Here is a 57,671-nt window from a genome sequence, read left to right as displayed (position 1 = left end):
CCAATGCGCTTGTATTCCCACTGGGCCAACCCGGTAAGAATGAACAGCATAAGCATGTAGCAGACGCTGTACAGTTCAGGCAACAGTGGGAGAGTGTGGAAACTCCCCAGTGGCCGGTAATACAGGATCAATTTATTGCCACCTATGAGCAGCATTTCGGAAAGATGCAGCAGTATTTTGCGATAGACAATAACCAATGGCCGCCAATGGCATTTGGAAAGTTTGAGAAAGATAATGTTGTCTATTTCCTGAGCTTGGGTGTGAGCATCCGCCCTATGCCATGGGTTTCCTACCTGTATAATGATAATGCACCTGCCTACAGAAGAATGGAAATTGCACTCGCTGTGAGTAAGGATGACTATACAGAGGAAGAGATCACCAGGATGGCGGAAGGCATCTCCGGTATGGTAGACATTCCCTGGAGGCATATCAGCTGGCTGGGTGAAGGGCATACCATCGGTTCCGGTAAGCTGCCGGCGCCTTTTGAGAGCATTGTATTGTCTGCCGCGCTGTACAACGGAGAAGGCATCGCACTGCCGGAAATGTATGGCGACAAAGTGAATCTTTTCTGGGCCAGCCCTGTTACATTGAGTGAGCGGGAATTTGCACACCGCCAGCCCAATGGAGGATATGAATTGCTGGAGAAGATGATAGAGGGAGATGTAACCCATATTGTGAGAAAAAGAAAAGCTATCGTATAATTGTATTTTAGCCTCCCTTTTTTATAAAAAGGCAATCCTGTTTGCATGCCCCGCTAAGTTGATATAGAAGGATATAGCGGAAACCTTTACATATGACTACACATGACTATTAACAGGGTCATGATATGACCTGCACTGTACAGGGAAAAGCAAACCAAAAATGTATATCAACAAATTTATGAAACTGGCAGCCGCTGTGCTGCTGATAGGTGGAAGCACAATGAGTGCATACTCCCAGGGATTTAAAGACGGTAAGATCTGGCTGAACGAAGATGGTAGTAACTATTTCAAGTTCACACTGGTATCACAGATCTGGCTCAGAAATACCGACATGAATCCCGGTACTACGATCAATGGGTATGCGAAAGACAATTATACTGACATTGGCGTGAGAAGAGCGCGGTTTCAGGCCTTCGGACAGATTGCCGACCGTGTGTTTATCTATTCGCAGATCGGGATGAACAACTTCAACTATTCCTCAGACAGGAAAGCTGGTTTCTTCATTCATGATATCATGGGTGAATATGAAGTGGTAAGAAAGCATTTATCCCTCGGTGGTGGCCTGAGCGCCTGGAACGGTCTGACCCGTTTTTCAGCGCCTTCAGTCGGTACGATCCTGGGTGTTGATGCGCCCTTGTTTGAACAGAGTACCAACGACGTGACAGACCAGTTCCTGCGTAAGCTGAGTATCTATGCAAAAGGTAAGCTGGGCAAACTGGATTACCGTGTAGTAATGAGCAGTCCTATGGCAGTACAGAAATCAAATGGATATGTTCCTGCCGTTGGCGCTCATTCCACTTTTTCCGCAAAGCCTGCTAAGATGCAGTGGCATGGTTATTTCCAATGGCAGTTCCTCGACCAGGAAGCTAATACTACTGCTTATACCACCGGAACTTATCTGGGGGCCAAAAGAGTGTTTAACATCGGAGCCGGTTTTCAGATCCAGCCAGACGCTATGTGGCGTGCAGGTGAAAATGGAGACACTGTAGAAGCCAATATGCAGCATTTCGCGGTAGACGCCTATTATGATGCGCCTGTCAATGCGGAAACAGGAACAGCGCTGAGCGCTTATGCGTCTTATATCAACTTCAACTGGGGCAGAGGTTATATCCGTAACCAGGCTACCATGAATCCTGCCAACGGTACTACCCGACCAGAGATCCTGAATGGCAGCGGTAATGGTTATCCTTCCTTCGGAACCGGGAACCTGCTGTATGGACAGGTAGGTTATAAATTCAGGAATAACCTGATAGGAAAGACCACAATTATGCCTTATGCCAGTTTACAGTATGCGCATTATGACAGACTGAGAGATAATATGGCATTCTGGGATGGCGGTATTAACTGGTTGCTGAAAGGACATACCTCCAAATTGACTTTTGCCTACCAGAGCAGGCCCATTTATCAGGTGGATGCAGCTACCCGGGAAGCATTCAAAATTGATCGCAAGGGAAGCTTCATTTTGCAGTACCAGGTGTTCCTGAACTGATGGATACAAAGGCAGGTGGCCTGCAAAACAATAATTGACAGTTATGAAACAGCATAGGGAACCCGGCCATAAGCCGGGTTCTTTTATTTAAAATGGTACTGCCCACGTATAATCCCCACTTATAACCTGAGGTGAAACGCAAGCAAGCAGTCCGGTCATCCATTCAATATACAAATACCGTAATATTTCAGCTCGCCAGGGGCATATCAAAGTATACCCCTCTCTGGATTGTCATAGGGATATATTTGAAATCTATTGCAGTTCACGAGAGGTTACAGTAGTATTTCTCTGAACAGGGGATATAGCAGTCATGCAAATGTTCGCCTTTATGATGGTTTATATAGACAGTGAGCATATCAACCAAAACAACCAGTTGAAATACAGCTTCAGGACATTCAGGCGGGACTTCAGGAGCCCCGCCTTTTTTTTGTAATTTTGCCGTTCCGATTTGGACGATGACTTATTTTACCCCTCCGGGAGAGGATCATTTCTGGTCCGGAGGCAGATAATGGGGACATCGCTTTGATTTACAAAACACGCAACCTTGGTAAAGATTGACAATATTGTGCTGCCTGACTTCCCTTTGCTGCTGGCGCCTATGGAAGATGTGAGCGACCCTCCCTTCCGCGTAGTGTGCCGGGAGAACGGGGCCGACCTGATGTATACGGAGTTCATTTCCAGTGATGGATTAGTGAAGGACACGGACAAATGCCGCCGGAAACTGGCCATTTTTGACGAGGAACGCCCTGTCGGGGTACAGATATTCGGAGGAGATGAAGGAAAGCTTTCTATGGCCGCCAAAATCGTGGATATGACCCAGCCAGACCTGCTGGATATCAATTTTGGCTGTCCTATCAAGGGTATTGTAAGCAGGGGGGCAGGTTCAGGCGTATTGAAAGATATTGACCTGATGGTCCGGTTAACTGCAGCCTGTGTAAAGGCCACCCAGCTGCCCGTAACGGTTAAAACCCGCCTGGGCTGGGATGAGGATACCAAAAACATTGAAGAAGTAGCAGAACGCCTCCAGGATACCGGTATTAAAGCCCTGGCCATCCACGGGCGTACCCGTACCCAGATGTATAAAGGCGAGGCCAACTGGGAGCTGATCGCCAAAGTGAAGAATAATCCCCGCATACATATACCAATTTTCGGTAACGGAGATGTTGACAGTCCGCAGAAAGCCCTGGAATACAAGAACCGCTATGGCGTGGATGGTATTATGATAGGCCGGGCGGCGATAGGTTACCCGTGGATCTTCCGGGAGGTAAAACATTACCTGCAGACAGGGGAGATACTGCCTGCACCCACACTGGAGGAACGCATAGGCGTTTGTAAGCGCCAGCTGGAAAAATCCATACAGTGGAAGGGCGAAGTAGCGGGTATCTACAGCATGCGCAAACATTATTTCAATTATCTGAAGGGGTTACCCGACTTCAAAGCGTTCAGAAGCAGACTGGTAACTCCCACCGATCCGCTCGAAATTATGACCGTCCTGGACGAAATAGGAAAGGCGTACGCCGGCTTTGAGTTTAACCAGACTCCCATCAAATTGATCAACTACCACGAGAATTGCGCGCTTTAAGACAACCTGATCCAATGATGAGATGTTCCCGGGATGTGTCGGTATACATGGTAAACAATTGTAAATATGCTGTAGTTTAATCCCGGTATTCGTGATCCTGCATAACCCAGACAAACCAGCATATAATCAGGTACAAGCTTCGCTATAACTTCGTTCCTCCTATGTCCATCTTACGTTCATCTTACGTCTTTGAACCTAGGATGAACGTAAGATAGACATAGGAGGAACGAAGCTTGTACCTGTTCAGAGCGAGATTGTAAGCAAGTTAAATGAAAAAACAAATAGCCCTTCCTGAAATCTCCTGCAGCCTGGATTTTGATATAAATAATATTATCTATATCTTTGCCCCCGTTTATAAACAACGTATTTCAGCGTAAAGCGCCTTAAAGATCCTTATACCCCTTACCCCGGCTAAGACAACAGTATCAGCAGGCTCCTTGCAGGACTGGAACACACAACAGGCAGTACTCCTGTTTAAACTTAATTTTATTATCTAAAAAACAATTTGACATGGCCTATATAATGGTTGATGTGGAAAGCGATGGGCCTATTCCCGGAGATTATTCAATGATCTCATTTGGCGCCATTAAAGTGGACAATGCCCTCGATAAGACGTTTTATGGCACCTTAAAGCCAATATCAAACAAATTTATCCCCGAAGCACTGGCTGTATCAGGGTTTTCCAGGACGGAAACGCTTGCATTCGATGATCCGCAGAAAGTAATGGCTGAGTTCAAACAATGGATCAGCGACGTATGTACAGACAGACCTATTTTCATCAGCGACAATAACGGTTTTGACTGGATGTTCATCTGCTGGTATTTCCATCATTTCCTGGGGGAAAACCCTTTCGGATTCAGCTCTCAGAACCTGGGAAGTATATACAAGGGAATGGAGATGGATATGTTTAAAAACTTTAAACACCTCCGCCGGTCAGCGCATACTCATCATCCGGTAGATGATGCAAGAGGTAATGCCGAGGCGCTGCTGACCATGAAACAAAGAATGGGTTTGAAACTGAAACTATAGTTTTTATCTTTACATCAAATAAGGCTGACTGCAGTATATGAGCCACAAGCGCTACATGTATGCAGTCATTTTTATTTAACAATTATTTCATACATCCGGTAGCAGTATAATATTTTAAATTGAGTACCTCGCAGAAAAAATAAGGAGATGGGTATAATACGATCCTGCCTGCTGGCGGGCTTTTTAATGACAGGCAGCCTGGTAGCCGCAGCACAGTCCGAGGAAGAACCAACCGTATCGCTGATCCGCGGACCATATCTGCAGGTCGGTTCATCGCATAGTATGAGTATACGCTGGCGTACCAATACTGCCACCAGGAGCAGGGTACAGTATGGGGAGACAAAGGATAATACAGACCGTATTGTTAATGACTCTACCTTGACTACGGAACATATCGTACGACTGGAAGGATTGCAGCCACATACCCGTTACTACTATAAAATAGCCGATTTCACCACTGTATTGCAGGGAGATAGTGCCAATTACTTTTACACGCTGCCGGAACAGGGTAAAGAAGGGATGTACCGTATCGGTGTATTCGGCGATTGCGGCAATAATTCCGTAAACCAGCGCAATGTGAAACAGTCGGTTCTGAAGTACCTGGGCGAAAACTATATGGACGCCTGGATTCTGTTGGGGGATAATGCCTATAACAGTGGTACGGACGCCGAGTTTCAGGCAAAATTCTTTAATGTATATAAAGACGATCTTTTAAAACAATACCCCATGTTCCCGGCTCCGGGTAACCATGACTACAATGACAGGGACTTCCCCGGCGCAGCCGCGCATGCACAGCGTACACACCAGACAGCCTATTACCAGAACTTTTCAATGCCTACACAGGGAGAATCCGGTGGGGTACCTTCCAATACACAGGCATTTTATTCTTTTGATATAGGGAACATCCATTTTTTATCTCTTGATTCGTACGGAAAGGAAGACCAGCAATACCGTCTGTATGATACGGCCGGTCCGCAGGTACAGTGGGTAAAACGTGACCTGGAAGCCAATAAGAACAAGCAGTGGGTGATAGCTTACTGGCATCATCCTCCTTATACGATGGGTTCGCACAATTCTGATAACGAAATGGAGCTGGTACATATCCGTGAGAATTTCATCCGTATACTTGAACGTTATGGCGTAGACATGGTGTTGTGTGGTCATAGCCACGATTACGAGCGTACCCGTCTCATGAAAGGCCACTATGGTATGGAGGCTACTTACAGTGCCGCTCAGCACAATCTGAGCCAGTCCTCCGGACTATATGACGGCAGTGAAAACTCCTGTCCCTATGTAAAAGACAGTTCCAACCAGGGCACGGTATATGTGCTGAGTGGCTCAGCAGGCAAGCTGGGAGGTACACAGCCCGGTTATCCGCATGATGCCATGCAGTATGCAAACGCGACAGATGGTGGAGCTTCCCTGCTTGAAGTCCAGGGCAATCGTCTTGACCTGAAATGGATCTGTGCGGACGGTGTGATCAGGGATCATTTTACGGTGATGAAGGAAGTCAATAGACATACCGTATTACATGTGAAAGCTAAAAGTAAAGTGACACTGACAGCTTCCTTCATAGGCAATTATAAGTGGAGCGAAAAGGGGCAGCAGACGAAGAGCATCACGGTACTGGCACGCGCAGGTAAAAGAGAATATACAGTACAGGATAATGAAAGTTGTCTGAAAGATACATTTACGATCATTACTACAAAATAGAACATATGCGTTGGAGAGTGGCGTTTCCCGGTATTTGTGTATTGCTGTTGATAGCAGTAATACTTACATCGCAGGGGGAACGCCATGTTTCTTTATCAGATGGAGTAGTAGCCTATTTTAAACGGCAGCAACCCATTTTTGCAGAGAAGACAGTACAGCTCCGCCGGCATATTGAACAGTTACAACCCGGTGACAGCACTTCTTTATTAGCCGCCAGGCAGGCCCTGCGGGAATGCAGGATCAGTTACAAGTCCATTGCTTTCTTCCTGGAATATTTCTTCGCGAGTGAGGCTTATGTTTTTAACGCACCAGCCAAATATGAAATAGAAGAACCGTATATCGAATATGAAGAGCCGGTAGGCCTTCAACAAATAGAAGCTTTGTTGTACGATCCGCAGGTCTGGCAACACAGGCCGGAACTGGCCGCACAAGCTACGGTGCTGGTACAGACAGCGCAGGATCTGCATGCCTTGTTGTATCAGTTCTCTGCCACCAGTGCTCAGGTAACAGAAAGCATACAGCAGGAACTGATAAGGATCATGACCCTGTACATCACAGGATATGACGCGCCCTTACTGAAGAGCGGTATAGCAGAGGCTGCGGCTGCTATGAAAGCCATTGACACCATGCTCACCCCTTACCAGGATCTGGATAAAAAAGACAGCATAAAATACTATCTGCAACAGGGCATCCACATGCTGAGTACACAGCCGGATTTTGACTCATTTGACCGGCTTTCTTTTCTGGTAAATAATGCCCTTCCTTTACAGCGTTTATTGCTGAACAGTAACCATGATCTATTTAGTGCTACGGCACTGAAAAAGGATGTTTTCCCACATAAAGATATAACAGGTGATACCGCGCTTGGCAGACGCTTATTCTTTGAAAAAGCCTTATCAGGAAATGCGACCCGCAGTTGCGCCACCTGTCACCAACCGGAACGTTATTTTACAGATGGGCTGATGCGAAACAGGAGCCTTACAGGTAATGAAGTATTACCCCGGCATACACCGGGGCTCTTATATGCCGCTTACCAGTATTCACAGTTCTGGGATGGGAGGGTGCAAAGCCTGGAAGAGCAGGTAAAAGCAGTGATGCACAGTCCGCAGGAAATGAACGCCAATGACGATACTGTTCTGCACCGGTTACACAACATGCCGAATTACAGGGGCATTTCTCTATTACAGGTGCAGGCCTCGCTGGCAGCCTATCTGCGTACGCTGGCGCCTTTCAACTCGCTCTTTGATCATTACATGGCGGGCAATAAGCAGGCATTGACAGATGAGCAGCGGGAGGGAGGAAATATTTTCATGGGGAAAGGGCAGTGTGCTACCTGTCACTTTGCTCCCTTGTTCAATGGACTGATACCACCACGCTATAACAGAACTGAATTTGAAGTATTGGGTATACCTGCAGTTGACGATCTTACTCATCCTTTGCCAGATATGGATAGCGGCCGCCTGGCATTCTTTCCCATAGGCTTTTACAAGGGCACTTTCAAAACACCTACTGTGCGTAATACAGCTGTGACGGCGCCCTACATGCATAACGGAGCTTTCCGTAATATGGAACAGGTGATTGACTTTTATAATAAGGGAGGAGGAAATGGCATCGGATTATCTGTACCAAACCAGACATTATCCGCAGTACCACTTCAGCTCACACCAAAGGAAAAGAAAGCGCTGATCGCTTTTATGGAAGCACTAACAGATAGAGATCCTATAGCGCATTAGGAGGTGTATGTAAGCGGGATAACACTTATTTACAGTAGTATTAATCGGTGCGAAATAGGTGTAGATAAGGCGTTTCAGCCGACATGGATGCTTTCGGCAGTTTACTTGTTACAGTAAATTTGCCTGCGTAGAAATACGTAATACTATTTTCCGTGATAGTACGGTCATCTCTTTGAAATGCTTATCAGCAGATAGTTTTAAATTACGAACAGTGTTAGGAAATCATATGGGCTTATATGTAGCAGCAACAAGGTCTTAGCAGCTTTTTGGAAAATTCCTACCTTTAAAGGATGAGTGAGGTTTTGAGGTCTTATATTGATACCTATGCTTCAACTACTTTAACCGATGCCGAGTTCGAGATAGTCCTGAAAGCATTTACATTTAAGCGGCTAAGGCGAAAGCAATATCTATTGCAGGAGGGAGACGTCTGCAAATTTTATGGCTTTATACTCAAGGGTGCCATGCGGCAGTATAGTGTAGATGTTAAGGGAACGGAATATGTCATCAATCTGGGATTGGAGGAATCCTGGGTCGGAGATCGTGAAAGTTTTTTTATGCTGACTGCCAGCCGCTATAATATTGATGCATGGGAAGACACGGATCTTTTGCTGATCACCAATGAAGATTTCCAGCGTTTATTAGAGACTGTACCTGCTGTTGTGACAATGGTACGGATCATTGACCAGCGTTACCATATAGCCACACAACGCCGTTTGCACAGCAGCATTGCTTATACTGCCAGAGAACGTTATGAAGAGCTGGTAAACACGGAACCTGAGCTTATTCAGCGTTTCCCGCAACAAATGATTGCTTCCTACCTTGGCATTTCCCCTGAGACATTGAGCCGCATCCGCAGGCAGAGCATTGAGAGATGATTAAACCCGCACACAAGCTTTGCCATGCATAGGCAAACCCACACGTATCGACATACTCGTAGACATAAGTACATTGAATCCTAACTGGCCGCAGACAGAACCAATTCATCCCAGATGACAGGCTTGCTCATTGTGCAGAGCAAGATGAATGTGTTGGTTTTTTAATTTTTGGTTCATAGAAAATATTAAAACCGTCAGCTTCCATTTTGGAGATATCGAAGCCTTTCGTTTTGGGAAACAAATAAATGAATATGGAGAACATATCACTGGCATGTGACTGTTCTAAGTCATATGCTGCATCGTAGGCTGCTTCCAGATATTTGGAATTATAGAATGCTTCACTCAGCACGAAGGCGAGATCGAAGGAAGAAAAGGAATTGATGCGCAGCCTGATGTGTGGTTCAGTGCGCAGATCTGTGAAAAATGTGCTGTATTCCTCAGCAATTTTTGTGGCTAATGCCACATTGGCTGTAAACTGCTCATATAGCATCTTTTGGGATAAATGCTGTTGAACATTTTTGCCGGTTTCCTTGCCGATTTCATAGGCGGATATGACTTCGTCGGAAGTGAAACCCGGATCTGATCTTTCCCAGTTTTCGGGAATAACAATGGCAGATTGTCTGGAAGGATAGGTATAATGCAATTGCTTTTGCATGACGTGTGTGTGTGGCAAACTAATGGAATTCATAACCCGAACAATTATTTTCTACCACAATACTACCAAACAATTTATGGTTTTTAGTTAATGCGACGTTAACAAAAAAAAGAATACATAAATCCTCACATATTACATCTGTCCTATAAACCTTTCACTATCTTCCGAAGGTACCTGCACCGCACTTCCCATCCCGCCCTCAAACCACTTTTCCCCGACATTTTAATTATATCTTATTTTATAACACTTTGAAAGATTAACATTTAAGCATAAATTGCCTCCCATTATTATTTTAAATAATAGTATAAGATTTAACCAAGAACATAATTGGATGCCAGTCGGCTGATTTAGAGGCGGTTAGTATTCATCAGTAACAGTATAGAAAATAACAACAAGATCTATGAACAGTTTTTCCTGGAAGAAGATCATTCCGCACGTGGTAGCAATTGCTGTCTTTTTGATAGTTGCGCTGGTATATTGCAGCCCGGCGCTGGAAGGCAAGGTCTTACAACAGACCGATATTGTACACTGGAAAGGGATGGCGCAGGATGCTTTTAATTATAAGGCAGCGCACGGTCATTTCCCGCTGTGGAATACCCACCTGTTCAGCGGTATGCCAAACTACCAGATAGCGATGGACTCAAAGGGCTTCCTGCCTGATTTTGGCCGTCTCCTGCAGTTTTACCTGCCCAAGCCGGCCAGCTACTTTTTTGTGGCCTGTTTATGCTTCTACATCCTGGGAATGGCCTATGGCGTAAATGTATTGGCAGCTGTATTGGGTAGCCTGGGTTTTGCCTATGCCACTTATGACCCCATCATTATTTCCGTAGGTCACGAGACAAAAATGATGGCTATTGCTTATATGCCTGGATTACTGGCCGGACTGGTACTGATCTACAGAAAGAAGTATATACTCGGACTGGCTGTGGCTGCATTGTTTGCCACATTGGAAATAGGTGCAGGCCACCCGCAGGTAACCTATTATCTGCTGATCACCCTGGGTATTATGACCATTGGTTATATCATCATGTGGGTGATGCAGAAAGAGTTCAAACATATGGTCATCGCCTTAGGTCTTGCCCTTATCGGCGGACTGATTGGTGTGGCCAACGTTTCTCAAAGCCTGCTGACCACCTACGAGTATTCAAAATATACCATGCGTGGTGGTAAGACGGTAGATCTTTCGGAAGATGGTAAGCTGACACAGACCAAAACCGAAGGGCTGGATGAAAGTTATGCATTCTCCTATAGCCTGGGCATGAGCGAAACATTTGTACTGATGATGCCAAACGCTTTTGGCGGTGGTTCTGGTGAACACCTGAGTCCCGAATCAAAAGTTGTCTCAGCACTCACACAACAGAATGTTCCCGAAGCACAGGCAAGTCAGGTAGCAGCAACCTTGCCTAAATACTGGGGTGGTGTTGCTCCCTTCACTGCCGGCCCTCCCTATAGCGGCGCATTAGTTTGCTTCCTGGCTATCATTGGCCTGGTAGTGCTTGTCGGAAACGGCAGCACTAAGGTGGATATAGTGACCCGTTGGTGGATACTGGCAGCTACCGTTTTAATGATCTTTATTGCCTGGGGCAGTTATTTCGCAGGATTCAACAGGATACTGTTCGAGCATCTGCCACTTTACAATAAGTTCAGGGCTCCTTCCATGGCGCTGATCATCCCGCAGTTATTACTGCCCTTAATGGCGGTATTAACACTGGACAGGGTATTCTTTGCTCCTGATGCAAAGGAGTTCCTGCAGAAGAATTTCAAACAGATCCTGTATGTAAGTGGTGGTGTAATTGTATTTGCAGGTCTGGTATATGTCTTCAGCGATTATAAAGGCAGCTATGATACCCAGATCCTGGATGGCTTTACGCAACAGGCTAACTCCACAGTGGCCAACAGCATCCTGCAAGGTATTATCGCTGACAGAAAGGCCATGTTTGCCGGAGGTATCGGACACATATTGTGGATCTGGATGCTGGTTATCCTGGGCTTGTATTGCTATATGAAGAATATCGCAAAACCTGTCGTGATCCTCTCTGCATTCATACTGGTAAATACCGTAGACCTGCTGATAGTTGCTAAAAAATACCTCAACAGCGAAAACTACCAGGATGAATCCAGCTACCAGGCAGGTAACTTTGCACCAACGCCTGCCGATCAGCAGATCCTACAGGATACTGACCCGCATTACAGGGTGTTAAACCTGTCTACCGGCGATCCTTTCAATGATGCTGTTACCTCTTACTATCACCGTTCAGTAGGTGGTTACCATGCCGCTAAACTGCGTACGTACCAGGATATCATCGAAAACCAGTTTGCAAAACCTGGCGCAGGTCTGAATATGGGAGTCCTGAATATGCTGGATACACGTTATGTGATCACCCGTTCACAGGACCAGCAGCAGCCAGTGCCGGTGGTACAGCGTAATCCTGACGCACTGGGAGCCGCCTGGTTCATCAAACATGTCCGGTATGTAAATGGTCCGATTGAAGCTATTAAAGCCCTGGATCACCTGAATCCGAAGGACACGGTGATCATTGACAATGCTCTCAAAGCAATCACCAGCCAACCCGTTTTTGATTCTGCTGCTACCATCAAGCTGGTAAGCTACGATAACGATGCTATCAAATATGCTACAAGCGCAAACAGCAACCAGTTTGCAGTATTGAGTGAGGTGTATTATCCGGATGGCTGGAACGCTTATATTGATGGCAAGGAAACGGCTTATGCGAATGTCAACTACATTCTGCGTGGCATTGCAGTACCAGCCGGGCAGCATACCATCGAATTCAAATTTGAACCTGCTTCTTATTATACCGGTCAGAAACTGGTATACATCGCAAATATCCTGTTGTGGCTAACAATCGCAGGCAGCATCTTTGTATTGTGGAGGCAGAACAGGGCAACAAAAGCATAAACTGAAGTGTTTTAATACGAAGAGAGGGCATCCCGCTTTAGCGGATGCCCTCTCTTCGTTTATGCGCCTGGACGGAATGTTTTAAAGTAATTATATTCTAATTATATTATATTTGTGACTTACTTGTAAACAGAAACTTTGGTCAGATTTGCCATAAATCCCTGGCAATCTGGAACTTTAAATTAGCATATATTCTAAACCTATGAAAAAGCGCTTATTAAGTGCAGTTGTACTGGTTATATTATCCATTGCCTGCGAAAAAAATGACCCGGCAAAGCCTACGCTGAAAGTTTTTCAATCCATTTATAATGCCCAGGCTGACGAGGGAATAGGCATCCTGCAGGGTTATAACAAACTAAAAATGCCCAATGCATTTAGAATTATGGAAATAGATAATAATGGTCTCGTGTACGACCACTTTGGGGCTCCCGTATATGAAAATGGAAGATTAACACAGGTCTTCGTTTCGAAGCTGTGGAATTATGACCAGCGCCTGACAAACGCCTACAGTTATAATGATGTCGGTAAAGTGTCCAGGGTAGACATTTATTCCGGAGGAATAATAGACCGGTACGACAGCCTTGATTACGATGCCAATGGCCATCTTACAGCTATCTATCACAAGACGATAACTTATGGTGCGGACTATCCTTTTGGAATCTATAAAAAAGATCTGCTTGTGTGGGATTCATCGGGAAATATAACCAGATTGCATACACTGGAAATAAAAAACAGGCAGGAAAGTAAAGATACAGTTACAACGTCTTATACTTATGATGATAAGGCAAACTTCATGAGCAAACCATCAGCTATTTTCCTTTTAAATTATGAAAGAGGCATTACCTATCTGTCGGCTAATAATATGCTGACACAGGTTACGGTATATCCTACGGGAGATTCTACGACCACAACTACCAATGTTTACACCTACGATAATGAGAATGATCCTGTCACAGCAAAAGCCCATAAAAAGAAAATAAGGGCTGGTGTGACATTGTTTGAGAAAGTAACAGATTTTAAGATCAGTTACGAACGGATACCTAAAGAATAAATACCAATAGAATAAATGAGCAGGGACATCTCAACGAAAGTTGAGATGTCTTTTTTTATATCTTATCCTTCACATAGCCTCTCAGGAAATAAGTCCTGACAGTATCAGCGTCTTCCGACGTAGCTACAACAAAAATTGAGTTGACCTGGCCCAAAGAAGTGCTAAAGGCCGGAGAGAGCGGTACTATTAAAGGAATATTTCATGCCGGTGAACCGGGCGCATTCAACAGGGAGATCTATGTACATGTGAACAATGAAGAGCAGCCAACGCATAAAGGCACGGTCCTTTAATCCAGTTTGGTATACTTACCACTCAAGTACCGTTTACATATATCTGTCAGGGCCGAAAGGCTGGTTATCTGCTCTCTTGCGATGTCTTTGGTGGCACTTTCCCCGTTTCCATAGAAATCTAAATGTGTGAGTATCCGGAATAAGTATATTTGTAAACACACATTTGAAAACAACCCATCATGGCAGTACTCAATTTTTCAGATAATGTCACCTTACAAGACGAAAGAGTATTACTTCGCCCTCTCACATTAGCTGATGATGAATATCTTATACCCTTTACGCAAACGGAACCTGATATCTGGAAATATGCAGTGATACCCCCCAACAGCCCTGGTATTATGCGAGAGTACATCCGTGCAGCCGTAGATGGCCGCAATGAAGGAAAAGAATACCCTTTTATTGTATTTGATAAACAGCTGCAGAAGTATGCAGGCAGCACGCGCTTTTATGATATACAGTTGGCAAACAGTACGTTACAGCTGGGGTATACCTGGTATGGCAAGGAGTTTCAGGGTACAGGACTGAACAAACACTGTAAGTACCTGCTGCTGCAATATGCCTTCGAACGGATGGATATAGAACGTGTGGAATTCAGGGCTGCCCATACGAATGAAAGGAGTATAGCTGCCATGAAAAGCATCGGATGTACCGTGGAAGGGATCATGCGAAGCTGTGCCGCTAACCCGGATGGTACCCGGAGAAGCACTATCATTTTAAGCATCTTAAAAGATGAATGGTTCGCTACCGTGAAAGAAAATCTGCATAAGCGATTATAATTATAATAAGTTATTATGAAAAAATATCAATTAATAGTAGCTTTCGAAATGTAGACCTGTGGTGAGAATGCAAGGAATTTCCCGACCTTTTTATATCTGAACTGTATAGCAAACTAAACGCATTATCCTAGACGTTGCAGTAGCCTCCAATAAATGTGCGGTGTTTGTGCCGAATGCATTCAGTCCTGACGGGGATGGCGTGAATGATATATTCCGGGTAAGAGTGTTTGACAAGGTTAGCGATTTCAGAATGTCTGTTTACAATCGCTGGGGACAATTGATATATGTAAATACAAATGTGAATGACGGATGGAGGGGAGATCTGAAGGGACAACCGTTGCCTTCCGGTACTTATTTATGGACAATCACCTACCTGGATAATATGCATCAGGCTATACAACAGCAGGGCAGCGTCATCCTGATAAAATAACCGGCAGCCTTAAGGCTACCGGCTACTGTCAATATTATTCCAGTCCCCTGTGTTGCAGCAGGTACTTTACATCAGGTTCTCTTTTACGGAAGGCGGTATACAATTCCATCGGTTCTTCTGTACCTCCTTTTTCGAGGATATTCTTTCTGAAAGATGTGGCTGTTGCTGCATCGAAGATGTTGCCTGCTTCTTTGAAAGCAGCAAAGGCATCGCTGTCCAGTACTTCTGACCAAATATAGCTGTAATATCCGGCTGAATAGCCACCTGCGAATATATGCTGAAAGTAGGTACTGCGATACCTCGGAGCGATCTGAGGTATCAGCCCTATTTTCTCCATTTCTTCTTTCTCAAATACAAGGGGCACAATGGTCTTGCCAGGAGCAAGGGTATGATAACTCATATCCAGCAGGGCAGCCGCCAGGTATTCCACTGTAGCAAAACCCTGGTTGAATTTGATCGCTGCTTTCATCTTTTCCACCATGGAAGCAGGAATGATCTCTCCTGTTTCATAATGTTTTGCATACTGTTCCAATACTTCCGGCTCAAAAGCCCAGTGCTCCATTACCTGTGAAGGCAGTTCCACGAAATCGCGGGGAACAGAAGTGCCGGAAAGCGTTTCATATGTCACGTTGGACAATAGCCCGTGTAATGCATGTCCCGCTTCATGGAAGAAAGTCTCTGCCTCATCCGGGGTAAGCAGGGCCGGTTGTGTATTGGTAGGCCTGGAAAAGTTACAGACGATAGAGATAACAGGAGCCACACGCCCGCTCTCATTCAATGATTGTTTACGGTAAGAAGTCATCCACGCGCCGCCACGTTTGGAGCTGCGGGGATGGAAGTCGAGGTACAGCAAACCTACCAACTGGTTGTTATCATCTTTTACTTCGTAGGCGGATACTTCTTCGTGATATACAGGAATGTCTTTCAGCGGATGGAAAGTCAGCCCGTACAGCTTCTTCGCTACAAAGAAAAGCCCTTCGCGTACATTGTCCAGTTTGAAATATGGACGTAATGCTTCCGCATCGTAGTTATATTTTTCTTTTCTTACTTTATCTGCATAGTAGAACCAGTCCCAGGCTGCCAGTTGTTCTCCTTTGGCTTCCCTGTCCATGAGCGCCTGCATTTCTTTCGCTTCCTGTTTGGATACCGGCAATGCCGCCGTCCAAAGCTGTTGCAGCAGCTCATTGGCTTTATCGGGTGTTTTAGCCATGTTTTCCTCCAGGATCAGATGTGCATGAGAGGCATATCCCAACAGGGTGGCTTTTTCTGCTCTTAAGGCCGCCAGCTGTGTTACGATCTCTTTGTTGTCCCGTTCATCATCATGATTACAACGGTTGATATAAGCATTGTAGATCTCTTTCCGGAGAAGCCGCTGATCTGCATATTGCAGGAACGGCATTACACTGGCATTATGCAATGTAAAGCGCCAGCCTTCCTTACCGGCTTCCTTTGCCGACAGGGCGGCTGCTTCAACAAGAGAAGCAGGAAGCCCTGCGAGGTCTTTCTGATCGGTAACAAGCAGTTCGTAATGATTGGTCTCGGCCAGCAGGTTCTGTCCGAAACGGACAGTGAGCAGGGAGAGGCTCTTATTGATCTCCCGGAGCCTTTCCTGTTTGGCGGCTTCGAGGTTAGCCCCATTGCGTACAAAATCTTTATAGACCTTCTCCAGCAGTTTGCTTCGTTCTCCCGTCAGTTCAAGCGCGTCCTGTCTTTCATATAATGCTTTTATCCTGGAGAACAGCGCTGCATTCAGATAAATATCATCAGCATGTCTGGCCAGCACCGGCGCTATCTGCCGGGAGATCGCTTCCAGTTCGGGAGAGGTGTTGGCGGAAGTAAGATTGAAGAACACGGTGCTGACATTGCGGAGCAGCTTACCGCTTTTTTCAAGCGCTTCCATCGTATTGGTAAAAGAAGGCGGCGTCTGCAGCTTTGTGATCAGCTCAATATTTTTACTATGTTCCTTCATGGCCGCCTCAAAGGCCGGCAGGTAATGTTCATGCGAAATATTACCAAAGGGAGGAACATCAAAAGGTGTATTGTAGGCCTGAAGTAGCGGATTAAGCGTGGTTGTCTGCTCCATATCTTCTTTGATTAAAATGTACGCTGGCAAAAATAACCATTCTTATAAATGTCAGTGCATTTATTGTATTAATCCATCCGGTTATGTGTAAATAAAATGGATTGTATTATTTTAGTAGCTATGCATGCTACTTTTGTATTGTACATTGGCCTCATACTGGCAATCCTGTTGCTGGTAATGCTGGCGCAACGTCTGAAGATCTCTTATCCCATTGTACTGGTACTGGGAGGTTTGGGAATCAGTTTTATTCCCGGCCTGCCGGTCATTTCCATTGATCCGGAGCTTATTTTCCTCATTTTTCTGCCTCCTTTGCTGTATGAAGCTGCCTGGTACACATCCTGGAAGGAGTTCTGGAAATGGCGCAGGGTGATCGGTTCCTTCGCTTTTGGTATAGTCCTGCTTACGTCCTGTGTGATAGCGGTAGTGTCCAATCATCTCATTCCTGGTTTTACATTGGCGCTGGGCTTTCTGCTGGGAGGTATTATCTCCCCACCTGACGCAGTTTCTGCTACTACGATATTGAAAGATGTGGATGCGCCTAAGCGGCTTTCATCGATCGTGGAAGGGGAGAGCCTGATGAACGATGCATCCAGCTTGATTGTATACCGTTTTGCAATGGCGGCAGTTGTTACCGGGTCTTTCTCATTTCATGAAGCCGCCCTCAGTTTTGTGGTAGTGATTATAATGGGGATTGCGACGGGTATTGCCGTGGGGTTCGTATTCTATGCCCTTCACCGCTGGCTGCCCACAACGCCCAGTATGGATACCGTACTGACATTCGTAGCCCCATATGTGATGTATATGACCGCAGAGGCTTTTCACTTTTCCGGTGTACTGGCCGTCGTAAGTGGAGGCCTTTTTATGACCAACAGGCGTAATTCCATTCTGAGTCACCTGAGCCGTATACAAGGCGTTAATGTATGGGCTACGGTAGGATTTGTACTGAATGGTATCGTGTTTATGCTGATAGGTCTTGAACTGCCCGTTGTAGTGCATCAGTTGGGCGAAAGCTCGCTGAAGGAGGCCATCTGGTATGGACTGATCATTTCAGTAGTAGTGATTATTACCCGCATTCTCAGTACAATGGGTGCTTCTGTATTTACAGTATTCATCAGCAGGTTCATTAAGACTGCGGATAGTCGCCCGGGCTGGCGTATGCCGCTTGTATTTGGCTGGGCGGGTATGCGTGGTGTAGTATCCCTGGCCGCAGCTTTGTCTATTCCAATAATGGCGGGCGACAAGCCATTTCCTCAGCGTAATATGATCCTTTTTATCACTTTCGTGGTGATACTGGTAACGCTGGTACTTCAGGGGCTTACACTGCCCTGGCTCATCCGCAAAATGAAACTGGAAGAGCCGGATTACCTCATGTCAGAGCTTGAGCAGGAGATCCTTGTCAGGAAGAAACTGGCGTATGTAGCCATGGATACGCTCGATAACAAGTTTAAAACCGATGTGGAAGAGAATGGGTTATTACAGCAGTTAAGATCCAGCCTGGAGAATGAACATACTTTTTTACAAAGTTATGCGGAATCGCATGGCACAGACGTAAACCGGCGACATGCTGTTAAACGCTACCGGACTGTTTATTTTGAACTGTTGAAAGAGCAGCGGAGGATGCTGAAGCAGATCAATAAGAAAGCGGAATTTAATGAAGAGATCATCCGTAAACATTTTTCACAGCTGGACCTTGCAGAAGAGAAAATAAGGTTACAGTTTTAATAAAAGCAAGAGGGCTGTCACTTTCGATAGCCCTCTTGCTTTTATTATTGGTTATTGTTCGCTTTGATCTGTCAAAATATCAACCTCACCACGGCCAGATCATCGCCCGGTCTCATGCCATATTCATGTTCAAGGCTTTTTAACTTCATATTCAGCATTTCGTCAGTCTCAGAGCGTCCCTGGTTGATCAGCAGCAGATTTAGTGGGTCTATCGTTTCAGAAGATGGCTGAAGCGTAATAAACGATGTGATGCCGTCAGTTGCAAGACTTATATCCTGTAACGCATTAACCGGAATGCACTGCTGCTTTTCATACCATGTATCAAAGTCTTCAGAGAGATGATATCCCAGATAATCCGGCTTGTTTTCCTGGTCAAATACCGTTATGACGCCGTTTACGTTGATCACTCCATCACCGACAACCAGTATGGCACCCTGACCTTGTTTCGTGTCAGCAACGAATAGCAGGAGAGTGGTCAGTAACTCATTCCTTTCCAATTGCAGTTGGTTCCGGAAAATATTCAGCTCATTAAAAAGCTGGAGCATAATATCTTTCAGCTGCGCAGCGGGAGATGTCGATGAAGGTGTATAAAAGTCAACATAACTTTTTGCCTTGACGATCTTCCGTAATATTTTTCCTGTCAATGTAGAGATGAAGTAGCTATCTGTTCCCATTGTACAGCCATCCATGACTGCACAAACGATCGTATGCGGGTTAATTCTATCAAGAAACAGGTAATCTTCACAATGATGTAAATGGTATTCCCCTTTTTGCAGTGTGGTATAGATCTTCATGTTATGGCTCAAAAATAACAAATAGCTGACAATATTTCCCCGCCTCATTCGTCCCTTCTCATATGAACGAGATCAAGGTATACGACGTCCACGCATTCACTTCCCGGTTTATGCCCTCGCCGGAATTGGAGGCCCTCCTGAAGGGCGACCTGAGTAAGTTCCTGATATGCAGGGTAGAAGACATGTACCGGCATGTAAAACAGGCTGTACCCGCTTCCCGGTCGCTGATGCATGCCTGTCTGTACCTGACGGAAGGAGCGGCAACTATGAAGATCGGTAGTGAGGATTATTATATCCGGAAAGGGGAAATGTTGTTCGTACCTGCCGGACAGGTATTCTCTTTTGATGCGCATGACGAGAACAAAGGGTTTTTCTGCAAATTCCATGACGATATGCTGCTGGGCAAATACGGCAACAGCGAATTGCTGAAAGAGTTTGAGTTCCTGAAAGTGTGGGGTAAGCCTCATATTATGCTGGATGAAGCAACTTCCGGGTTTGTATTGCACCTTTTTGAACGGGTACTGCAGGAGTACATGGAACATGGGTTGCAGCATATGAACATCTTACAGCCTTACCTGATAGCCTTGTTCTGTGAAGTGAACCGGGTGTACCAGCCCCTATTGGCCAATCAGCAGACGAACGCAGTGAATATTACTAACAGGTTCCGCGAGCTGATCGTTCAGAATATCCGGAACCGGCATATGGTGAGCGACTATGCCGCTATGCTGAATATATCTCCCAGCCATCTTAATAAATCAGTGAGGATGATCGCACGGAAGGCGCCTACGAAATGTATTGATGAAGCCATTGTGCAGGAAGCAAAAGTATTACTGAGCCAGTCCGATTTTCCCATTAGTGAGGTAGCCATACAGGTAGGGTTTGAAGACCAGTCATATTTCACCCGGCTGTTTAAACGTTACGAAGGAATGACACCGACAGAATTCCGTAGAATGATTAAAATGTCCTAAATAAGACTTTTTTTGTCCTAACGGATTCTCTCATTTCGACAGACCTTTGCGGAACAAAATATAGAGATGTATTTTTCATTGTTACTTGTTCATTCCTTCTTCAGATGGATGGTGGTATTAGGCCTGTTGTACGCCATATACCGCGGCATCAGAGGATGGGTGGGAAAACGTTCTTTTACGCTTGCTGACGACAGGGTCAGGCATATAACAGCCACTATTGCCCATATACAGCTGGCATTAGGCTATGTGCTGTACTTTAGTAGTCCCATGGTTGCCTGGTTCAGAGGACATTACCATGAAGCCATTATACAGTTTGATTTCTTTTTTTTTGGATTACTGCACGTCGTCCTGATGACGATTGCTGTGATCGTTGTTACTATCGGCTCTTCTTCCGCCAAAAGATCAGTCACCAACCAGGGTAAGTTCAGGATAATGACCATACTGTTTGCCCTGGGCCTGTTAATTATTTTCATTGCCATACCATGGCCTTTTTCGCCACTGGCGAACAGGCCATACATTAGAACATTTTAGAATGATGCGTTTTCTAAGTACAAAAGTGGGTCGTTTAAGACTAATCGGTTTTTTAGAAGGAATTTCCTTATTGGTATTAACAGGAATAGCAGTGCCTATGAAATATGCTTCCAATGATCCGTCCCTGGTAAAGCTGATGGGACCCATACACGGTTTTTTCTTTGTGATCTTCGTGATCAATGCATTAAGTGTTGGCATTGAGTACAAATGGAAGTTCAGTGAAATTACCTGGAAAGTATTGTTGGCATGTATCATCCCCTTCGGTACTTTTTATATTGATTACCGGATCTTACGGCAGATGGAATAAGCCGGAATAAAGATTATCTTTGCTCCATACCGTTGCCCTGATGCATATCGAAAAATACATACCGGTAGCCATATTGCAGCCCTTTATCAAATCTTTCATGATCATTGAAAGCGAATATGCCGTGCAGAACCAGATACTGCCGGATACCGCCGTTGTGATGGCTTTCCGGCTAAGGGGAACGGTGATGGAAAAGGATCAGGGAATACTGCCGGCTGCTGCATTGGGAGGGCTCAGAAAGACTTACAGGTCCCTGACATATGAAGGCAATACCGCCAACCTGCTGATCGTTTTCCGGGAAGATGGTGCTGCCGCGTTCTTTAAAGAGCCGCTGCATGAATTATTCGGAGGATCTGTCTCACTGGATAATTTTATCCGCAGGCAACGGCTGGATGATATTACAGAGCAACTGGCTGCTGCTCCTGATAATCAGGTTTGTATAGACATTGTACAACGCTTTCTGCTGACTGTCTGGAAACAGGCAAAACCTGACCTGCTGGTGCAGGAGGCGGTACGCAGTATCAGGCTGGCGGACGGTAACCTGCGGATAAAAGAGCTGCTGCAGGGACTGCATATCAGCCAGGATGCTTTTGAGAAACGCTTCAGAAAGATAACAGGCGCCTCTCCCAAACAGTTTGCGTCTATTGTCCGCTTAAGAAGCCTGATTGGCCGGGCCGACGGTAGTACTTTAACAGAGTTGGCGTATGAAGCGGGGTATTTTGATCAGGCGCATTTCATAAAGGACTTCAAATCATTCACCGGCAAAACACCGCGTGAATTCTACAAATCAGCTATTTATTGGTAAAACTGAAACATGCTGTATGGCCATTGTAAAACCAGTGCTGCGCGCATTTGATTACGCAAAAGTAATAGAGTTCTATGTCGAATGGCTGGGCTTCCGGGTAGACTGGGAACACAGACCTGAGAACACCCCCTTTTATATACAGATCTCCATGGGAGATATCGTGCTGAATATTTCAGAGCATCATGGTGACGCCAGTCCCGGCGCATGTGTATGTATAGACAGCTTTGAAGATATCGAAGCCTATCACAAAAAGCTGATCGATAAACAATATAAGTATAACCGCCCCGGTTTAGAGGAGGCTTTTTATGATCCATCCATACTGACGGTCACCGTAAACGATCCGTTTTATAACAAGATCATTTTTGCCGGAAAGAAATAATAGTATTTACTTATCCAGTAATCTCCTGTGATAATTGATCTGCCCCAGATGATATCCCAGGTGAGTGGCGAGATGGATCAGCATATAAGCTGTTGTTGTCTTACCATCAAAAACAATGATAGGGTATTCTTCTGACAATTTTTCTTCTGAAAGATTGTTAAGCGTCCTTTCAACTACACTGATCGTATCATCTATCTTTTGCAACAGTTCTTCGCGGGGAACATCCTTCAGGGAAAATTCAAGTTCCCTATGGCGAACGTAACCGGAATTACCCAGTTGTGCACCGATGAATGTATTTAAATTTCCGACAAGATGTAAACAAAGATTACCGGCCGTGTTCGCAATATTGGCCTCGATTATCCATAAAGCAGGCTCATGCTGATATAAGGATATTTCTTTCTTTAGCTTATTCAGATCCCGGTTGAATAATTCTTTTAAAGCTGCGAGTGTCGACATATATGCAAGGTTTCCTTTATGCAAGATACGTCTTTTTCTACGGGGTGTAGCATTAAATGGACAGACTCCGGTAGAAATATGCCCTTACTACTTCGTCATTATCTTCCAGTACAGGCTTTTTAGTAGAGAACAATGCGCCCTCGACGGTCTTTTGCAGGTATTGCTGGTTCCAATGCATAATAGCCTCTTCCGCGGTATCGCCACAGCCGTAGATGCCGTACTCAGGGCTTTCCCCCAAAAAGCAACAGTATTCATGGCTGTCATTCAAAAGAATGGGTTTGTACTTCCTGACCGCATCCGGTATTTCGTTTGAGTTGTAGTCAACAGGAATAATTTTAATCTCATGTGTTGTTTCCATAGCACTTCTTTTTGGTAGAAATAACCCAATAAATATGCCATGCCAAAGCGCGAAAATGTGTACTTTTATTCCATCCAATTATATTGAGAATTTTATTAAGATAAACTAAGCAGTAAATGAACGGTGCGATTTATGTCCGGCATGTCTCAGTAAAAGATGCGGCGCAGGTAGCCGCTTTATCAGCCGAATTAGGTTACCCCTCAACAGTTAAAGACACGGTCACTTACATTCAGGCAATCGATAAAAGTATTTGCGATGTAGCCTACGTTGCGGTGAATGGAGAAACTGTTCTTGGATGGATCCATGTACTTTATACTATTCGTCTGGAATCAGGTCCTTTCTGCGAGATCGGCGGACTGGTAGTAGCACGCAATGCACATGGCAAAGGTATTGGCAGGTTACTGGTCGATAAAGCAAAGAAATGGGCTGCAGAGAGGAACATCATTACACTGCGTGTACGCAGTAATGTGATCAGAGAAGGAGCACATGCTTTCTATATCAAGAACGGTTTCAAAGAGTTTAAACAACAGAAGGTATTTGACTATACGATCGGTACGGACAATCTGTCTGAAAAGACTGCTATTGAGAATACCAAAGTAAGTGAATAAGAGAACTAAGTAAAAGCGATTCCTTTTTTAAGCGCTGCATAACCTTATCATCTCATACCTAGCAACCCAGGTACACATTCTATTTCCGTAATTCCGATTTGCAAAAAACGTTTTCTGTAGTTCGTGTGATATGAAAATTATTCCTGAGCTATCTGGAACCCGGATCTTCCTGCCAGTATGCAGAACTTCTGTTAGTGCTTTAAAGTCAGCGACTGAAAAAGTTGCTTACCGGAAATCGTAAAGATCTCCGGTAAACAAACATGCTTTTAATACTTCCGCTTCCTACGAAGCGCATTTATCTGTCTGGACAATTTGCCGAACTGTTGTTCCATTCGTTTCTTCTCCATAGCGCTTGCCTGATAGTGGTATTGCTCCCTGATTAACTTCAGATAATTGCGATATACTGTCATGGGCAGTGTACCTTCTTCAACCGCATCAATTACAGCACAGCCGGGCTCCTGTTGATGTGTACAATCGCGGAAACGGCACTTTGCAGAAAGCGCTTCTATCTGCGGATGGTGGAAGCTTACACCTTCGTCTGCATCTATGGTAAGGCCGAACTCCCGCATGCCGGGCGAGTCGATGAGCATACTGCCATTGGGCAACATCGTCAGGTGACGGGCGGTAGTGGTATGCTGGCCTTTATTATTGAATGTGCTGACGCTTCCTTCTTTTTGTATGGCCAGGCCTGACAATGCGTTGAACAGGGTGCTTTTCCCTACGCCGGAAGAGCCCAGTAAAGCAAAGGTTTTTCCCGGTTGAAGATATTGTGAGGTCCAGTCTCCCAATTGCTCATGATTTAATGCACTGGTGAGCAGTACGGGGCAGTTATATCCAAGGGCCAGTACCTGCTGGCGGTATGCTTCCGGAGCATCCACAAGGTCCTGTTTGTTCAGAATAATAACAGGCTGTATGCCGCATTGATAAACCTGCTGCAAGTAGCGTTGCAGTCGCTGCAGGTTGAAGTCGCGGTCAAGACCCTGGATGATCAGCGCTGCGTCTATATTGGCAGCAATCACTTGTTGCTGGCTGCTTTTGCCGGGTAGCTTCCGGCTAATGGCATTTTGCCGCGGCAGTACATCGATGATGATGCTTTGATCATCGTAGGGCTTGAATACTACCCAGTCGCCTACTTTTGGTAGTTCCCAGGTTTCTTTGCTGTTCATCAGCGCGCCGGCCAGCATAGCCGTTGAAGATCCGTTATCGGAGATGATGGTGTGATTGAAAGCATTAATGGCGGTTACACGGCCCGCTTCCAGACCCTGGTTTAAAAAGGATGTATAGTGTTGTTCGAAATGGCTGTTCCAGCCATATTGTGATAGTAATGACATTGTTGAATAGATTGCAGCACTGTGCATGCGGACAATATGCAGTGTCCGGGCAACAGGGCATTGATTCATAAAAAAATATGAAATAGCGGAGTGGGGGAACGCAGCCGTATTAAGTAAGGTTCAGCTACCAGCTGCGTTACGCTGCAATCATTCCGGCGGGAGATGGGCGGTATGTAGTATTGTTAAATGTCATACGTGATAAAGGTAGGGATTTTTAGCAAGAAAAAACCGCCCCAATTATCATTGAGGCGGCTTCTCATCATTTCGTAAACTATTCCTCGTCGTTCTTCTATCGCTTATCTTTCAATGACCATCCTGTCTTTAACCCGATGATAAATACCACCAGCAGCAATTCCCCTGTAGCCAATAGTATATCGCCCGGTACGCGGAGCCAGCGCAAGGTTTGCATAGTAGGCGTCTGCATAAATTCCGCAGAGCGTGCATACCAGTACCCGTGTTGGATAGAAGCAAGACCCTGCATGATACCTATTGGAAGCATGCTGACTGTTACCATCACCAGCAGGCCAATATTGATCATCCAGAAGGCAGTGCCAATCAACTTCTCATTCCAATGATGATTTGGATATAATCCTCTCAGCACAAACAACATCAGACCAATACCAAGTATACCATATACACCGAACAACGCGGCATGTCCATGTACTGCTGTAGTATTCAGCCCTTGTATGTAGTACAAGGCGATCGGCGGATTGATAGCGAAACCGAAGATACCAGCACCCAGGAAGTTCCAGAAGCAGATAGCGATAAAACAGTAAATCGGCCACTTATATGCTTTGATCCATTCGGTGGACTTACTGAGCGTATAGTTGTGGTAAGCTTCATATCCTATCAATACCAGCGGTACTATTTCCAGTGCGCTGAAAGTAGCGCCTAATGCCAGCACCGCCACGGGGGTAGCACTGAAATAAATGTGATGGAAGGTACCGAGTATACCACCTGCCAGAAAAACGATGGTAGAAAAAAGCACACTGGTAGTAGCAGACTGCATACGTAGTAGTCCCAGTCTGCAGAACAGGAATGCAGATACCACAGTAGCAAATACTTCAAAGAAACCTTCTACCCACAGATGTACTACCCACCAGCGCCAGTACTCAGCAATAGCGAGATGTGTCTGTCTGCCATACATCAGGCCTGCTGCATAGAATACTGCAATAGCCACAGATGCGATCACAAATAATGTCAGCAGGTGACGGCTTTCGTCTTTCTTTTTCAATGCCGGCAGCAATGCACGCAGCATGAGTACTAACCAGAGCACCAGTCCTGTCAGCAGTAAGATCTGCCAGATCCTTCCCAGTTCAATATATTCATAACCCTGATGTCCCCACAGGAAATTGTCTACCAGGCCAAGTTTCTGCATCACACCGAGCCACTGTCCTGTTAAGGAACCGCCTACTACAATAATGAGCGCTATGAAAAGAACATTCACACCAAATTTTTGATAACGCGGCTCATAACCGGATATAGCAGGGCCCATATAAAGACCGGTAGCCAGCCATGAAGTGGCGATCCAGAAGATAGCTAATTGTACGTGCCAGCTGCGGGAGATAGACTGAGGCAGGAATTTATCCAGCGGGATGCCGTAAAAACCTTGCCCTTCCACGCCGTAGTGTGCAGTGATAATACCCGCGAGCATCTGTACCAGGATGAGTATACTCACCACCCAGATATATTTCAATACTGCTTTCATGGAAGGAGTAGGCTGCATATTCCTCAATGGATCAGCGGTTGGCAGATCGACGTGCTCGTCCTCTTTATTGCGGACATGATACAATACCAGCAATGCAATACAACCCAGCAACAGTAAGACGCTGAACCCAGACCAGAGGTGCAGGGAAGCAGAAGGTACATTGCCTACCAGTTCATCATTGGGCCAGTTGTTGGTAAATGTGACGCGCGTGCCATCAGGTCTTTCAGTGATACACACCCAGGTACTCCATGCAAAGAAGCTGCCATCAGGCGCATACGCTCAGGATCCTGAATAGTACCTTCCTTTATGGCATACTGACTACGCAGTAGACTGAATGAAGGATCACTCATGAACAGTTTAGTATAATAACCGGCCATTTCATGAAAAACCTTTGCCCTGCTGGCAGAATAGGTGATGGTATTGTCTGTGCTTTTGAACGTATTGGTCCTGAGATCATGCTTCATCCGTTCTTTGTAAACAAGCTGTTCTTCACTGGATAAGCTGTTATACGCCTTTCCGTCTTTTTCTGCGAGTGCGGTCAGCATGGCCAGTGATTCACGGTGCAGATAGTCGGCTGTCCAGTCAGGAGCAATATAGGCCCCATGCCCCCAGATGCTACCTACTGTTTGTCCGCCGATAGATTGCCATACATTCTGGCCGTCTTTGATGTCCTGCCCTGTGAACAAAACTTCACCGGTTTCACTGATCACTTTTGCAGGGATAGGAGGTGCTTTTCTGTATATATCATTACCGAAGAAGAGAAGTACGGCAAATGAGCTGGCCATTACCAGGGCCAGCGAAAGCCATAGTTTTTTTGTAGTCATGGTTTTATTTTGTAGTTGGTATGGATTGAGTGGGAAAAGACGTTATTGTGACAACGACTCCTCAAGCTGGGCAGCCTTCGGAAACAGAATGTTGTTTTCAAGATGGATATGACGCAGAAGGTCTGCCTCAAATGCTTTCATTTTTTCAAAAAGCAATGTATAGGAATTACATGCACCTACCGGTAAGGCATAATCATTGGTGAGTCTCCTGAAAGTACGAAGATCTTCGCCGGAAGTATCATGTTCAGCACGCATAACCTTTATAGCACTCAGTATGGAACTTTTTGCCGGCGATGCTTCTTTAGTCTGTAATGCTTCCAACTGGATGATAGCAGGAAATAATATCCGTTCTTCTTTTTCCATGTGCTGTTGCAGATCATCCAGAAAAGCGATAGTGCCTGTTTCCAGTCCTATTAATTCAGGATGTTCCTTGCCGTGCCTGCGGGCTACTTTTATAGCCAGTTGCTCTATAATGGGCGCATTCTCTCTGACATATTGGTGGTGGGTACCAGCGATGTGATCGATCAACACGTGCAGATCCTGGTTGATATAGTCTTCGGCTGGCAGCACGCCTTCCCTGGTTACATTATCCAGTTCGGAGATAAGGGTAGCTTCATCTATGCCGCGCCTGCGGGCGGCTTCTTTCAGCGTAATATTACCACCGCAGCAAAAGTCGATGCCATGTTTGGCAAATATGTCCGCCTTACGGTAATCGGCCGCTGCAATATCTGCCACGGTTACCTGATCAGGATCCGAAGCCCTTTTTTTCACCAGTACCCTCCATAGCGAAGGGCCATTCTCCAGGTAATCGAAGGTGACAATATTCCCTTTCTTGCTGATCAGTTCATAATAAAGCGGTTTAGGATCGTGATCGTTATGTATGATAAACTCTTCACCGGGAAGCAGTGCATCGAAGGTCTGAATAATAGTCTGGTGTTTTACTGCCGGTGCCAGGGAAGGCACGTCTAAGATTCTTGTTGTATTCATCTCAATCGTATTTATAGTATGTAAATTTTCATTTGTGATACCTATGAAATATCGTCGTTATATAATAGATATTAATACCTTTTTATCCTTTATTATTGTAAAAAATTTTAGTCTCTCCGCAGGAATGTCAGTTTTTTATCCAGCTCTTCCTGGAGATCGCCTACTTTGGTTTTATTCAGCATGTTGGTAATATCTTTCCTGATATTGATGAATTCATGGTGAAGAGGGCAGGGATGTTTATCTGAACATTGTTTCAGTCCGAGACCGCAACCGGAAAAGATATCATCTCCGTCTACAGCCTTAACAATGGTGGCAAGGGATGTTTTTCTGCCGCTGTTATCAAGGTAGAAACCACCGGTAGGGCCTTTCAGCGACTGTACAACACCTTTTCTGCCAAGCTCCTGTAAGATCTTGGCAATGAAGTGCTCGGGAGAATCTATTCCCTTCGCAATATCTTTGATACCCACTCTGCTTCCATCCTTCGATTGCTGCGCAATAAATATCATCGCCCGGATGGCATATTCACAAGTTTTTGAAAACATCCTCTCAAATTATGGAACAAATATAGTACAGATTTTTATTAAAAGACAAAAAAGTCTTTTAATTCCTAAAAAGCCATAACTTTGACATCGGTAAACGGTCGATGAAAGGTTTATTATATCACCGTTTGAATTATAAAAAGGTAAGATACAGTTATGACAGATATTGAGTTAAGGCCACCCCTGGCGGATATTCAGACAGAAGAAGATGTAGCGAAGCTGGTACATACTTTTTACGATAAGGTAAGAGCAGATGAGCTGCTGGGGCCTGTATTTGAGCAGGCGATTCCCGGCGACTGGGCGGCACATCTGGACATTATGTGTAATTTCTGGAGTACGATGCTGTTGTATTCAGGAAGGTACAAGGGAGATCCTATGAGTAAACATTTTTCACTGCCTATAGATCCTGGTCATTTTAGTCAGTGGTTGTCACTTTTCAACGGAACAGTGGATGCACTGTTTCAGGGAGAGATTGCAGATAATGCAAAGGCGCGTGCAAAGAATATAGCAAGGATCATGCAGTCAATGCTGGGATTTACGCCGAATAATAATAACTAACCGGAGCGAAGGATAAATCATCTGCGGAAGCAGAACAATATCCCACCCGCTCCGGTGTAGTTTCAGATGGCGAAAGGAGAAGAAGATTTGAGGGATTGATTCCGGCCAGCCTCTTAAGCTTCCATCGTTGGCATAGCACTGAGATCGGCGTACATTACTTCCCATAGATGACCATCCAGGTCCTGGAAGGCGCGGGAGTACATCCAACCATAGTCCTGTGGCTCGCTATACTGCAATGCGCCGGCTGCCAGCGCTTTGTCAGCCAGCTCATTTACTTTTTCCTTACTATCTACAGAGAAGCAATTGATCACTTCCGCAAATTTCGAGGAGTCGGCAATATCCTTTTTGATGAATGATTTGAAGAACTCTTCCACCAGCAGCATTGCGTAGATGTTCTCTCCGATAATGAGGCAGGCTCCTTTCTCATTGGTGAACTGCTGATTGAATCCGAAGCCCAGTGTGCTGAAGAATGCTTTGGATTTTTCCAGGTCCTTAACAGATAAATTCATGAAAATTTGTGTTGCCATTTTTATTGGTTTATAGAATTTTACAATCACGCATGAGGAACGATCACTTCATCCGTCAGCACTTCTCCTTCGAATCCCCATTTTTTCAGCAGGTTGATCACTACTGATGGATTAACATTGCCGGACATACACTCCACACGTAGTATCCTGTCACAATCTTCCAGATCAAAATTTGCCTTGTAACCGGCGTATATTCTGTGCATCTGTGTAAGGAACGTATGAGCATGCTCCCGGTTGGTAATATTGGTTTTGAATACTTCCACCATATACATAAAAGTTTCAGGTTGCAGGTTTTAATCAGGCTCGGCCGTTACAGGCCCTTTCATGGAACCTTTATGGTTGCAAAAATATGCGAAACCTTTTGGTTGCCCGGGTCGTGAAAACGACATAATAGGGGGGAGAATGGGACATTTTCAGGCCTCGGGTAAGGGGAAGGTTCCGGTAGAGATATAGTGGGGACTATAACCTATAGGCTCATTACTCCTACATTACAGGCACTATTCTATAGCGATGGCTATACAATAGCGCCTGTAATGTAGGAGTAATGAGCCTGTAGGTTATAATCTCCACTATAGTCGAAGTATAGACGAACCCTATCGGAATGGGAGGAAGGGCCTCTTATGAGCCGAAAAAGGGCTCTTATGTGTCAATTTGGGGCTCTCGTATAGATTATTTTGGACTGCCTTGATGCTGTGTTTAATATTGCCCATGTAACTTCATTCATCACCAAAACAATTTTATTATGGCAAAAGTAATTGGCAACATTTTAACCAGTAATCTCTCCGGAACAATCGGGAATCTGAATTTTTACAACCGTGAGGGAACACCTGTTGTAAGACGGGCAAGAACCAAGGGTAAGCCGAAATTTACTGCGGAGCAGGTCACCTTACAGAATAGGTTCGAGCGTGCATCTAGTTTTGCGACAGAGGCTGTCGCAGATCCGGATCTGAAATTTTATTATAAGTCGCTTGCGACAGGAGCGCAGAACGCCCGCAACATGGCATTAAAAGACGCCATGAGCGCGCCTCAGATCTCTGAAATTGACTTTGAGTCTTACAACGGGCATCCAGGTGAGAAAATCACTATACGGGCTAGAAACTTTTTCAGGGTTTACCAGGTCTATGTGAAGATCTTCAACGAAGACGGAACATTGATAGAGGAAGGTTATGCAACAGAGGACAGGATACCTGCGGTCTGGATCTACCAGGCGACGAAAGAGCTGGATACCCGCCAGGCAAAAGTCGAGATAACTGCTGAGAACATTCCCGGTAATGAGACAAGTGTAGCGAAGTTGATCAAAGTAAGATGATCTTGTCATTACGGTCTGATGAAACCAAGACCGAACGCAGTTCCCACTCCCAACAGAGGCGCACAGGAATGTCCTGAATTACCCCTTATACTGTCCGAATCACACATTAAATACCTTAGAAAATGCTGATATGTTTGCATCATAAAACACACAATTATGAAAACGAACAAAATCAGAATTTTCTACTGGGTATCAACAGGCATTTTTGCATTACTGATGCTGATGGATAGTATAGGAGGCATCACACATGAGGCAACAGGTGTGGCTATTATAAAGCATCTTGGATATCCGGAGTATGTATTGACTATTTTTGGCGTCGCTAAGTTGCTGGGAGCTCTCGCTATTCTGCAGCCAAAATTCAGGACCCTCAGAGAATGGGCATATGCAGGTTTTGCTATTAACTTCATCGGTGCATTTTGTTCCCGTGCAGCAGTAGGTGATCCGATCGGGGAACTGATCCCACCCGTAGTGGCATTGCTGATCATGTTTGTGCCTTATTATGCGTGGAAACGTTTTGAAGCAGCGAAAGGAACCGCATCATTAGCAGCAGCCTGAATAAAAGCAATTGTATGAAAGTTACACTGACCGGGATATACGTTTTCAGCTGCCAGATACAATAACAGGTATCAGGTGCTGTAGAGAAATGTATATCCCGGAAACTTCGTGACCTCATGCAACAGTCAGTAATCTGAGAACTATTTTCTTACGCAGGGATGATCAGCAGCGGAACATTGCTGTTCCATGCCAGTTGCTTTGATACACTTTTCTGGAATATAGTAGCCAGCAGGCTTTTCTTTTCATGAATAGCAATGATCAGTGAAATGTCATGCTGAGCGGCAAATTCATTGATGCTGTTAACTACATGTTTGTCCTCTATATAATTGAATGAAGGATGATATTTGTCCAGTAACTGATGAAGGTGTTTAATATCTTCTCTTGTCTCGGGAGAGTAACCTTCATTGCTGGTAACGTTGACGACAAACAACTCAGCGTGTAAATTGTTGAGCATTTCAACCAGTCCGGGTAATGCCTTCCCTCGCCGGAGTGTGTCAAAATCCACAGTCAGCAGTACTTTTTCAAGTGGTGTTATCCTTGCATCTTCAGGAACGATCACCAGGGGATAATCACAGCTTTCCATTACCCGTATACTATGACTGCCCACCAGAAATTTTTCCATATTGGACTTGTCGGAAAGGCCGGCTACTACCAGGTCTACATGTTCTTTGCTGATCAGTTTTTTGATAGCCTCTTCAAGGATATCATCATCTGACAATGTATCAATAGTAATACCTGCAGCGGAGGGTTCCAGCATGCTACGGAGGTTGTCCAGCCGCATTATACTTTCCTTATATAAATCATCGGGATTAGCCTGTATAACGGGTATTTCCGGTGTGACCGGTACATTGGCAACAGGTTCGAGGCTTTGAAATGCGTTGAACAAAAGGATGCGTTTGCTATGCAGCTGGTCTGCCAGATGAATAGCGTAATGAGCAGCCCGCAGCGCTACATCGGAAAAATCTGTGAGTACGAGGATGGTTTGCATGAGACAAGGTGTTTTAATAAGCTGGTGAAAAAATCAGGCCAGTGTTTTATGATTGCATGCTCATTTTTATGCGTGAATAGTAAATTTGATAAATGTTGAATAAAGTGGGGATGAAAAATTTTTTATATTCAAATTTGTATGTAATTTGATGTTGTTATGTGAATTGCAAATCGTTTGTTAACAACAACTATACACCAGAACTTATGGTTTTAAATTATTCCCGGCTTCTTCGGGATGATGATCTAGTTGAACATTTTCTTGTAGAGGTTCTTCAGGTTGGCTATAGGGTTGCGCCTACAATTATCAGAAGAATTGTTACGAGTGAAAAAATGTTGATGGATAGAAAACCAATGACGCCTACCTGTCCTCCAGCCTTATCACCAATCCTTCATCTCCATCCAGGCTGATAGTATCACTTACTATGTTGCCTTCCGTTTCCGGGAAAGTAGCTATTTCGATGCGGCCGCGGAAAGGGAAATTGGCTGGTCTGAAATAACAGGGGAGATGCGTCAGATTTAATACGATCAGGAAGCTGGGATGTCCTTCCTGTTGCCGCATAAAAGCCAGGATCTGGTTGTCGGAGAATACGGGAGTATAATCACCTGTTGTCAGCGACGCCTCCCGTCTGCGCAAAGAGATGAGTTGCCTGTAGAGTGACAGCGTGGAATAAGCGTCCGTCTTTTGTGTACTTACATTTGCCCTTTGGTATATCTTTGACAGGCGCAGCCAGGGTTTACCTGCTGTGAATCCTGCGTTTACGGTGTTATCCCACTGCATGGGGGTACGGGAAGGATCTCTGCTGAGATTCTTGTCCGGCATGTTCAGACCCTGTGGATCCTGTATTTCATCGAAGGGAATAGCAACACTACGCATGCCGATTTCATCACCATAGTAGATGGTAGGCGTGCCGCGAAGGGTAAGCAGTAACATGGCGGCAACCCTTGCCTGCTGCTCTCCGATGCGGCTGGCAATACGATGCTGGTCATGGTTACTCAACACCCAGTTAGGCCATCCCTGGGCCGGAAGGGCGCCTTCATATTGATCGATGGCCACGGAGAGGGAGGAAGCTTCCCATGGAAGCAATAACAGCTGGAAGTTAAAAGGCAGGTGAGCGCCTTTATTGTCTATACCGTAATAGGCCATTAATTGCTGGATAGGCAGGTATATTTCTCCTATCATCACACGGTCGCCTTCAAACTCTTCCATAACATGCCTCATTTTACGTACGACGTCATGCACTTCCGGCTGATCTGTAGAGTAGACAGGCAGCTGCTGTGAATAGGTGGGCATGTGTTGCCCGTAGCCCGGATTGACAGGATTATTACGCAGCTGTTTGTCTTTGATCATATGCCACATCACATCCACGCGGAAGCCGTCCACACCTCTTTTCAGCCAGTAACGCATGACGTTGAACATGGCTTCTGCTACGGCCGGGTTCCGCCAGTTCAGGTCCGGCTGTTCCTTCAGGAATGCATGGTAATAATATTGTTGTGTAGTAGCATCCCATTCCCATGCCTCGCCACCGAATACGCTCAGCCAGTTGTTGGGAACACCGCCATCAGGCAGTGGATCATGCCAGATATACCAGTCCCGTTTGGGATTGTCCAGTGAGGAACGGGATTCCAGGAACCAGGGATGCTGATCTGATGTATGATTGGGCACGAGGTCAAGCAATAACTTCATGCCTCTTCTGTGCACTTCATCCAGCAGCGCATCGAAATCATGCATGGAACCAAACAGCGGATGTACATCCGTATAGTCGGCAATGTCATAGCCGAAATCAGCCATGGGAGAAGGATATATGGGAGAGAGCCAGACGGCGTCTATGCCCAGCCATTGCAGATAATCCAGCCGGTTCATGATGCCTCTGAGATCGCCGATACCATCGCCGTTACTATCCTGGAATGAGCGGGGATATACCTGGTATATGACACCTGTCTGCCACCATTTATCGAAAATCTTTACCATGCTGATGAGTTTTTTAATGATATGCTTTGTGTTCACAACATTTCTGCCAGAATTAACAGGCAGGATCAGCAATAGTTCCGGCCTGAAGGTTGTGGGAACTAGTAAAAACCCAGGTGAAAAACCAACAGACTTTTTGCGCACAATTATTATATTGCCGGTTAAATTAACTTTTCACGTTATATCGCCAGCAATATATATAGCTACATTAAATCACACAGCATGCGCAAAACTATCATTTTCATCTGTTGCCTTTTCCTATGGAAGATGGCCGGAGCCCAGGAATTGACATCACCAGATAAAAATCTGCACTTACAGTTCTCCATACAGCAAAACGGGATTCCCGGCTACGCCCTGACCTACAAAGGGAAGGACGTGATTAAGCCCAGTCGCCTGGGGCTGGAACTGAAGGCTGACGCCTCCTTTATTGACAGCTTTGAAGTGGCTGGTACCAAAACGTCTTCCTTTGATGAAACCTGGCAACCGGTATGGGGTGAGGTAAAAGAGATCCGTAACCAGTATAATGAACTGGAAGTGAATTTACACCAGGTCTCCACAGACCGTATCCTGATCATCCGTTTCAGGTTGTTCAATGACGGGCTGGGATTTCGCTATGAGTTTCCGCAACAGCGGCACCTGGCTTATTTTGTGATCAAAGAAGAGCGGACAGAATTTGCACTGGCAGGTGATCATAAAGCCTTCTGGCTGCCGGGTGATTACGATACCCAGGAATATAGTACCGTTACTTCCAATCTATCAGAAGTAAGAGGCAAGATGAAAGAAGCAGTTACGCCAAACGCTTCGCAGACCGTCTTTTCTCCCACCGGGCTGCAGACGCCGCTCATGATGAAGAGTAAGAACGGCCTGTATATCAATATCCATGAAGCTGCATTGATAGAATATTCCGCTTTATCGCTGGAACTGGATGATAAGAACTTTGTACTCAGATCCTTCCTGACGCCTGATGCGGTAGGCGATAAAGGTTACCTGCAGGCGCCCTGTAAATCGCCCTGGAGAACTGTGATCGTGAGTGACAAGGCGGGAGATATCCTGACCTCAAAACTGATCTACAATCTGAATGAGCCTACGAAATATAAAGACCCTGCTTCCTGGATCAAACCGGTGAAGTATGTGGGTGTATGGTGGGAGATGATCACCGGGAAGAGTACCTGGGCCTATACGGATATTGAGAATGTACAGTTGGGCGTTACAGACTATTCCAGAACAAAGCCGAATGGCAGGCATGGCGCCAATACTGCCCACGTAAAGGAATACATTGATTTTGCCGCTGAAAATGGCTTTGACGCGGTGCTGGTGGAAGGATGGAATCAGGGTTGGGAAGACTGGTTCGGCAAAACGAAAGATTATGTATTTGACTTTCTGACACCATACCCTGATTTTGATGTACAGGAATTACACCGTTATGCTGCCAGCAAAGGGGTAAAGATTATCATGCATCATGAAACTTCATCTTCCGTTCGCAACTATGAGCGTCATATGGATACTGCCTACAGGTTTATGGTCAATAACGGCTATAATGCTGTGAAAAGCGGGTATGTCGGCAATATCATCCCCAGAGGGGAACATCACTACGGACAATGGCTCGTAAATCACTATCTGTATGCTGTTACCAGGGCTGCTGAATATCATATTATGGTAGATGCACATGAATCTGTACATATGACAGGCCTTTCCCGCACCTATCCTAACCTGATAGGACAGGAGTCTGCCAGGGGAACAGAATATGAATCCTTTGGCGGTAACAATCCTGATCATACAACTATTCTTCCCTTTACCCGTCTGATAGGCGGACCGATGGATTACACACCGGGTATCTTCCAGATGAAGATCAGCGCCTATAATCCGGAAAATACTTCCTGGGTACGCAGTACGCTGGCCCGTCAGCTTGCGCTGTATATAACAATGTACAGTCCTTTACAGATGGCTGCTGATTTCCCGGAAACTTACAGGAAGTATATGGATGCTTTCCAGTTCATTAAAGATGTTGCTATAGACTGGGATGATACCAGGGTACTGGAAGCAGAACCGGGAGATTATATTACCATTGCGCGTAAGGCGAAAGGAAAGAGCAGTTGGTTCATCGGTAGTACCTGTGATGAAAACGGACGTGTATCAAAGATCAGCTTTGATTACCTGGATGCCGGTAAGAGATATATCGCTACTATTTACAGTGATAAAAAAGATGCGCATTACGAGAAGAATCCTCAGGCGTATGAGATCAGAAAAATGGTGGTGACGAATAAGTCGACTTTGTCACAACAGTGTGCGCCAGGTGGCGGATATGCTATCAGTGTGGTGGAGGCAGATGATGCTGCTATTAAGGCACTAAAAAAATAATGACATTCCGTTTATAATCAAAGAGGATGAATCAAAAATCAAGGAACATACTTAGAACTGCTTAAGTAACTATCTGATTCTATCAGGTACCAAATGAAAGAGGCTGCTCAATACTTTTGAGTCAGCCTCTTGCGTTTATCCAAGGAACGCTTCGGGAATGCATATATAAGCGGCAGCTTAAAGGAATGTTAAATTCAGGTCCTCTCTAATGCAATTCAGGATTGCTTCAGAATGTAACCAGAATTCGTACTTATTTTTGAATGATACTATAATCAGTTTAGATGAAAATGAAATATGTATTTGGAGGCCTGCTTGCAATGATGGTCATGTCTTTTACAGGATGGGAGCCTGATTTTGAAGCAGCAAAGAAGATCGCGAAAGAAAAGGATCAGCTTATTCTGTTGAATTTTTCCGGGTCTGACTGGTGTGGACCGTGTATCAGGCTGAGGAAAGAGATATTTGATAATGAGCAGTTTTCCAGAATGGCGGATACCACGCTAATTATGGTGAATGCTGATTTTCCCCGGAATAAAAAAAATCAGCCTGATAAGCAGTTGCAGATGCAGAATGAGGTACTCGCCGACAAATACAATCCTATGGGCAAATTCCCTTTTACTGTTTTACTGAATGCCGATGGGAAAGTTCTTGCTTCCTGGGATGGTCTGCCAAAAGCAGATGCGGCAGTCTTTGCCCAACAGGTAAAAAGTATTTGTGATGTTAACAAACACTAAGCAGGCCCTCACCGCATTTAAACGGACGCAAAGGTTGATGGGCAATACATTCGAGATCACTGTAGTTGCTGAAGATGAGAACTGGGCCCAGGAGAAGATAGACCTGGCAGTGGCAGAGATCAGCCGTATCGAAAAATTGCTGACCACTTTTGACGAGAACAGCCAGACTAATCAGATCAACAGGCAGGCTGGCATCGGTGCTGTCAAAGTAGATAAGGAGGTTTTTGACCTGATACAGCGCGCTATCAGGATCTCCGGTATTACAGATGGAGCTTTCGATATTACCTATGGCTCAATTGACAAACGGCTATGGAACTTTGACAGGTCGATGACCTCGTTGCCGGATGAGACGACGGCTAAAGCTATGGTTAAGCTTATTAACTATCGGAATGTGATCCTGGATGCAGAGAATTGCAGTGTAATGCTGAAGGAAAAAGGTATGCGCATCGGATTTGGCGGCATTGGTAAGGGATATGCAGCAGAAATGGCGAAGGCATTGCTTAAACGGGAAGATGTTAAAAGCGGCATTGTAAATGCTTCCGGAGATCTGGCTACCTGGGGATTGCAGCCTGACGGTACACCCTGGACCATTGGCATTGCTCATCCTGACAATGCACATCTGCCGTTTTCCTATATGAACATTACAGATATGGCAGTGGCCACTTCTGGAAATTATGAGAAATATATCACCATTGACGGTAAGAAGTATTCTCATACCATTAATCCGAAAACAGGGTTACCTGTGACTGGTATTAAAAGTGTTACTATTATCAGCCCGAATGCCGAGATCGCGGATGCCATGGCAACGCCGGTAACGATCATGGGCATCAGGGCCGGTCTGAATATGATCGATCAGATCAGGTACCTGGGCTGTATCATTATAGATGATCACAACAATATCTACACATCAAAAAACATCAATTTACAATGAGGGCAAACAGGGGAGGCTTTTCTGCAGGAATTGCACTGGGAATTATTGTGGCCGCACTCACCATTACTTCCTGTACAACAGTGAAGGAATATCAGAAGAACAGGTTAAACGACTCCGAAATGGTATTAGGTAACCGTAAAGTGGAGAAAACGGAACTGAACTTTCAATCCTACCGGGAGGGCTCATCTGGCGCGAATGCCGGAAAGAGTGGCGGTGGATGCGGGTGCAATTAATTTTTCAGGAGTAATGAAACAATGTATCTATGAAACGGATTTTTTTTACAGCGGCTGCCATCCTCGGTATTCTGCGCGCCAATGCGCAGGAGGTAAAAGACAGCACGGGGTATGAGAGCAGAAAATTAAAGGTAGAGGAAATCAATCTGGTATCGAGCTATTATCACCAGAATGGTGAAAACGCAGCTGTCACAGGAGGTATTGGTTCTCAAAAGCTGACAGATATTGCGAATGTATTTGATGTAAGGTTGTTTAAGTATGACAGGAAAAACCGTAAGCATACTTTTGATATAGAGATCGGCCTGGATAATTATACTTCGGCATCTTCAGACAAGATTGATCTGAAAGCTAATTCATCGGCATCTCATGCTGATACCAGGATCTATCCATCATTGACCTGGAGTGTAGAGAATGAGAAGAAAGGAACTACCTTCGGAATAGGGGTGTCTGCTTCAACTGAGTTTGACTACAAGTCGTTCGGTGCCAACGTCAGCTTTGCAAAGAAAACAAGGAACAGGAACGGGGAGTTTTCAGCAAAGCTTCAAACTTACCTGGACAGGGTAAAACTGATTGCCCCTGTAGAATTGCGGCCGGGCGGTGAAGAGGATAAGAACTATCCCACGGCCAACAGAAATACCTATGCGGCATCTTTGTCTTATTCGCAGATAATCAATCAACGTCTGCAGGTTACGTTACTGGCCGACCTGGTTAGTCAGTCGGGTTATCTGGGACTGCCTTTTTATCGGGTATATTTTACTGACGGATCGGTACATCAGGAGACGCTGCCGGATAGCCGGCTGAAGTTACCACTGGGTTTCAGGGCCAACTATTTCCTTGGAGACAGGTTTATCATAAAGACTTACTATCGCTTCTACACCGATGACTGGGGGCTGACTTCGCATACTGCTAACATAGAAGTGCCGGTAAAGATCACGCCATTTGTGTCAGTGAGTCCTTTTTACAGGTATTACACGCAGTCGGCGGTAAAATATTTTGCTCCTTATCAGCAACATACCAGTGGCGATCAGTATTATACGAGCAACTATGATCTTTCAAAGTTTAGCAGCAATTTTGTAGGGGCTGGTATCCGTTTGGCGCCGCCGCGGGGAGTGCTGGGAATGCAGCATTTTAATATGATTGAATTGCGCTACGGACATTACGTGAAGAACATAAACATGAGTTCAAATATAGTATCGCTGAACCTGAAGTTTAAATAATGTCTGGAGGATATATTGGAAAAAAATGAAGGCTCGGGGAGCTTCCCAAACGATGACAGGCCTTGATTTTGTACCATAAAAAAGGGTGTATCAAAAATCTGATACACCCTTTTTTATTTACGTGTTATCTCCCGTTTTACACCGGGAATTTCCATAATCAGATCAGGCCCATAAGCACTGGCAGGCGTTTGGTAGCCAGGCTTATATTCTCCGTTTATAATTTTCTTCGAAATAATGAGTATTGCATAGGCAGTCAGGGAATATGCCTCCGGTGTCTCCATATTGGCTTCCACAGTGGCTCCTTTTGCATTTGTGACCTTTCCCCAGATATGACTGACTGCTTTATCGCGTACTGCCTGATTTGGGCCGGCAGATTGCATTTTAAAGATGCTCAGGATGATGCCTCGCAGAAAGGAGGTTTTTAACAGCCAGTTGAATAAAGGCTGGGCTTTCAGGAAGTACCAGGCCCCTTTATTTATTGCAGTGTATGTAGTGATGTTGGGAATGCCTGTGGAGAAGTAAGCCGTACTGATATCTCCCCATGGAATACTCATGACAAAGACAGGATCTTTATGACCGGGAAATTTGACAGACATTCCTTTTTTCCCCATGGGTTCATATGCGATCTGCCCGTTTTTGCGGATGGCGCCGGGAGTACCCAGTTTATGTAAGGTGCTGATGGAAGTACCCCGTGACAAGGCACTACCGATAACAGCGAAGGCGATTGTGAGATGGTCTGCATCCGGCAACTGCTGTTTTAAGGATAATGCCAGGCAGTCTGTCGGTACCACGTCAAAACCAGCGCCGGGCAATATCATAATATCTTTCGCTTTGGCCTGCTGATCATAACCCTGCAGTAACTCAAATACATCGAGGTCGCCATTCAGGTCAATGTAATGTGTATTGGTTGCCAGGCAGGCATCTATCATCGGCTGAGCGGTGATATGATAAGGGCCTGCGGCTTGTATAACCAATGATATATCTTCCAGGGCGGCTCTTAAGCCGGCACTGTCATCCAGTTCGATAATGCGGAAATCCAGGTTAAGTTCTTTTGCAAGGGCCTCAATGGCAGTTTTTTTCCTGCCGGCAAGGATAGGTGTTAAGCCGTATTGACCAGCATACCGGGCGATCAGTTCCCCGGTATAACCATTGGCTCCATAGAGTAGGATTCTGTTACGTTGCATGGAGGAAAAATACGAGATACACGGGAAACTACAAATTATATTCACAACACCCGTTCCATCTGTATATTACACCGTTCGTACGGCGAAGGATGTCCCACTATCTTTTCAAACCCTAATTTATAATACAGATTAATAGCAGGTTTCAGAACCGTATTGCTTTCCAGGTATATTTTCTTTGCGCCCAATGATCTCGCTTTTTCAAGTATAGCGCTGCCCAGCAGCCAGCCGATGCTTTTACCCTGAGCAGCAGGAGATACGGCCATTTTAGCCAGCTCGTAGTCGTATTCAGCGTCTTTCATTTTAATGAGAGCGCATACACCCATAGGCACATCATTATACAAAGCAATAAGGATATGTCCGCCGTTGTCCAGTATGTATCCCTGCGGATTGTCGAGGGCTTTATAATCAGCTTCTTCCATCTTGAAATAGGTAGAGATCCATTCCACATTCAGGTCTTTGAATGCCTGCTGATAGGCCGGTGTATAATCGACGATCTTCACCTTCCGGCTCTCTCTTTCTTTTTTCTGTTCCTGCACCCAGCGCAGAAGGCTCTTCTCTTCCAGCAGGAATTCCCATTCTGCAATGGCTTTCCACAGGTCGTGCCTGGTATTGGCAGAAATGGCTTCTATGGCGTTTCTGACATCAGTATATTGTTCCTCTATTTTACCGGTGATCTCTTTGCCTTTGGCAGAAAGACTAACCATGTTTCTGCGCCCATCTGTTTTATCTTTTTTCTCTCTCACCAGGCCCTTCTCCACCATCTCACTAATGATTTTACTCACAGAGGGGTGGGAGTGTCCGATCTCTTTGGCAATAGCGGTGATGGTCATCGCTTCGCCCCGCGACAGTACATAGAATACAGGAAACCATTTCGGGTTCATATCTATGCCATACATATTGTAGATCTGAGCGGCATCTTCCGTTATTTTTTCCGTTAATAAGCGCAGCCTGCTCCCTACGGCAAACTTGCCCACAGTATCAAAAAAGCTCATGGTAAGACGGTTTATGTAGTTAATTATGTAACTGGTTACGCAAATATAGAAATATTCTGAAAAAAAGCAGGACTATTTTCATTTTTAACAAAAAACAGTGGAAGGATTTTAGGAGGATTTTGCCTGGCAGGCCGGAGGAAGACGGTGGATGATATCAGGGACAATGTATTAAGCAAAAAAGCCTGCCCTGATACTATAGCAGCATAAGGCAGGCTGTAACTAAACAAGAGAATTATCCGGTTATTTCAGATTATCAATGCTCCATTTGTATTTATTGATGGATCCCAGCAATGCAGCTGCTCCTGCTGATGTCCATACGGAATAGGAAAGTGGTGGTTTAACACCCATTGCAACAGTCATGCTTAATGCAAAGATTACCATTAACAGGCATGTACCCCATGATGCCAGTTTGATCTTATATCCAATCAGGAACATCACAGCAAAGATAACCTCCAGCGCTGTTGCCAGGATCGCCAGGATGTTGCCAACCTGAGGAGATACATAAAAGTTTAGTTTGTTGGAATAGGCCAGGAAATGCTCCCAATCGCCCCAGGCTACATTCGGTGCTCCCGGAGGTCCCCATATTCCCAGTCTGTCTGCTACAGCGGATAAGAGCGTTACGGCGAAAGCAAGCCTCAGAAACAGCTGTGAAAAGTTAATGGTATTGGTATTCATGGTGTTAATAATTTGAGGAACTAAAGATCGATGTTATTGTAGCTGAAAATCTTGTTCTGGATTAAGAAATATTTCCCCCGATATATTCCGGTGCTCACTTTAAGGCGGGCACGTTTTTAAGATGGATCAGGGAACGGAAGGCTTTACTAACGTATGGCCCGATTATCAGGAGTAGCAATACCGTTACCGAAACAACGAACATGAGCTTGAATACATACATATTTGTCATTAACTGGGACTGTACTATAAGCGCTCTGTTGATATTGGTATGGGCCAGGGCATTTGCCTGATCTGCACTGAAGCCTTTGGAGCGGAACAATTGTACAAACTGATTGAACCTTTGTGAAAAGTTGTCATTCATATCGGTAATGTTACGCAGGAATTTTTCCCTGTTCAACTGGTTAAAGTACAACTGCAGCGTGTAAAATCCGGCGGTGCTATTCAAGCCGGTGATAAACCTTGATATCGTAGCAAGGCTGATGCCGGTAAACCCTGTAAACGCCGGTAAGCCGGATACGGTGTAAACAATGACTGGCACAAAAAGGAAACCTGACGCCGCTCCCTGGAAGAAGACCGGCCAGCTGAGATCTGAGAATGTTATATCCGGAGTAAAGGTGAAATACATCCAGATGTGATAAATAGCCAGGGAAGTTAATCCCAGGATAAACAGCACACGGAAAGGAACTTTCCTGCTAAGCATCAATATTGCTACGATCGTGGAGATGAGTACAGCTGAAAAGTTAAACGCTGCCAGCCACATAATTTTATAAGTGTCCCATTTCAGAACAGTTGCACAATATCCGTAGATCAGGTTAATGCTATCTTTTGCACCAAAGTACACTACCAGTAAAAGGAGACCGGTAATGAACTGTTTTGATTTAAGTACTGCCGGATGGAGATATGGCCTTTTCAGCGTTGTCTGGCGGTAATACAGTATCCCGATGCTTATCACCGCGATGAAGGCTGACAACATTATACGCTGGTCTGTAAACCAGTAGTATTTAGGTCCATAGATAAAAGTATATGCCAGGCTGATACCGGTAGATAGCATCGTCACAAATCCGAACCAGTCTATCTGATACAGCGGGTATCTTTTCATCCCGCTTGCGGGCTTCAGCAGCAGCAGCACAATGAGAAGGGCAAAGACCTGGAAGGCTATCAGGTATTTGTAGATATTAGGCCAGTCATAATTGTCCGTGACCCAGGCGCTCAATATGCCTATTATGAACGAATTGGCCAGGATAGTGGTATAAAATATGGTGGAACCGATCGCAGTAGCTTTGGCAGGAGGGAGGCTGGCAAAATACAACGTCAGAACCGACCCTGCTATACAGGCCACTACAATACCTGTCATCAGCCGCAGGCCCATAAAGACAAAGATATCTGTTGTGTACATACTGGCTATGCTGAGCAGCATACCGGCAATGATAATGAAGATCATATAGGACCTTCTTTCAAAGTAACGCAGAAACCTGAACTGAATGGGTAGAATGGCCAGAATGCCTACATAGGTCAGCTGCAGGGACAGGCTGACGTCTTCCGGCTGCGCACCGAAGTGACTTATCACATAGTTCTGGTTAAGGGCATAGAGCCCGAATTGGACAATGCCAGAGAGAAGAACGAGGAAGAGGCCTATCCAGAGAATCCCTTTTCTGTTTTTTACCCAAGGTTTGAAAAAGTCCGGTGCGTTCATGATGCTATTTTTTAACGATAATGACTGCATTCATACCAACTTTAACATCGGCAAGGGAGGTATCAGTAAATGCTATTTTTACAGGGATGCGTTGAGTGATCTTTACGAAGTTGCCCGTTGAATTATCGGGAGGTAACAGCGAAAATTTAGCGCCGGTACTGGGGGAGACAGATGTTATCCTTCCTTTGAACACCCTGCCAGGAATGGCGTCAATCTGTATATCCACGGATTTACCTTCACGCATGGCTGATAGCTGTGTTTCCTTAAAATTGGCGGTGATCCACTTGCTGTTTTCATTTACGATAGAAACCAGTGGCTGCCCGGCCTGGATCTGCTGTCCTTCCTGTATCACTTTTCTACCCAGGCGTCCGCTATATGGAGCAGTGATCACTGTATATCCAAGATTGATGCGGGCAAAGTCCAGTTGTGTTTCTTTTCTTTTCCGGTCTGCAGCCAGCAGGCTTTTTCTGCTTTTCAGTTCATCGATTTTTGAATAGCTGGTTTTGAGGGTATTGTTGGCAGCGTTGAATTCACTCATTGCCACATCATACCGTGCCTTTACCTGTTCGTATTCCTGTCCGGTAGCTGCTTCTTCCTTCACCAGGTTCTCATATCTTTTGATATCCTGCTGCTGTTGCCATAGTCTGGCCTGTGCAGAAGAGATCTGATCTTTGTTGATATAAGTACCTGATTGCGCCGCCGAGATACTGGCATCCAGTACAAGCTGTTGCGCGTATGAATCCTGTAAGGCGGCTTCGGCTTCCTGTACCTTGTTCCTGTATTCCCTGTCGTCCAGGATCACCAGGGTGTCACCCTTGTTTACCCATTGGTTCTCTTCAAACAATATCTGCTGAATGTAACCTGCTGCTCTTGCTGACACCGGGTTGATATATGCTTCTACCTGTGCATCGTTGGTTTCTTCAAAATGCCGTGTTCTGTTGAACATTTTATAGAAGTAGATAAGGGCGATGAGAATAATGATGAGTGCTATGCTGGTCATTATCATCTGGCTGATGCGGGAGCTGGTTTTATTGGTTGCCTGTGACATATAGTAAAAGGTTTAAGAATGAGTAAAGGATGCTGATCAGAGCTTACCGCTTGTGTACAGCAATCTGTAGTAAAAGGCCAGTGCGTCTGTCTGGGATTTAATAAGATTATATTTTGATTCCAGGTACAGATTGTCTGCGTCCAGCAGGTCTGTCAGCAATGCGAGCTGATTGAAGTACTTGGCACTGACGATCCTGTAGTTGGCGCTGGCTTGTTCTATAGATGATTCGGCAACAGTTATCCTGTTAAGCGATTCACCGTATTTGATATAAAGCGCGTTGGCTTCCTGGTCTACATCATCCCTGATAGCTGATTCCTGGGTCTGTAATGCATTCAGACGAAGCTTTGCGGCTTTTTCCTTGTTCTTATTATGATATAATGAAGAGAGGCTATATTGTGCCTTTACACCTATAAATCCGACTGAATATGCCTGATCTACCGGTGGAAACACAAGGTTATTGGGATAGTTCACGCCGTAGGCGGAATATAACTGCAGAGTAGGCAGATAAGCACCTTTGATAGCTTTGATCCTGTTTTCCTGCAATTTCAGCTGCTGTTGAGATCTCAGTATTGCATAGGAGGTTTCCCGGGCGCTGTTGACAAGATCTCTGAGTGAGGCAGTTCCCGGCTTTTCGCCATTAACCGTATCCGTTGGAATAATTTGTGTATGCCGCGGCAGGTCCAGTAATACATCCAGCCTGGAGATAGCAATGGCAAGATCGTTTTCATTCTGTTCACGGCTGAGTCGCTGATTGTCCAGGATGAGCTGTGCTCTTAACAGGTCACTTCTTGTTACTTTCTGGTTGCGGAAGAGTGTTTCTATATTTTTAACACGTGTTTCTGCACGTTTTATCTGTTCAATGATAACAGTATCCTGTTCCTGCAAACGGATGATGTTAAGATAAGCTGATATGGCCTGGAGGAATATATTACCGGACAGGTCGAGTGTATTCAGGGAGGCAAGGTCTTTTCTGATCTGTTGTTCCCTGATTGCAGCATTCTGTCTGCCCCCGGCAAATATGGTGACAGCAGATTCCACTCCGAGGGCTGCGCTGTTTGGAGTTGGAGGGCGCTTGATGCTATGTCCGTCGGACAGTCCGCCGTCGTAAAGGGTAACTTTACTGAATCGCTGGTAACTGCTGTTTATGTTTACCAGCGGAAGTTTGCTGAGTTGTGCATCCCTCAGATCTGCATCCACTGCGTCTTGTTCCGTTTGTGCAATATTGATCTGCCTGTTTTTTTGCTTTGCCAGTTCCAATACATCGCGCAAAGAGACTTTATAGACGGAGTCCTGTGCAAATAAAGGTAAAGACAGAAGAACCGCCGGCAGGAACGTAAGCACTTGTTTAATTATACTTTTCATGGTAATTGATGCTTTTATTATGGCTGTTGTGACAAGGAAGTACGGGGCGAACAGAGTTGATGACTGATGAAGTTTTTAATGCGGTCAGCAATCTTTTCTTCTGTTATCTCTTCCAGGTTGAGCAGTTCGCTTGCAAGTGGCGATCTGCCAATGATCTGATGCAACAGATGGAATAATGTCATCAAAAAAAGGTCTGCGTCAATGTTGCGGAATTCATTGCTGACAATACCATCTTTTATTACCTCCCTGAATATATTGCTGCTTGCTTTGGCATAGTCCAGGATTGCCATCTTGAAGGAGTGGTTCCGGAAGGAAAATATCTCACTGTTCAGAATACGGTAGAAATAAAAATTGTCCCTGATACCGGCAATGTAAACTGTTATGTAACTAAGCAACTTTTCAAAGCTGCCAGCTGTTGTATTTACCCGCAATACGCTGAGCCTGTCTGTCAGCAGGCGAAATCTCAGTTCAAAAATAGATTTGTACAGATGCTCTTTGGACTCAAAATGATAATAGATGAGGGCTGGATTGACCCCTGCTTTGGCAGCGATATCTCTTACGGTGGTTCCCTCGTAACCATTTTCCGCGAACATCACTTCTGCCGTGAGGAGAAGTAAGTCCTTAATATGATTTTTCTGCTCTTTCATGATCTCTGATTGTCAAAACAAAGGTCATATAGAATGAGACGCAGGGGAAGGGCGGAAACACGGAGTTATTCGTCGTTTTTACGGTTGACAGGACAGATTGGTTGCTTTTTCCGTTATTCTGGTCTGATAAGGAGGAAATGTTGTTCAGGTGAGGGAATTCCGGTAGGTGAGCGGTGACATGCCGGTATTTACCTTGAAAAATTTACCGAAGACGGACTGGTCGGAGAAATTGAGCAGGTCACTTATCTGGGAAATGGTCAGGTCTTTCCGCTGTAGCAATACCTTGGCTTCAAGGATAAGGGTCTGGTCTATCCATTCTCCTGCGGTTCTGCCGGTTTGTTCTTTTATGACCTCAGAGAGGTATTTGGGCGTTACATTCAGCTGGGATGCATAGAACCGCACAGCGTGTTGCTGTAAGACCTCTTTCGACAGCAGGTTCTTAAAATTAGCTAACAGGGGATGCGTTCTGGAGGAAGTGCCCGGGTTGGCTTCTTTTAAGCGGGCGGCAGCGGCATCTGTTTCACAGAGCAACACATTCAGGTAACTTCTGACAATGCTTTCTGTATGAGGATGCGCTTCGTGGATGGTTGCTCCCAGGAGGTCATAGATGGCGGAAAATCGCTGCACCTGTTCCGCTGACAAGGGAATTATATGTGAATCATCATTCTCGAAAAAGCCATACTTCAGGAGGTAAAAAATATCGGACTGGTTTTCCAGGAAGAAACTTTCCTTGAAAAAGATCAGGTCCAGCCGGGGATTATTCTCCACCTTATGGATGCTACGTATGATGTGTGGCCCTATCGTAAGCAGGGAGGGACCGGTAATGATGCCGGTACTCAACCCGGCTGTGACGCTTAGCTGTCCTTGTTTCAGAAATGCAATGGCATATGTATCTGTTCTGAAAGGCTCTTCGGTAGATGGCGTGTAATTTTCTTCCCCGATGAAAAGAAAATCATCACGTCTGTCTGCCAGCGAAAAGATGCCGGACAGTTTCGATATATTATATATTGATATAGCCTTCATTCCCGATCATATGGTGAATGAGGCAAGTTAACTAAAAATGTTATTGTATTCGGCTGACAGCCTTAATTGCTGGCTATCAGTGCTGCGACGAGTGCTCCTATTACTGCACCGCCGATACCGAATTTCAGGGCCCTGGAATTCCGCTTTCTGCGTTCTTCCTCCAGCATTTTACGGGAGTCTGCCAGCAGCTTTTGTGTTTCCACCAGGCTGGTAGTCGCTTTATCCAGGGAAGATGAGATGCCCTGCAGACTTGTGCTGGTTTTGTCCATGAAAGCGAGAGAGCTGCCGGACAGCGAATCAAACTGCTGTTTCAGTTGCTGATAATAAATCTCTTTCTGTTTCAGCATGGTGTCCTGCTGGCGGATCATATTTTCATAGCTATCCATGATACCCGTAAAGGAGCTGTTGCCCTGGCGGGTTTTATCATAGAATTTTTTGTAGATGCTGAAAGTGGTTTTATTCAGTATAAATGCAGTGTCGCAATGAATGAGCAGTGTGTCGCCTCTGTAAATGCTGTAGATGCTGGTACCTGAACTGTCTTTGAAAGTTTTGAGGCGGTCCTGTGCATATCCCTGTGTGGCGGCTAGGCAGAAGAATATTGCAAGCAACAGCTTGGGCAAGGTGAATGGTTTCATATGTAAATGTCAGTTTACAGGGGTTTAACGTCAAAAGGAGGAAGACTGTCTGTGGCCTTCAGTTCTTCTTTAAAGTTCTCCACTTTTTCATTTAGTTCTTTAAGTGTCTCTTTTAATTTGACATTCGACTTCGCTTCCTCTATTTCTTTTTTGGTGTTTAAAATAGAAACATTGGCCTGGATGTTCTTGATGTAGTACTTGAACTTGTCAACGTCTCCCTGCAGGGAATCCAGTCTTGCGCGGGAAGCATTGATGTAAATAAGCGCGGTGTCAATATTTCTCTGAGAGGCTTCGATGTTCTTCTGGATCTGTTTTAACTGGCTTTTCTCAAAGAAGGTAATGAGGGCGTTGATACACGTGAGTGCAAGTACAACGTAGATAATAATACGAAATGACTTGTCCATTTGGAAACCGGGTGTTTGGGGCTATTAATAATAGTATATATACGCAGCTGGCAGGATAGCTGGCTTATAAAGTTAAAAATAATATTCAAATGATAAAAATTTAATTTATCAGCCTGGAAAGCCCGCCAGTTGTGTTGTTTAATGTGCTATACTGCTCTCCGCGCGCCGTAGATATTGATCTTTTCCAGCAATTCTACTATTGAATTGATTTCCAGTTTCTTAAAAATGCGGGTCTTGTAAGTGCTTACTGTTGTGAGTTGCAGTTCCATTTTCGCTGCAATTTTCAGTAAGGGAAGGCCTTTTATCAACAGGTTCATGACCTCTATTTCCCGGGAAGAAAGTTGTGATAAAGGATTGGAGGATGAGGGTACGTATAGCGGCATTTCTTTTTCCTCTTTCAGCAGGGAAGAGAGGGTCAGTTGTATTTCCTCTTCTGTGGAGTTTTTGGACAGATAGCCATCTGCTTCCTCGTATAGTGAATCTATGATCACTGCTTTTTCACTACGGGAGGAAAAGAGCAATATCCTGGTGGCAGGAGATTGTTTTCTGATCATATTCATCATTGACTGAGTATCAATACCCGGAAAATGTCTGCTCAGGACAAGTAGGTTAAAAGTCTGTGTTTTCATAGCTGCTATGACATCATCTGCGGTTTGCACCATTAGTACGGTAACGGGCGCGGGCAACATGGTAATGATCTCAGAAAGGCCATCACGCATGATCGAGGGCTCATGGGCAATAAGGATATAGTTCATCATTAACGGATAAATAGGTATATGGTTACGTGGCCTTCAAGGCATATAAAGCAAAGTTATAATATTTTATTATGTAATGTCAATCGACAGGTTGTAGTAATTGTACTACAAGTATGTCAAATATTTACTATGCATGAATGAGGGATGGTAGACTACTTTTGTGGCGCAAAATTAACCTGATTCGTATAGGTGTTTTGTTTAGTGGTTGAAAATGCTATAAGATACTATAAGATACAGATACTATTAAGATACTATGTTGTTGATAAGAATCCTGAAAAAAGACCCGAAACTGTGACTAAGGACCCTGTGAATTAATGAGAAAAAAGCTGGCTGTAACATGTAAAGGAAACCACCAGGTGCCCTAATGGGGACTCCATGCTATTTCTATCGCAACACATTATTCTTACGAACATATTTGCATGACAAGGACCTTGTCTTGTTGGGACGATTATGTCCGTGCGGGATACTTTTCCGCCGGAATATTTATTACTTATTCAATATTTATGAATAGACTCTACAAAGCGACGTTTTCCCTTTTATTCATCATGTCCGGCTTGCTGACAAGCCACCGGGGCTATGCGGAAGGTTCGAAGGACCTTTACCCCAGCGGCATAGCAGGTGGTCGGGCGTTCCTTGTCTCTACAACAGGAACAAAGGCCGGATGGACCCTGACCAACAAGGGGGTACATTATGCTTATCTCAAGGTGGGTGAAACCCTGGGCGCAGCCAGCAGTGCGCAGGGGATAGGATCAGGGCAGATCATCCTGACTGCGCCTGATGGAACCGTATACTCTTCGACGGTAGGTAGTAGTACTGTAGGTAAGATAGCCAATCGCACCCAGGAGCTACAGGGACCATGGGTGGGTTATACGCCTTTTTCACAGGTAGCTGGCGCAGGACAGGCGGGATTGTGGAAGATAGAACTGGTATCCACTAATCCTCCTGCTACTATTACAGAAGGTGCGGGTGCTAATGCAGCCGCAGATGCGGCATGGACCCAAAATGCTGCAAGCAGCGCTATCGCGGCCTGGGATATTTCCGTGAGAAATGCAGGTGGAACGATTATACCGGGAAGGGTGTATACGAATGTACTCAATATGTATGTAGACTACGGTAACTATCGCGGTGTTATTTATGTGTTGACAAAAGATGGATATGTTTATAAAGTAAATAATAACGGATCAAGCGGTATCGGTTTTGTGGCCTTTGTAAACAACAAAGGGCTTACTGCAAATGCTACTGATGCCGGTGAACCTATTTATAAAAGTGTTGCCGGAACGGCTCCGGGAACGGACTTTAATATATGGGACCCCAGATCGGATGATGGTACATTTAGTATAACGCAAAAAATGTTCTATAATGTACCGGCTACCGACATGCCGGCTACCGCCAATATGCCCGGAGGTAAAACAACCTGGCTGAGAGGCGCGAAGATCATACCTACGGTGGCCAATATCAGTGTGGATGGTGTGGAAGGTACTTCCGGACAGGTGAGCAAGAAGGGCGCTTATATCAGGTTTAATGCCAGTGTAGGCGGTACTTACCGTATCTCTCTGGTAGGAAGCGGTTCCTTTGTGACCAGGCAGATAACCGGAACAGCCGTTGCAGGTGACAACAGCATCTTCTGGGATGGGAAGGACGGCGCGGGTGTAACTCCTGCATTGGGTACAGCTTCAGTTACCGCCAATATACAACTGCAGGGAGCTGAAATACATTTTCCTTTCATTGACGTGGAAAATAACCCTAATGGCCTTATCATAGAACAATTAAATGATGATAATACCGTAAAGAGTGATGTGGTGTACTGGGATGATGCTTCTTTCGCTAACGCAACAGGCGCCAGTAGCCCAAAGTCTAATGGGAACAGTGGCAGCGGTATTTCCAGTAATACAAACGGACACAAATGGAGTGCCGACTTTGGGAATGTGAGAGCAATGGATACCTGGACCTATATCCTTGGTGATTTAGCGTCCAAGAATACCACTCTTAACATTGTGGAAGCTGATCTTGCCATTCAGAGTATTGCCCCTGCAACGCCAACTACCCAGGTTGCTGTGGGTAAAACCGTTACCTATAAAGTTGTTGTTGTCAATAACGGTCCAAGCGACGTGACCGGCGCGCCTTTTACCATTAAAGTGCCTGCCGGTTTTACAATTGCGGACCTGTCAGCAGTAACTGCCAACACAAGCTGTGGTACTGTGAGGAATGCTGCGCTCGATGGTGCGGGTAATTATACCGCACTGGTCGACTTACCTAACGGCTGTATTATTACCTTCAGCTTTACAGGTACTGCTGCTCCTTCTCTGGCGGGAGGCAACATTAATATAGAAGCCAGCATCATGCGTCCAAAAGACGTGACCGATCCGGATGCAACCAACCCGGATGCCGCTGTTCCGCCTACCGATCCACACGTGGAATGTAAGAATGGCGGTACTACCGAGAACTGTAATAATATTAAATATAACAGTGGTGTTGCTGTTGTTGCCAGTGCAGATATTGTGGTAGTAAAGACAACACAGGACGCCACAAAGACGACCTATAGCCCCGGTGAAACAGTGAACTATGTGATCACTGTAAAAAATAATGGTCCCAGTACAGCCACAAATGTTCATGTAACAGATGCTGCTCCGGCTGGTACTACTATCAGCGCCTGGGTTGCGACAGCCACCGGCGCTGTTGCCTTACCTCATACCAATGGCGTTGGCGATATCAACGAGACAATTGCCAGTATACCGGCAGGAGAGGAGGTGACCTATATAGTACAGATAAAATTACCTGCTGCTTATAACAGTGGATTGAGCAATACAGCTTCGGCTTCCAGCCCTGTACTGGATGAAACGCCTGGCAACAATACCAGCACAACCACGCCAATCACACTGGAACCGGGAGCAGATATTGCTACTGTGAAAGTAGTACAGGATGCTGCAAAGACTACCTATGTTCCGGGAGAGGATGTGATCTATACAATCACTGTTACCAACAATGGTCCCGGTGATGCGACAGATGTGAACGTAAAGGATATGGCTCCTTCAGGCACTACTATTAAGGAATGGGCTGCCAGCGTAATTGCAGGAACTGTATCTCCAATAATAACCAGTGGTACGGGAGATATTGACAACGTCATTAACAGTATGTCGAATGGAGCAGTGGTGCAATATGTAGTGACGCTCAGTGTACCCGCCGACCGCACCGGTAACCTGAGCAATACTGCTGCAGTAACTACTGCAAGTCGTGACGATGTGCCAGGAAATAACAACAGTACTTCAGGTGTATTGACACCGGCTCCTAAAGCTGATATATCTGTAGTTAAAACTACTTCCACCGTATCATTCGCACCTGGCGAGGATGTGACTTATACTATTGTTGTATCTAACAATGGGCCAAGTGATGCACAGAACGTAAGAGTACAGGACGTAGCACCAGGCGGTACAACTATCAGCGCATGGACTGCTGCTGTAACTAATGGTACTGTAACATTGCCTGCCAGCAGTGGCACTGGTAACCTGGACCAGATTATTGCAAACCTGCCGAATGCTGCAGAAGTAACCTATACAGTTACTGTGTCAACACCGGCAGCTTTTGCAGGTATGCTGAGCAATACTGCTACCGCAACCAGCCCGACAACCGATGATACACCTGGTAATAATACCAGTACTACAACAGGTATCAATCCTGTACCTAAAGCAGATGTATCTGTCGTTAAAACAACAACAGCTACTGGCTTTACTCCAGGTCAGGATGTGGTATATACTATCACAGTGACCAACAACGGTCCAAGTGATGCGAAGAATGTAAATGTGAACGACGTAGCACCGGCTGGTACAACAATCAGTGCGTGGACAGCGACAGTAACAACAGGTACAGTTACCCTGCCTAATACCAGTGGTACTGGTAACCTGAATGAGACAATCGCGACCTTACCAAATGGGGCTGTAGTGACTTATGCAGTGACTGTAGATGTGCCAGCCTCCTTCACCGCTACAATCAGCAATACTGCTACTGTAACGACGAGTACACAGGATGATGATCAGACAGATAACAGCAGCAGCACACCTGCTATTACCCCTGCGGCTATCGCTGATATCGTTACCGTGAAGAAACTGAAAGATGCGAGCCAGACTACTTTTGTACCAGGCCAGGATGTAGTATATGTGATCACTGTAACCAACAACGGTCCAAGTGATGCAAAGACTGTCAATGTGAATGATGTTGCCCCTGTGGGTACAACTATCAGCGCCTGGACAGCCACTGTGACAACCGGTACGGTTACCCTGCCTAACACCAGCGGTACCGGTAACCTGAACGAGACAATTGCAACTTTCCCTGATGGAGCAGTAGTGACTTATGAAGTAACCGTGAAAACTCCTGCTTCTTTCTCCGGTAGCCTGAGCAACACAGCTGTTGTAACAAGCACTACAACGGATCCTACTCCGGGTAACAACAATAATACCTCTTCTTCTACAACACCAACACCTAAAGCAGATGTATCTGTCGTTAAAACAACAACAGCTACTGGCTTTACTCCAGGTCAGGATGTGGTATATACCATCACTGTGACCAACAACGGTCCAAGTGATGCGAAGAATGTAAATGTGAACGACGTAGCACCTGCTGGTACAACAATCAGTGCGTGGACAGCGGCTGTAACAACAGGTACTGTTACCCTGCCTAACGCAAGTGGTAGCGGTAACCTGAATGAGACAATCGCGACCTTACCAAATGGCGCTGTAGTGACTTATGCAGTGACTGTAGATGTGCCAGCCTCTTTCACCGCTACCATCAGCAATACCGCTACTGTGACGACAAGTACCCAGGATGATGACCTGACGGATAATAGCAGCACTACACCTGCTATCACCCCTGCGGCTATCGCTGATATCGTTACTGTGAAGAAACTGAAAGATGCGAGCCAGACGACCTTTATACCTGGTCAGGATGTGGTGTATACCATTACTGTAACCAACAACGGTCCAAGTGATGCGAAGAATGTCAATGTGAATGATGTTGCACCTGCTGGTACAACAATCAGTGCCTGGACAGCGGCTGTGACAACAGGTACAGTTACCCTGCCTAACACCAGCGGTACCGGTAACCTGAACGAGACAATTGCAACTTTCCCTGATGGAGCAGTAGTGACTTATGAAGTAACCGTGAAAACTCCTGCTTCCTTCTCCGGTAGCCTGAATAACACCGCGGTTGTAACAAGTACTACAACGGATCCTACTCCGGGTAATAACAATAATACCTCTTCTTCTACAACACCAACACCTAAAGCCGATGTATCTGTCGTTAAGACAACAACAGCTACTGGCTTTACGCCTGGTCAGGATGTGGTGTATACCATTACTGTAAGCAACAACGGTCCAAGTGATGCGAAGACTGTAAATGTGAACGACGTAGCACCGGCTGGTACAACAATCAGTGCGTGGACAGCGACAGTAACAACCGGTACAGTTACCCTGCCTAATGCCAGCGGTGCCGGTAATCTGAATGAGACTATCGCGACCTTACCAAATGGGGCGGTAGTGACTTATGTAGTGACTGTAGATGTGCCAGCCTCCTTCACCGCTACTATCAGCAATACTGCTACCGTAACGACTACAACTCAGGATGATGACCTGACAGATAATAGCAGCACTACACCTGCTATCACCCCTGCGGCTATCGCTGATATCGTTACTGTGAAGAAACTGAAAGATGCGAGCCAGACGACCTTTATACCTGGTCAGGATGTGGTGTATACCATTACTGTAACCAACAACGGTCCAAGTGATGCGAAGACTGTCAATGTGAATGATGTTGCACCTGCTGGTACAACAATCAGTGCCTGGACAGCCACTGTGACAACAGGTACAGTTACCCTGCCTAACACCAGCGGTACCGGTAACCTGAATGAGACAATTGCAACTTTCCCTGATGGAGCAGTAGTGACTTATGAAGTAACCGTGAAAACTCCAGCTTCCTTCTCCGGTAGCCTGAGTAACACAGCTGTAGTAACAAGCACTACAACGGATCCTACACCTGGTAACAACAATAATACCTCTTCTTCTACAACACCAACACCTAAAGCCGATGTATCTGTCGTTAAAACAACAACAGCTACTGGCTTTACGCCTGGTCAGGATGTGGTGTATACCATTACTGTAAGCAACAACGGTCCAAGTGATGCGAAGAATGTAAATGTGAACGACGTAGCACCGGCTGGTACAACAATCAGTGCGTGGACAGCGACAGTAACAACAG

At 45.3% G+C, this 57,671-nt stretch carries 53 protein-coding genes (1 of these 53 cut by a window edge); 28 read left to right on the top strand and 25 right to left on the bottom strand.

Annotation, left to right across the window (positions count from 1 at the left end):
• From F3I09_RS13470 to F3I09_RS13440, 7 genes are all read left to right on the top strand, one after another.
• Positions 1-701, top strand: partial view of a suppressor of fused domain protein gene (locus F3I09_RS13470; protein WP_149695548.1) — the 3' portion only. Its footprint begins 409 nt before the window's first position; 701 of the gene's 1,110 nt are visible here — the last part of the coding sequence; its start codon lies beyond the left edge, outside the window; its stop codon occupies positions 699-701.
• Positions 702-879: 178 nt separating this feature from the next.
• On the top strand, positions 880-2,190 hold the full coding sequence (locus F3I09_RS13465; RefSeq protein WP_223233234.1) for a hypothetical protein: 1,311 nt from the start codon (positions 880-882) through the stop codon (positions 2,188-2,190).
• 544 nt (positions 2,191-2,734) lie between these two features.
• Positions 2,735-3,772, top strand: a complete 1,038-nt coding sequence (gene dusB / locus F3I09_RS13460) for a tRNA dihydrouridine synthase DusB (protein ID WP_149695546.1) — start codon at positions 2,735-2,737, stop codon at positions 3,770-3,772.
• A gap of 510 nt (positions 3,773-4,282) precedes the next feature.
• Positions 4,283-4,801, top strand: coding sequence for an exonuclease domain-containing protein (locus tag F3I09_RS13455; protein ID WP_149695545.1), 519 nt, complete (start codon positions 4,283-4,285; stop codon positions 4,799-4,801).
• Positions 4,802-4,948: 147 nt separating this feature from the next.
• Positions 4,949-6,514: a metallophosphoesterase family protein gene (locus F3I09_RS13450; RefSeq protein WP_149695544.1), complete on the top strand. Its 1,566-nt coding sequence runs from the start codon at positions 4,949-4,951 to the stop codon at positions 6,512-6,514.
• A gap of 5 nt (positions 6,515-6,519) precedes the next feature.
• Positions 6,520-8,247 (top strand): cytochrome-c peroxidase, encoded by a 1,728-nt coding sequence (locus F3I09_RS13445; protein WP_223233233.1) that lies wholly within the window; start codon positions 6,520-6,522, stop codon positions 8,245-8,247.
• 290 nt (positions 8,248-8,537) lie between these two features.
• On the top strand, positions 8,538-9,122 hold the full coding sequence (locus F3I09_RS13440) for a Crp/Fnr family transcriptional regulator (protein WP_149695543.1): 585 nt from the start codon (positions 8,538-8,540) through the stop codon (positions 9,120-9,122).
• 127 nt (positions 9,123-9,249) lie between these two features.
• Here F3I09_RS13440 and F3I09_RS13435 read toward each other — a convergent pair whose 3' ends face one another.
• Positions 9,250-9,810: a hypothetical protein gene (locus tag F3I09_RS13435; protein WP_188133798.1), complete on the bottom strand. Its 561-nt coding sequence runs from the start codon at positions 9,808-9,810 to the stop codon at positions 9,250-9,252.
• A gap of 367 nt (positions 9,811-10,177) precedes the next feature.
• On the opposite strand from F3I09_RS13435, the gene F3I09_RS13430 reads away from it, so the two are divergent.
• The 5 genes from F3I09_RS13430 to F3I09_RS13410 all read left to right on the top strand — a co-directional run bounded on the left by F3I09_RS13430 (position 10,178) and on the right by F3I09_RS13410 (position 15,241).
• On the top strand, positions 10,178-12,694 hold the full coding sequence (locus F3I09_RS13430) for a YfhO family protein (RefSeq protein WP_149695541.1): 2,517 nt from the start codon (positions 10,178-10,180) through the stop codon (positions 12,692-12,694).
• A 202-nt stretch (positions 12,695-12,896) separates the two neighbouring features.
• Positions 12,897-13,745: a hypothetical protein gene (locus tag F3I09_RS13425; protein ID WP_149695540.1), complete on the top strand. Its 849-nt coding sequence runs from the start codon at positions 12,897-12,899 to the stop codon at positions 13,743-13,745.
• Between the two features lie 140 nt (positions 13,746-13,885).
• The gene (locus F3I09_RS13420; protein WP_188133797.1) at positions 13,886-14,035 is read left to right on the top strand and encodes a DUF1573 domain-containing protein; all 150 of its coding nucleotides are present in this window, start codon (positions 13,886-13,888) and stop codon (positions 14,033-14,035) included.
• A 179-nt stretch (positions 14,036-14,214) separates the two neighbouring features.
• A complete protein-coding gene (locus F3I09_RS13415) occupies positions 14,215-14,811 on the top strand; it encodes a GNAT family N-acetyltransferase (protein WP_149695538.1) in 597 nt (198 codons plus the stop codon).
• Between the two features lie 166 nt (positions 14,812-14,977).
• Positions 14,978-15,241 (top strand): gliding motility-associated C-terminal domain-containing protein, encoded by a 264-nt coding sequence (locus F3I09_RS13410; protein ID WP_188133796.1) that lies wholly within the window; start codon positions 14,978-14,980, stop codon positions 15,239-15,241.
• A 34-nt stretch (positions 15,242-15,275) separates the two neighbouring features.
• On the opposite strand, the gene F3I09_RS13405 is transcribed toward F3I09_RS13410, so the two are convergent.
• Positions 15,276-17,324: a M3 family metallopeptidase gene (locus tag F3I09_RS13405; RefSeq protein ID WP_149695536.1), complete on the bottom strand. Its 2,049-nt coding sequence runs from the start codon at positions 17,322-17,324 to the stop codon at positions 15,276-15,278.
• Positions 17,325-17,444: 120 nt separating this feature from the next.
• Between F3I09_RS13405 and F3I09_RS13400 the strand changes: the two genes are divergently transcribed.
• Positions 17,445-19,046, top strand: a complete 1,602-nt coding sequence (locus F3I09_RS13400) for a Na+/H+ antiporter (RefSeq protein WP_149695535.1) — start codon at positions 17,445-17,447, stop codon at positions 19,044-19,046.
• A 71-nt stretch (positions 19,047-19,117) separates the two neighbouring features.
• Here F3I09_RS13400 and F3I09_RS13395 read toward each other — a convergent pair whose 3' ends face one another.
• A complete protein-coding gene (locus F3I09_RS13395) occupies positions 19,118-19,840 on the bottom strand; it encodes a protein phosphatase 2C domain-containing protein (protein ID WP_188133795.1) in 723 nt (240 codons plus the stop codon).
• Positions 19,841-19,902: 62 nt separating this feature from the next.
• Here F3I09_RS13395 and F3I09_RS13390 point away from each other — a divergent pair, with 62 nt between their 5' ends.
• From F3I09_RS13390 to F3I09_RS13370, 5 genes are all read left to right on the top strand, one after another.
• Positions 19,903-20,808 (top strand): AraC family transcriptional regulator, encoded by a 906-nt coding sequence (locus F3I09_RS13390; protein WP_149695533.1) that lies wholly within the window; start codon positions 19,903-19,905, stop codon positions 20,806-20,808.
• A 66-nt stretch (positions 20,809-20,874) separates the two neighbouring features.
• Positions 20,875-21,339: a hypothetical protein gene (locus F3I09_RS13385; RefSeq protein WP_149695532.1), complete on the top strand. Its 465-nt coding sequence runs from the start codon at positions 20,875-20,877 to the stop codon at positions 21,337-21,339.
• A gap of 1 nt (position 21,340) precedes the next feature.
• Positions 21,341-21,646 carry a DUF3817 domain-containing protein gene (locus F3I09_RS13380; RefSeq protein ID WP_149695531.1) on the top strand — a complete coding sequence of 102 codons (306 nt, stop codon included), beginning with the start codon at positions 21,341-21,343 and terminating at the stop codon, positions 21,644-21,646.
• A 40-nt stretch (positions 21,647-21,686) separates the two neighbouring features.
• Positions 21,687-22,448, top strand: a complete 762-nt coding sequence (locus tag F3I09_RS13375) for a helix-turn-helix domain-containing protein (RefSeq protein WP_149695530.1) — start codon at positions 21,687-21,689, stop codon at positions 22,446-22,448.
• A gap of 16 nt (positions 22,449-22,464) precedes the next feature.
• On the top strand, positions 22,465-22,827 hold the full coding sequence (locus tag F3I09_RS13370) for a glyoxalase superfamily protein (protein ID WP_149695529.1): 363 nt from the start codon (positions 22,465-22,467) through the stop codon (positions 22,825-22,827).
• A 6-nt stretch (positions 22,828-22,833) separates the two neighbouring features.
• On the opposite strand, the gene F3I09_RS13365 is transcribed toward F3I09_RS13370, so the two are convergent.
• Positions 22,834-23,283, bottom strand: coding sequence for a DinB family protein (locus tag F3I09_RS13365; protein ID WP_149695528.1), 450 nt, complete (start codon positions 23,281-23,283; stop codon positions 22,834-22,836).
• A 52-nt stretch (positions 23,284-23,335) separates the two neighbouring features.
• Positions 23,336-23,641, bottom strand: a complete 306-nt coding sequence (locus F3I09_RS13360) for a hypothetical protein (protein WP_149695527.1) — start codon at positions 23,639-23,641, stop codon at positions 23,336-23,338.
• Between the two features lie 116 nt (positions 23,642-23,757).
• On the opposite strand from F3I09_RS13360, the gene F3I09_RS13355 reads away from it, so the two are divergent.
• Positions 23,758-24,249 carry a GNAT family N-acetyltransferase gene (locus tag F3I09_RS13355; RefSeq protein ID WP_149695526.1) on the top strand — a complete coding sequence of 164 codons (492 nt, stop codon included), beginning with the start codon at positions 23,758-23,760 and terminating at the stop codon, positions 24,247-24,249.
• A gap of 266 nt (positions 24,250-24,515) precedes the next feature.
• Here the strand turns inward: F3I09_RS13355 and rsgA are convergent, their stop codons facing one another.
• The 5 genes from rsgA to F3I09_RS13335 all read right to left on the bottom strand — a co-directional run bounded on the left by rsgA (position 24,516) and on the right by F3I09_RS13335 (position 29,641).
• Positions 24,516-25,580: a ribosome small subunit-dependent GTPase A gene (rsgA, locus tag F3I09_RS13350; protein WP_149695525.1), complete on the bottom strand. Its 1,065-nt coding sequence runs from the start codon at positions 25,578-25,580 to the stop codon at positions 24,516-24,518.
• 289 nt (positions 25,581-25,869) lie between these two features.
• Positions 25,870-27,525, bottom strand: coding sequence for a nitric-oxide reductase large subunit (locus F3I09_RS13345; protein ID WP_223233231.1), 1,656 nt, complete (start codon positions 27,523-27,525; stop codon positions 25,870-25,872).
• A complete protein-coding gene (locus tag F3I09_RS34395; RefSeq protein ID WP_223233230.1) occupies positions 27,453-28,112 on the bottom strand; it encodes a hypothetical protein in 660 nt (219 codons plus the stop codon). Before F3I09_RS34395 ends, F3I09_RS13345 begins: the two co-directional genes overlap by 73 nt.
• 42 nt (positions 28,113-28,154) lie before the next feature.
• Positions 28,155-29,099, bottom strand: a complete 945-nt coding sequence (gene ric, locus F3I09_RS13340; protein WP_149695524.1) for an iron-sulfur cluster repair di-iron protein — start codon at positions 29,097-29,099, stop codon at positions 28,155-28,157.
• A gap of 107 nt (positions 29,100-29,206) precedes the next feature.
• Entirely contained in the window at positions 29,207-29,641 is a 435-nt protein-coding gene (locus F3I09_RS13335; protein ID WP_149695523.1) for an Rrf2 family transcriptional regulator, read from the bottom strand.
• A gap of 153 nt (positions 29,642-29,794) precedes the next feature.
• On the opposite strand from F3I09_RS13335, the gene F3I09_RS13330 reads away from it, so the two are divergent.
• Complete coding sequence (locus F3I09_RS13330) at positions 29,795-30,196, top strand: group III truncated hemoglobin (RefSeq protein WP_149695522.1); 402 nt, start codon at positions 29,795-29,797, stop codon at positions 30,194-30,196.
• 113 nt (positions 30,197-30,309) lie between these two features.
• On the opposite strand, the gene F3I09_RS13325 is transcribed toward F3I09_RS13330, so the two are convergent.
• A complete protein-coding gene (locus F3I09_RS13325; protein ID WP_149695521.1) occupies positions 30,310-30,723 on the bottom strand; it encodes a VOC family protein in 414 nt (137 codons plus the stop codon).
• Between the two features lie 26 nt (positions 30,724-30,749).
• Positions 30,750-30,989: a hypothetical protein gene (locus tag F3I09_RS13320; RefSeq protein WP_149695520.1), complete on the bottom strand. Its 240-nt coding sequence runs from the start codon at positions 30,987-30,989 to the stop codon at positions 30,750-30,752.
• Positions 30,990-31,465: 476 nt separating this feature from the next.
• Between F3I09_RS13320 and F3I09_RS13315 the strand changes: the two genes are divergently transcribed.
• Together F3I09_RS13315 and F3I09_RS13310 are read left to right on the top strand one after the other, a co-directional pair.
• On the top strand, positions 31,466-32,032 hold the full coding sequence (locus tag F3I09_RS13315) for a hypothetical protein (RefSeq protein WP_149695519.1): 567 nt from the start codon (positions 31,466-31,468) through the stop codon (positions 32,030-32,032).
• A gap of 156 nt (positions 32,033-32,188) precedes the next feature.
• A complete protein-coding gene (locus F3I09_RS13310) occupies positions 32,189-32,587 on the top strand; it encodes a DoxX family protein (protein ID WP_149695518.1) in 399 nt (132 codons plus the stop codon).
• Between the two features lie 148 nt (positions 32,588-32,735).
• Here the strand turns inward: F3I09_RS13310 and F3I09_RS13305 are convergent, their stop codons facing one another.
• On the bottom strand, positions 32,736-33,575 hold the full coding sequence (locus F3I09_RS13305) for a universal stress protein (RefSeq protein WP_149695517.1): 840 nt from the start codon (positions 33,573-33,575) through the stop codon (positions 32,736-32,738).
• Between the two features lie 357 nt (positions 33,576-33,932).
• Positions 33,933-35,543, bottom strand: a complete 1,611-nt coding sequence (locus F3I09_RS13300) for an alpha-amylase family glycosyl hydrolase (protein WP_149695516.1) — start codon at positions 35,541-35,543, stop codon at positions 33,933-33,935.
• A 219-nt stretch (positions 35,544-35,762) separates the two neighbouring features.
• Between F3I09_RS13300 and F3I09_RS13295 the strand changes: the two genes are divergently transcribed.
• The 5 genes from F3I09_RS13295 (at position 35,763) to F3I09_RS13275 (ending at position 41,010) form a co-directional block, all read left to right on the top strand.
• A complete protein-coding gene (locus F3I09_RS13295) occupies positions 35,763-37,898 on the top strand; it encodes a glycoside hydrolase family 97 protein (RefSeq protein ID WP_149695515.1) in 2,136 nt (711 codons plus the stop codon).
• A gap of 281 nt (positions 37,899-38,179) precedes the next feature.
• Positions 38,180-38,629 (top strand): thioredoxin family protein, encoded by a 450-nt coding sequence (locus F3I09_RS13290; protein WP_223233229.1) that lies wholly within the window; start codon positions 38,180-38,182, stop codon positions 38,627-38,629.
• Positions 38,613-39,560, top strand: a complete 948-nt coding sequence (locus tag F3I09_RS13285; RefSeq protein WP_149695514.1) for an FAD:protein FMN transferase — start codon at positions 38,613-38,615, stop codon at positions 39,558-39,560. Before F3I09_RS13290 ends, F3I09_RS13285 begins: the two co-directional genes overlap by 17 nt.
• Positions 39,557-39,793 (top strand): DUF4266 domain-containing protein, encoded by a 237-nt coding sequence (locus F3I09_RS13280; RefSeq protein ID WP_149695513.1) that lies wholly within the window; start codon positions 39,557-39,559, stop codon positions 39,791-39,793. Before F3I09_RS13285 ends, F3I09_RS13280 begins: the two co-directional genes overlap by 4 nt.
• A 29-nt stretch (positions 39,794-39,822) precedes the next feature.
• Positions 39,823-41,010, top strand: coding sequence for a DUF3570 domain-containing protein (locus F3I09_RS13275; protein WP_149695512.1), 1,188 nt, complete (start codon positions 39,823-39,825; stop codon positions 41,008-41,010).
• Between the two features lie 113 nt (positions 41,011-41,123).
• Here F3I09_RS13275 and F3I09_RS13270 read toward each other — a convergent pair whose 3' ends face one another.
• The 11 genes from F3I09_RS13270 to F3I09_RS13220 all read right to left on the bottom strand — a co-directional run bounded on the left by F3I09_RS13270 (position 41,124) and on the right by F3I09_RS13220 (position 51,431).
• Positions 41,124-42,194, bottom strand: coding sequence for a trans-acting enoyl reductase family protein (locus F3I09_RS13270; protein ID WP_149695511.1), 1,071 nt, complete (start codon positions 42,192-42,194; stop codon positions 41,124-41,126).
• A 41-nt stretch (positions 42,195-42,235) separates the two neighbouring features.
• On the bottom strand, positions 42,236-43,186 hold the full coding sequence (locus F3I09_RS13265; RefSeq protein ID WP_149695510.1) for a GNAT family N-acetyltransferase: 951 nt from the start codon (positions 43,184-43,186) through the stop codon (positions 42,236-42,238).
• 240 nt (positions 43,187-43,426) lie between these two features.
• Positions 43,427-43,861 carry a MauE/DoxX family redox-associated membrane protein gene (locus F3I09_RS13260; protein WP_149695509.1) on the bottom strand — a complete coding sequence of 145 codons (435 nt, stop codon included), beginning with the start codon at positions 43,859-43,861 and terminating at the stop codon, positions 43,427-43,429.
• 94 nt (positions 43,862-43,955) lie between these two features.
• On the bottom strand, positions 43,956-45,554 hold the full coding sequence (locus tag F3I09_RS13255; RefSeq protein ID WP_149695508.1) for an MFS transporter: 1,599 nt from the start codon (positions 45,552-45,554) through the stop codon (positions 43,956-43,958).
• 4 nt (positions 45,555-45,558) lie between these two features.
• Positions 45,559-46,602, bottom strand: a complete 1,044-nt coding sequence (locus tag F3I09_RS13250) for an HlyD family secretion protein (protein WP_223233228.1) — start codon at positions 46,600-46,602, stop codon at positions 45,559-45,561.
• 36 nt (positions 46,603-46,638) lie between these two features.
• On the bottom strand, positions 46,639-47,964 hold the full coding sequence (locus tag F3I09_RS13245; RefSeq protein WP_149695507.1) for a TolC family protein: 1,326 nt from the start codon (positions 47,962-47,964) through the stop codon (positions 46,639-46,641).
• A 17-nt stretch (positions 47,965-47,981) separates the two neighbouring features.
• Positions 47,982-48,611 (bottom strand): TetR/AcrR family transcriptional regulator, encoded by a 630-nt coding sequence (locus tag F3I09_RS13240; RefSeq protein ID WP_149695506.1) that lies wholly within the window; start codon positions 48,609-48,611, stop codon positions 47,982-47,984.
• 144 nt (positions 48,612-48,755) lie between these two features.
• Complete coding sequence (locus F3I09_RS13235; protein WP_149695505.1) at positions 48,756-49,634, bottom strand: AraC family transcriptional regulator; 879 nt, start codon at positions 49,632-49,634, stop codon at positions 48,756-48,758.
• A 62-nt stretch (positions 49,635-49,696) separates the two neighbouring features.
• On the bottom strand, positions 49,697-50,269 hold the full coding sequence (locus F3I09_RS13230) for a hypothetical protein (RefSeq protein ID WP_149695504.1): 573 nt from the start codon (positions 50,267-50,269) through the stop codon (positions 49,697-49,699).
• 14 nt (positions 50,270-50,283) lie between these two features.
• Complete coding sequence (locus tag F3I09_RS13225) at positions 50,284-50,673, bottom strand: hypothetical protein (RefSeq protein ID WP_149695503.1); 390 nt, start codon at positions 50,671-50,673, stop codon at positions 50,284-50,286.
• A gap of 146 nt (positions 50,674-50,819) precedes the next feature.
• The gene (locus tag F3I09_RS13220) at positions 50,820-51,431 is read right to left on the bottom strand and encodes a response regulator transcription factor (protein ID WP_149695502.1); all 612 of its coding nucleotides are present in this window, start codon (positions 51,429-51,431) and stop codon (positions 50,820-50,822) included.
• Positions 51,432-51,931: 500 nt separating this feature from the next.
• Between F3I09_RS13220 and F3I09_RS13215 the strand changes: the two genes are divergently transcribed.
• Positions 51,932-57,671, top strand: a 5,740-nt coding sequence (locus F3I09_RS13215; protein ID WP_188133794.1) for an S-layer family protein, incomplete at its 3' end; no start/stop codon positions are given.

It is taken from the genome of Chitinophaga sp. CF418 (assembly GCF_900142925.1).
In the GTDB taxonomy this organism is placed as follows: Bacteria; Bacteroidota; Bacteroidia; order Chitinophagales; family Chitinophagaceae; genus Chitinophaga.
The sequence above is the reverse complement of the archived record's forward strand: the minus strand, read 5'-3'. Positions and strand labels throughout refer to the sequence as shown.

What these genes read in the sequence shown, in the direction of transcription:
- F3I09_RS13465 (WP_223233234.1), top strand. Translation starts at nt 880, where the DNA reads ATGAAACTGGCAGCCGCTGTGCTGCTGATAGGTGGAAGCACAATGAGT.
- F3I09_RS13455 (WP_149695545.1), top strand. Translation starts at nt 4,283, where the DNA reads ATGGCCTATATAATGGTTGATGTGGAAAGCGATGGGCCTATTCCCGGA.
- F3I09_RS13450 (WP_149695544.1), top strand. Translation starts at nt 4,949, where the DNA reads ATGGGTATAATACGATCCTGCCTGCTGGCGGGCTTTTTAATGACAGGC.
- F3I09_RS13445 (WP_223233233.1), top strand. Translation starts at nt 6,520, where the DNA reads ATGCGTTGGAGAGTGGCGTTTCCCGGTATTTGTGTATTGCTGTTGATA.
- F3I09_RS13440 (WP_149695543.1), top strand. Translation starts at nt 8,538, where the DNA reads ATGAGTGAGGTTTTGAGGTCTTATATTGATACCTATGCTTCAACTACT.
- F3I09_RS13435 (WP_188133798.1), bottom strand. Translation starts at nt 9,810, where the DNA reads ATGAATTCCATTAGTTTGCCACACACACACGTCATGCAAAAGCAATTG.
- F3I09_RS13430 (WP_149695541.1), top strand. Translation starts at nt 10,178, where the DNA reads ATGAACAGTTTTTCCTGGAAGAAGATCATTCCGCACGTGGTAGCAATT.
- F3I09_RS13425 (WP_149695540.1), top strand. Translation starts at nt 12,897, where the DNA reads ATGAAAAAGCGCTTATTAAGTGCAGTTGTACTGGTTATATTATCCATT.
- F3I09_RS13415 (WP_149695538.1), top strand. Translation starts at nt 14,215, where the DNA reads ATGGCAGTACTCAATTTTTCAGATAATGTCACCTTACAAGACGAAAGA.
- F3I09_RS13405 (WP_149695536.1), bottom strand. Translation starts at nt 17,324, where the DNA reads ATGGAGCAGACAACCACGCTTAATCCGCTACTTCAGGCCTACAATACA.
- F3I09_RS13400 (WP_149695535.1), top strand. Translation starts at nt 17,445, where the DNA reads ATGCATGCTACTTTTGTATTGTACATTGGCCTCATACTGGCAATCCTG.
- F3I09_RS13395 (WP_188133795.1), bottom strand. Translation starts at nt 19,840, where the DNA reads ATGAAGATCTATACCACACTGCAAAAAGGGGAATACCATTTACATCAT.
- F3I09_RS13390 (WP_149695533.1), top strand. Translation starts at nt 19,903, where the DNA reads ATGAACGAGATCAAGGTATACGACGTCCACGCATTCACTTCCCGGTTT.
- F3I09_RS13385 (WP_149695532.1), top strand. Translation starts at nt 20,875, where the DNA reads ATGTATTTTTCATTGTTACTTGTTCATTCCTTCTTCAGATGGATGGTG.
- F3I09_RS13380 (WP_149695531.1), top strand. Translation starts at nt 21,341, where the DNA reads ATGATGCGTTTTCTAAGTACAAAAGTGGGTCGTTTAAGACTAATCGGT.
- F3I09_RS13375 (WP_149695530.1), top strand. Translation starts at nt 21,687, where the DNA reads ATGCATATCGAAAAATACATACCGGTAGCCATATTGCAGCCCTTTATC.
- F3I09_RS13370 (WP_149695529.1), top strand. Translation starts at nt 22,465, where the DNA reads ATGGCCATTGTAAAACCAGTGCTGCGCGCATTTGATTACGCAAAAGTA.
- F3I09_RS13365 (WP_149695528.1), bottom strand. Translation starts at nt 23,283, where the DNA reads ATGTCGACACTCGCAGCTTTAAAAGAATTATTCAACCGGGATCTGAAT.
- F3I09_RS13360 (WP_149695527.1), bottom strand. Translation starts at nt 23,641, where the DNA reads ATGGAAACAACACATGAGATTAAAATTATTCCTGTTGACTACAACTCA.
- F3I09_RS13355 (WP_149695526.1), top strand. Translation starts at nt 23,758, where the DNA reads ATGAACGGTGCGATTTATGTCCGGCATGTCTCAGTAAAAGATGCGGCG.
- rsgA (WP_149695525.1), bottom strand. Translation starts at nt 25,580, where the DNA reads ATGTCATTACTATCACAATATGGCTGGAACAGCCATTTCGAACAACAC.
- F3I09_RS34395 (WP_223233230.1), bottom strand. Translation starts at nt 28,112, where the DNA reads ATGACTACAAAAAAACTATGGCTTTCGCTGGCCCTGGTAATGGCCAGC.
- ric (WP_149695524.1), bottom strand. Translation starts at nt 29,099, where the DNA reads ATGAATACAACAAGAATCTTAGACGTGCCTTCCCTGGCACCGGCAGTA.
- F3I09_RS13335 (WP_149695523.1), bottom strand. Translation starts at nt 29,641, where the DNA reads ATGTTTTCAAAAACTTGTGAATATGCCATCCGGGCGATGATATTTATT.
- F3I09_RS13330 (WP_149695522.1), top strand. Translation starts at nt 29,795, where the DNA reads ATGACAGATATTGAGTTAAGGCCACCCCTGGCGGATATTCAGACAGAA.
- F3I09_RS13325 (WP_149695521.1), bottom strand. Translation starts at nt 30,723, where the DNA reads ATGGCAACACAAATTTTCATGAATTTATCTGTTAAGGACCTGGAAAAA.
- F3I09_RS13320 (WP_149695520.1), bottom strand. Translation starts at nt 30,989, where the DNA reads ATGGTGGAAGTATTCAAAACCAATATTACCAACCGGGAGCATGCTCAT.
- F3I09_RS13315 (WP_149695519.1), top strand. Translation starts at nt 31,466, where the DNA reads ATGGCAAAAGTAATTGGCAACATTTTAACCAGTAATCTCTCCGGAACA.
- F3I09_RS13310 (WP_149695518.1), top strand. Translation starts at nt 32,189, where the DNA reads ATGAAAACGAACAAAATCAGAATTTTCTACTGGGTATCAACAGGCATT.
- F3I09_RS13305 (WP_149695517.1), bottom strand. Translation starts at nt 33,575, where the DNA reads ATGCAAACCATCCTCGTACTCACAGATTTTTCCGATGTAGCGCTGCGG.
- F3I09_RS13300 (WP_149695516.1), bottom strand. Translation starts at nt 35,543, where the DNA reads ATGGTAAAGATTTTCGATAAATGGTGGCAGACAGGTGTCATATACCAG.
- F3I09_RS13295 (WP_149695515.1), top strand. Translation starts at nt 35,763, where the DNA reads ATGCGCAAAACTATCATTTTCATCTGTTGCCTTTTCCTATGGAAGATG.
- F3I09_RS13290 (WP_223233229.1), top strand. Translation starts at nt 38,180, where the DNA reads ATGAAAATGAAATATGTATTTGGAGGCCTGCTTGCAATGATGGTCATG.
- F3I09_RS13285 (WP_149695514.1), top strand. Translation starts at nt 38,613, where the DNA reads ATGTTAACAAACACTAAGCAGGCCCTCACCGCATTTAAACGGACGCAA.
- F3I09_RS13280 (WP_149695513.1), top strand. Translation starts at nt 39,557, where the DNA reads ATGAGGGCAAACAGGGGAGGCTTTTCTGCAGGAATTGCACTGGGAATT.
- F3I09_RS13275 (WP_149695512.1), top strand. Translation starts at nt 39,823, where the DNA reads ATGAAACGGATTTTTTTTACAGCGGCTGCCATCCTCGGTATTCTGCGC.
- F3I09_RS13270 (WP_149695511.1), bottom strand. Translation starts at nt 42,194, where the DNA reads ATGCAACGTAACAGAATCCTACTCTATGGAGCCAATGGTTATACCGGG.
- F3I09_RS13265 (WP_149695510.1), bottom strand. Translation starts at nt 43,186, where the DNA reads ATGAGCTTTTTTGATACTGTGGGCAAGTTTGCCGTAGGGAGCAGGCTG.
- F3I09_RS13260 (WP_149695509.1), bottom strand. Translation starts at nt 43,861, where the DNA reads ATGAATACCAATACCATTAACTTTTCACAGCTGTTTCTGAGGCTTGCT.
- F3I09_RS13255 (WP_149695508.1), bottom strand. Translation starts at nt 45,554, where the DNA reads ATGAACGCACCGGACTTTTTCAAACCTTGGGTAAAAAACAGAAAAGGG.
- F3I09_RS13250 (WP_223233228.1), bottom strand. Translation starts at nt 46,602, where the DNA reads ATGTCACAGGCAACCAATAAAACCAGCTCCCGCATCAGCCAGATGATA.
- F3I09_RS13245 (WP_149695507.1), bottom strand. Translation starts at nt 47,964, where the DNA reads ATGAAAAGTATAATTAAACAAGTGCTTACGTTCCTGCCGGCGGTTCTT.
- F3I09_RS13240 (WP_149695506.1), bottom strand. Translation starts at nt 48,611, where the DNA reads ATGAAAGAGCAGAAAAATCATATTAAGGACTTACTTCTCCTCACGGCA.
- F3I09_RS13235 (WP_149695505.1), bottom strand. Translation starts at nt 49,634, where the DNA reads ATGAAGGCTATATCAATATATAATATATCGAAACTGTCCGGCATCTTT.
- F3I09_RS13230 (WP_149695504.1), bottom strand. Translation starts at nt 50,269, where the DNA reads ATGAAACCATTCACCTTGCCCAAGCTGTTGCTTGCAATATTCTTCTGC.
- F3I09_RS13225 (WP_149695503.1), bottom strand. Translation starts at nt 50,673, where the DNA reads ATGGACAAGTCATTTCGTATTATTATCTACGTTGTACTTGCACTCACG.
- F3I09_RS13220 (WP_149695502.1), bottom strand. Translation starts at nt 51,431, where the DNA reads ATGATGAACTATATCCTTATTGCCCATGAGCCCTCGATCATGCGTGAT.